Annotated in this window: 48 protein-coding genes (2 of these 48 running past the window's edge); 14 read left to right on the forward strand and 34 right to left on the reverse strand. The window is 62.6% G+C overall.

Going from position 1 to position 57,671, the window contains the following annotated elements; all coding sequences use genetic code 11:
* A protein-coding gene (locus GEV02_RS15505) for an ATP-dependent DNA helicase (RefSeq protein WP_152838841.1) crosses the window boundary here: on the reverse strand, window positions 1-412 show its start. It extends 1,625 nt beyond the left edge of the window; the window shows 412 of its 2,037 coding nt (coding positions 1-412); the start codon lies at window positions 410-412; the stop codon falls past the left edge of the window.
* Between the two features lie 26 nt (window positions 413-438).
* Window positions 439-639, reverse strand: coding sequence for a YdcH family protein (locus tag GEV02_RS15510; protein ID WP_008450659.1), 201 nt, complete (start codon window positions 637-639; stop codon window positions 439-441).
* A gap of 151 nt (window positions 640-790) precedes the next feature.
* On the opposite strand from GEV02_RS15510, the gene GEV02_RS15515 reads away from it, so the two are divergent.
* Window positions 791-1,594, forward strand: a complete 804-nt coding sequence (locus GEV02_RS15515; protein ID WP_152838842.1) for a PP2C family protein-serine/threonine phosphatase — start codon at window positions 791-793, stop codon at window positions 1,592-1,594.
* A 19-nt stretch (window positions 1,595-1,613) separates the two neighbouring features.
* On the opposite strand, the gene GEV02_RS15520 is transcribed toward GEV02_RS15515, so the two are convergent.
* The 6 genes from GEV02_RS15520 to GEV02_RS15545 form a co-directional block, all read right to left on the reverse strand.
* A complete protein-coding gene (locus GEV02_RS15520) occupies window positions 1,614-2,336 on the reverse strand; it encodes a hypothetical protein (protein WP_235922790.1) in 723 nt (240 codons plus the stop codon).
* 17 nt (window positions 2,337-2,353) lie between these two features.
* Window positions 2,354-3,451: a cell division protein ZapE gene (gene zapE, locus GEV02_RS15525; protein WP_008450662.1), complete on the reverse strand. Its 1,098-nt coding sequence runs from the start codon at window positions 3,449-3,451 to the stop codon at window positions 2,354-2,356.
* 78 nt (window positions 3,452-3,529) lie between these two features.
* On the reverse strand, window positions 3,530-4,960 hold the full coding sequence (gene lpdA / locus GEV02_RS15530) for a dihydrolipoyl dehydrogenase (RefSeq protein WP_008450664.1): 1,431 nt from the start codon (window positions 4,958-4,960) through the stop codon (window positions 3,530-3,532).
* 15 nt (window positions 4,961-4,975) lie between these two features.
* Window positions 4,976-5,287: a PspC domain-containing protein gene (locus GEV02_RS15535; protein WP_152802878.1), complete on the reverse strand. Its 312-nt coding sequence runs from the start codon at window positions 5,285-5,287 to the stop codon at window positions 4,976-4,978.
* A gap of 66 nt (window positions 5,288-5,353) precedes the next feature.
* Window positions 5,354-6,604, reverse strand: coding sequence for a 2-oxoglutarate dehydrogenase complex dihydrolipoyllysine-residue succinyltransferase (odhB, locus tag GEV02_RS15540; protein ID WP_152838843.1), 1,251 nt, complete (start codon window positions 6,602-6,604; stop codon window positions 5,354-5,356).
* Between the two features lie 70 nt (window positions 6,605-6,674).
* Window positions 6,675-9,530: a 2-oxoglutarate dehydrogenase E1 component gene (locus GEV02_RS15545; RefSeq protein WP_008450670.1), complete on the reverse strand. Its 2,856-nt coding sequence runs from the start codon at window positions 9,528-9,530 to the stop codon at window positions 6,675-6,677.
* 330 nt (window positions 9,531-9,860) lie between these two features.
* On the opposite strand from GEV02_RS15545, the gene GEV02_RS15550 reads away from it, so the two are divergent.
* The gene (locus tag GEV02_RS15550; protein ID WP_152838844.1) at window positions 9,861-11,189 is read left to right on the forward strand and encodes a leucine-rich repeat-containing protein kinase family protein; all 1,329 of its coding nucleotides are present in this window, start codon (window positions 9,861-9,863) and stop codon (window positions 11,187-11,189) included.
* Here the strand turns inward: GEV02_RS15550 and GEV02_RS15555 are convergent.
* Window positions 11,170-12,090, reverse strand: a complete 921-nt coding sequence (locus tag GEV02_RS15555; protein ID WP_152838845.1) for a LysR family transcriptional regulator — start codon at window positions 12,088-12,090, stop codon at window positions 11,170-11,172. The two genes, GEV02_RS15550 and GEV02_RS15555, sit on opposite strands and share 20 nt — an antisense overlap.
* A 104-nt stretch (window positions 12,091-12,194) precedes the next feature.
* On the opposite strand from GEV02_RS15555, the gene GEV02_RS15560 reads away from it, so the two are divergent.
* The 3 genes from GEV02_RS15560 to GEV02_RS15570 all read left to right on the forward strand — a co-directional run bounded on the left by GEV02_RS15560 (window position 12,195) and on the right by GEV02_RS15570 (window position 14,065).
* Window positions 12,195-13,067 (forward strand): MBL fold metallo-hydrolase, encoded by an 873-nt coding sequence (locus tag GEV02_RS15560; protein ID WP_152838846.1) that lies wholly within the window; start codon window positions 12,195-12,197, stop codon window positions 13,065-13,067.
* Window positions 13,068-13,137: 70 nt separating this feature from the next.
* Window positions 13,138-13,515 (forward strand): BlaI/MecI/CopY family transcriptional regulator, encoded by a 378-nt coding sequence (locus GEV02_RS15565; protein ID WP_152838847.1) that lies wholly within the window; start codon window positions 13,138-13,140, stop codon window positions 13,513-13,515.
* A 130-nt stretch (window positions 13,516-13,645) separates the two neighbouring features.
* The gene (locus GEV02_RS15570; RefSeq protein WP_152838848.1) at window positions 13,646-14,065 is read left to right on the forward strand and encodes a hypothetical protein; all 420 of its coding nucleotides are present in this window, start codon (window positions 13,646-13,648) and stop codon (window positions 14,063-14,065) included.
* A gap of 28 nt (window positions 14,066-14,093) precedes the next feature.
* On the opposite strand, the gene GEV02_RS15575 is transcribed toward GEV02_RS15570, so the two are convergent.
* The 8 genes from GEV02_RS15575 to GEV02_RS15610 all read right to left on the reverse strand — a co-directional run bounded on the left by GEV02_RS15575 (window position 14,094) and on the right by GEV02_RS15610 (window position 23,052).
* Complete coding sequence (locus GEV02_RS15575; RefSeq protein ID WP_174999132.1) at window positions 14,094-16,847, reverse strand: M16 family metallopeptidase; 2,754 nt, start codon at window positions 16,845-16,847, stop codon at window positions 14,094-14,096.
* Between the two features lie 156 nt (window positions 16,848-17,003).
* The gene (gene gltA / locus GEV02_RS15580; protein ID WP_152838850.1) at window positions 17,004-18,305 is read right to left on the reverse strand and encodes a citrate synthase; all 1,302 of its coding nucleotides are present in this window, start codon (window positions 18,303-18,305) and stop codon (window positions 17,004-17,006) included.
* 62 nt (window positions 18,306-18,367) lie between these two features.
* Window positions 18,368-18,649 carry an FAD assembly factor SdhE gene (locus GEV02_RS15585; protein ID WP_152838851.1) on the reverse strand — a complete coding sequence of 94 codons (282 nt, stop codon included), beginning with the start codon at window positions 18,647-18,649 and terminating at the stop codon, window positions 18,368-18,370.
* Window positions 18,650-18,707: 58 nt separating this feature from the next.
* The gene (locus GEV02_RS15590; protein WP_008450684.1) at window positions 18,708-19,418 is read right to left on the reverse strand and encodes a succinate dehydrogenase iron-sulfur subunit; all 711 of its coding nucleotides are present in this window, start codon (window positions 19,416-19,418) and stop codon (window positions 18,708-18,710) included.
* 10 nt (window positions 19,419-19,428) lie between these two features.
* Window positions 19,429-21,207, reverse strand: coding sequence for a succinate dehydrogenase flavoprotein subunit (gene sdhA, locus GEV02_RS15595; protein ID WP_328595452.1), 1,779 nt, complete (start codon window positions 21,205-21,207; stop codon window positions 19,429-19,431).
* Window positions 21,208-21,209: 2 nt separating this feature from the next.
* Window positions 21,210-21,575: a succinate dehydrogenase, hydrophobic membrane anchor protein gene (gene sdhD / locus GEV02_RS15600; protein ID WP_152838852.1), complete on the reverse strand. Its 366-nt coding sequence runs from the start codon at window positions 21,573-21,575 to the stop codon at window positions 21,210-21,212.
* Window position 21,576: 1 nt separating this feature from the next.
* Window positions 21,577-21,999, reverse strand: coding sequence for a succinate dehydrogenase, cytochrome b556 subunit (gene sdhC, locus GEV02_RS15605; protein ID WP_152838853.1), 423 nt, complete (start codon window positions 21,997-21,999; stop codon window positions 21,577-21,579).
* Between the two features lie 243 nt (window positions 22,000-22,242).
* Complete coding sequence (locus GEV02_RS15610; protein ID WP_152838854.1) at window positions 22,243-23,052, reverse strand: GntR family transcriptional regulator; 810 nt, start codon at window positions 23,050-23,052, stop codon at window positions 22,243-22,245.
* Between the two features lie 246 nt (window positions 23,053-23,298).
* On the opposite strand from GEV02_RS15610, the gene GEV02_RS15615 reads away from it, so the two are divergent.
* The 5 genes from GEV02_RS15615 to GEV02_RS15635 all read left to right on the forward strand — a co-directional run bounded on the left by GEV02_RS15615 (window position 23,299) and on the right by GEV02_RS15635 (window position 30,122).
* Window positions 23,299-24,291: a malate dehydrogenase gene (locus GEV02_RS15615; RefSeq protein ID WP_152838855.1), complete on the forward strand. Its 993-nt coding sequence runs from the start codon at window positions 23,299-23,301 to the stop codon at window positions 24,289-24,291.
* A 103-nt stretch (window positions 24,292-24,394) separates the two neighbouring features.
* Window positions 24,395-25,399 carry an HpcH/HpaI aldolase/citrate lyase family protein gene (locus GEV02_RS15620; protein WP_152838856.1) on the forward strand — a complete coding sequence of 335 codons (1,005 nt, stop codon included), beginning with the start codon at window positions 24,395-24,397 and terminating at the stop codon, window positions 25,397-25,399.
* Entirely contained in the window at window positions 25,399-25,914 is a 516-nt protein-coding gene (locus tag GEV02_RS15625; RefSeq protein ID WP_152838857.1) for a hypothetical protein, read from the forward strand. Before GEV02_RS15620 ends, GEV02_RS15625 begins: the two co-directional genes overlap by 1 nt.
* Window positions 25,915-26,000: 86 nt before the next feature.
* Window positions 26,001-28,709, forward strand: coding sequence for an aconitate hydratase AcnA (gene acnA / locus GEV02_RS15630; RefSeq protein WP_152838858.1), 2,709 nt, complete (start codon window positions 26,001-26,003; stop codon window positions 28,707-28,709).
* Between the two features lie 144 nt (window positions 28,710-28,853).
* Window positions 28,854-30,122, forward strand: a complete 1,269-nt coding sequence (locus GEV02_RS15635; protein ID WP_152838859.1) for a DUF2863 family protein — start codon at window positions 28,854-28,856, stop codon at window positions 30,120-30,122.
* Window positions 30,123-30,215: 93 nt separating this feature from the next.
* On the opposite strand, the gene GEV02_RS15640 is transcribed toward GEV02_RS15635, so the two are convergent.
* Genes GEV02_RS15640 through GEV02_RS15650 form a run of 3 tightly spaced genes read right to left on the reverse strand, consistent with a single transcriptional unit; the run spans window position 30,216 to window position 33,332 of the window.
* Window positions 30,216-30,680 carry a CYTH domain-containing protein gene (locus tag GEV02_RS15640; protein WP_152838860.1) on the reverse strand — a complete coding sequence of 155 codons (465 nt, stop codon included), beginning with the start codon at window positions 30,678-30,680 and terminating at the stop codon, window positions 30,216-30,218.
* A gap of 1 nt (window position 30,681) precedes the next feature.
* A complete protein-coding gene (locus GEV02_RS15645) occupies window positions 30,682-31,806 on the reverse strand; it encodes a M14 family metallopeptidase (RefSeq protein ID WP_152838861.1) in 1,125 nt (374 codons plus the stop codon).
* Window positions 31,807-31,838: 32 nt separating this feature from the next.
* Window positions 31,839-33,332, reverse strand: coding sequence for an acetyl-CoA hydrolase/transferase family protein (locus GEV02_RS15650; RefSeq protein WP_152838862.1), 1,494 nt, complete (start codon window positions 33,330-33,332; stop codon window positions 31,839-31,841).
* Window positions 33,333-33,419: 87 nt separating this feature from the next.
* Here GEV02_RS15650 and GEV02_RS15655 point away from each other — a divergent pair, with 87 nt between their 5' ends.
* Window positions 33,420-34,304: a LysR substrate-binding domain-containing protein gene (locus GEV02_RS15655; RefSeq protein WP_152838863.1), complete on the forward strand. Its 885-nt coding sequence runs from the start codon at window positions 33,420-33,422 to the stop codon at window positions 34,302-34,304.
* Here the strand turns inward: GEV02_RS15655 and GEV02_RS15660 are convergent.
* The 11 genes from GEV02_RS15660 to GEV02_RS15710 form a co-directional block, all read right to left on the reverse strand.
* Window positions 34,301-35,371, reverse strand: coding sequence for a patatin-like phospholipase family protein (locus GEV02_RS15660; protein WP_152838975.1), 1,071 nt, complete (start codon window positions 35,369-35,371; stop codon window positions 34,301-34,303). The genes GEV02_RS15655 and GEV02_RS15660 overlap by 4 nt on opposite strands.
* Window positions 35,372-35,489: 118 nt before the next feature.
* On the reverse strand, window positions 35,490-36,950 hold the full coding sequence (locus GEV02_RS15665) for a catalase (RefSeq protein WP_152838864.1): 1,461 nt from the start codon (window positions 36,948-36,950) through the stop codon (window positions 35,490-35,492).
* 103 nt (window positions 36,951-37,053) lie between these two features.
* Window positions 37,054-37,962: a DUF7738 domain-containing protein gene (locus GEV02_RS15670; RefSeq protein WP_152838865.1), complete on the reverse strand. Its 909-nt coding sequence runs from the start codon at window positions 37,960-37,962 to the stop codon at window positions 37,054-37,056.
* Window positions 37,959-38,609, reverse strand: coding sequence for a DUF3304 domain-containing protein (locus GEV02_RS15675; RefSeq protein WP_152838866.1), 651 nt, complete (start codon window positions 38,607-38,609; stop codon window positions 37,959-37,961). Before GEV02_RS15675 ends, GEV02_RS15670 begins: the two co-directional genes overlap by 4 nt.
* 76 nt (window positions 38,610-38,685) lie before the next feature.
* Window positions 38,686-39,336 carry a DUF3304 domain-containing protein gene (locus tag GEV02_RS15680; RefSeq protein WP_152838867.1) on the reverse strand — a complete coding sequence of 217 codons (651 nt, stop codon included), beginning with the start codon at window positions 39,334-39,336 and terminating at the stop codon, window positions 38,686-38,688.
* A 180-nt stretch (window positions 39,337-39,516) separates the two neighbouring features.
* Window positions 39,517-41,721: a phospholipase effector Tle1 domain-containing protein gene (locus tag GEV02_RS15685; protein WP_152838868.1), complete on the reverse strand. Its 2,205-nt coding sequence runs from the start codon at window positions 41,719-41,721 to the stop codon at window positions 39,517-39,519.
* A 1-nt stretch (window position 41,722) separates the two neighbouring features.
* Window positions 41,723-42,178 (reverse strand): DUF3304 domain-containing protein, encoded by a 456-nt coding sequence (locus GEV02_RS15690; RefSeq protein ID WP_152838869.1) that lies wholly within the window; start codon window positions 42,176-42,178, stop codon window positions 41,723-41,725.
* Window positions 42,179-42,284: 106 nt separating this feature from the next.
* Entirely contained in the window at window positions 42,285-43,214 is a 930-nt protein-coding gene (locus GEV02_RS15695) for a DUF4123 domain-containing protein (protein ID WP_152838870.1), read from the reverse strand.
* A gap of 9 nt (window positions 43,215-43,223) precedes the next feature.
* On the reverse strand, window positions 43,224-46,091 hold the full coding sequence (locus GEV02_RS15700; RefSeq protein WP_152838976.1) for a type VI secretion system Vgr family protein: 2,868 nt from the start codon (window positions 46,089-46,091) through the stop codon (window positions 43,224-43,226).
* A gap of 153 nt (window positions 46,092-46,244) precedes the next feature.
* On the reverse strand, window positions 46,245-48,815 hold the full coding sequence (gene cphA / locus GEV02_RS15705; protein ID WP_152838871.1) for a cyanophycin synthetase: 2,571 nt from the start codon (window positions 48,813-48,815) through the stop codon (window positions 46,245-46,247).
* Between the two features lie 27 nt (window positions 48,816-48,842).
* The gene (locus GEV02_RS15710) at window positions 48,843-51,008 is read right to left on the reverse strand and encodes a cyanophycin synthetase (RefSeq protein WP_152838872.1); all 2,166 of its coding nucleotides are present in this window, start codon (window positions 51,006-51,008) and stop codon (window positions 48,843-48,845) included.
* Between the two features lie 261 nt (window positions 51,009-51,269).
* On the opposite strand from GEV02_RS15710, the gene GEV02_RS15715 reads away from it, so the two are divergent.
* Together GEV02_RS15715 and GEV02_RS15720 are read left to right on the forward strand one after the other, a co-directional pair.
* Window positions 51,270-53,543 (forward strand): cyanophycin metabolism-associated ABC transporter, encoded by a 2,274-nt coding sequence (locus tag GEV02_RS15715; RefSeq protein WP_152838873.1) that lies wholly within the window; start codon window positions 51,270-51,272, stop codon window positions 53,541-53,543.
* A 12-nt stretch (window positions 53,544-53,555) separates the two neighbouring features.
* On the forward strand, window positions 53,556-54,023 hold the full coding sequence (locus GEV02_RS15720) for a cyanophycin metabolism-associated DUF1854 family protein (protein ID WP_152838874.1): 468 nt from the start codon (window positions 53,556-53,558) through the stop codon (window positions 54,021-54,023).
* A gap of 10 nt (window positions 54,024-54,033) precedes the next feature.
* Here GEV02_RS15720 and GEV02_RS15725 read toward each other — a convergent pair whose 3' ends face one another.
* A complete protein-coding gene (locus GEV02_RS15725) occupies window positions 54,034-54,657 on the reverse strand; it encodes a 2OG-Fe(II) oxygenase (protein WP_152838875.1) in 624 nt (207 codons plus the stop codon).
* Between the two features lie 171 nt (window positions 54,658-54,828).
* Between GEV02_RS15725 and GEV02_RS15730 the strand changes: the two genes are divergently transcribed.
* Entirely contained in the window at window positions 54,829-55,293 is a 465-nt protein-coding gene (locus tag GEV02_RS15730; protein WP_152838876.1) for a hypothetical protein, read from the forward strand.
* Here the strand turns inward: GEV02_RS15730 and GEV02_RS15735 are convergent.
* Window positions 55,285-55,710 carry a hypothetical protein gene (locus tag GEV02_RS15735; RefSeq protein ID WP_235922791.1) on the reverse strand — a complete coding sequence of 142 codons (426 nt, stop codon included), beginning with the start codon at window positions 55,708-55,710 and terminating at the stop codon, window positions 55,285-55,287. The two genes, GEV02_RS15730 and GEV02_RS15735, sit on opposite strands and share 9 nt — an antisense overlap.
* 64 nt (window positions 55,711-55,774) lie before the next feature.
* A protein-coding gene (locus tag GEV02_RS15740; RefSeq protein WP_152838877.1) for a sensor histidine kinase crosses the window boundary here: on the reverse strand, window positions 55,775-57,671 show its 3' portion. Its footprint extends 1,079 nt past the window's final position; the window shows 1,897 of its 2,976 coding nt (coding positions 1,080-2,976); the start codon falls outside the window, past its right edge; the stop codon is at window positions 55,775-55,777.

The raw sequence follows: 57,671 nt of genomic DNA on the forward strand, positions 1-57,671 counted from the left end.
AGACGTAGTTCGAACGCCCCTTCAGCAAGGCCACCGACACCGGTGCCTGCAAGGCGGCGCGCACGGTCGGGATGTCGCGCAGGAACAATTGATCCTGCAAGTTCTTGGTACCGGTGGAAACAATGGTCTTGCCGCCCCACAGCAGCGCCGGCACCAGATAGGCGAAGGTCTTGCCCGTGCCGGTGCCGGCCTCGGCGATCAAGGTGGTCTGGTTGGCGATGGCGTCGGCCACGGCCTTGGCCATCTCCGTCTGCGAGCGGCGCGGACGGTACTCGCCCACAGCCGGACCCAGCGGCCCACCGGCGCCGAACAGGCGCTCGACCTCGGCATCGTGTTTTCCGGGGGGCTGCTCGGGCGTGGCGCCGACTACGGCGGGGATGGTGTCGGCGGGCGTGGGAAGGTGTTCGGTCAAAATAAACTTAAATGGGGCGGCCGGACTCAGGCCGGAACGTCGGGCACTAATTGCATTTTCAGCAGAGTGATGTGGTCTTTCAATTGCAGCTTGCGCTTTTTCAAGCGCCGCAATTGCAGCTGGTCGTGATGACCGTCCAGTGTGAGCATGTCGATGACCGCGTCCAAATCGCGGTGTTCGACGTCGAGTTCAATCAGACGACGCTGGATATCTTGTACATCAGTCATAATTCTCAGTCTTTACTCACACAGATAGTTTCACTGGAACAACAAGCGTATTGCAAACAAACTGCGACACGGTGCATAGTTTAATCTACGGCGGCCTGCGCCGCCAACATAATGATGGCTCGCCCGCCCAGTAGGATACAGTGTCAGATATATGAACGCATACAAAATAGAAGCCGGTACAGCCCAGCACATCGGAAACAGGTCACAGCAAAACGACCGGGTGGCCCTGTACACGGCCGCCCAGGCGCCGGGCTATGTGATGGCGGTGCTGGCGGACGGCAATCACAGCCCCATCGGCTCGGACCAGGTGCTATTGACCAGCAAGCATTTGTTCGATGAATTGCGTGTCGGCGACAACCCCAGCCTGCCCCGTCTGCAGGAATTGATGCGCGCCATCGCCGAAGAGGCGCACCAGGTCATCAAGATGAATCCGATCGCCAAGACCGCCGAGCCGCAAAGCGCGCTGGCGCTGATGGTGCTGACGCCGGCCGGCCAGGCGGTCTGGGCCCATGTCGGCGATGCGCGGGTATATCGCTTTTCCGGCGAGACCTGCGCCATGCGCAGCAACGACAGCGCCTATGTCGAGCATCTGGTCAACGAGGACAAGCTGCCGCTGGACGCGGCAAAGAAGCATCGCAGTTCCAAGCTGCTCAGCAATGCGCTGGGCAATGGCTTCAAGGCGCCCTACGTCACGCTTGGCGTGCATGAAGGCCTGGTGGCGGGCGACGCGTTCCTGCTGTGCTCGGACGGTCTGTGGCAATTATTCAAGGATACGGAACTGGCGGCGGCGGTACAGCGCAACACGCCGCGCCAGGCCGCCGAACGGCTGATCGCCAAGGCCGGCGAACGCGCCCAGGGCAAGGGTGACAACTGCTCGATGGCGATCATCAAGCTGGTGGAGCCGCCCAAAGAGGCGGCCAACTACACCGTGCAGAAAATGCGGCGCGCGGTCTGAGAGGCCGCGCTCCAAGCGCTTACTGCTTCTTGGCAGCCGAAGCAGCAGCGGCCGCGGCAGCCTCCGCAGCGGCGGCTTTCTTCTTCTCCGACTCTTCATGCGCGGCGCGCTTGGCGTCGCTTTCAGCCTTTTTCTTCGCCACTTTTTCCTGGCGTTGTTGCGCGTCGACCTGCTTCCTCTCGAACGCGGCGACAGCGGCGGCGCGCTTGCCTGCATCGGCCGCGTCCTGCGCTTCCTGACGCTGAACCTTGGCCGCATGCTCGGCCTCGCGGTCGACTATCTTGCCGCCCTTGGGCGCCGGACGCGGCGTCTCATCCACCACCTTGGCCTCCTTCGGCGGCAGGGTGGCGCGGTATTTCTCTTCCTCCGCATCCTTGCGGGCGCGCTCGGCCAGATCGGCATCGCGCTTCTCGACCGAGTCGGCACGCTTGAAGTGCTCGGCCTCCACCTCGGTGGCGCGCAGCCTGGACAACGCCACGCGGCGCTTTTCCTTGGCCTGGTCCAGGCAGTGATTGACGAAGAACTTGGTGTAGCACACGCTCTCGCTGGCGGCGAACTCCTCATGCACCACGGCGCGGTCCTTGGCCACCTTGGCCAGCGTGGCGTTGGCCTGCTCGACCGAACGCGTAGGCGGCACGGGCTGCACATTGCTCTCGGCCTGCACCGGCGCCGCCAGCGCCGCCAAGGCGGCCAGCGCAGCGACGGCGATCATATCGCCCAGAGGTTTCAAACTTGGTCTCATATTTTTATCCTGTTGCGTCAAGCCAGCGCCCCGGCTGCGGCGCGCTGCTCTTTATCCATGTACTCGCGCGATTGCATCTCGACGATGCGCGATACCGTGCGGTGAAATTCGTTGGCCAGCGTGCCGTTGGTGTACAGCTCTTCCGGCTCGACCTCGGCCGACATCAGCAGCTTGACACCCTGATCGTAGAACACGTCGATCAGCCAGGTGAAGCGCCGCGCCTCCGACGACATCGATGCCGACATCATCGGGATCCCGGACAATATCACGGTATGGAAGCGGCTGGCGATTTCAAGGTAATCGTTCTGCGAGCGGGGGCCGCCGCACAGGGTGTTGAAGTCGAACCAGATGATGGTGCCGGCACGACGCAGCGCGCGGATTTCGCGCGCCTCGATACGCACCACAGGATCTTCATCGGCGCTCTCGGCGATGCTGGCGTAGGCCTCGCGCAGTTTGTGGTCGGTATTGGCGTTGAGCGGCGTCAGGTAGGAATCGACCTGCTCCAGCGCGCGGCCGCGATAGTCCACGCCGGCGTCGATGTTCATCACGTCCAGCTTGTCGTACAGCAGCTGGATGGTCGGCAGGATGCGGTCGCGGTGCAGGCCGTCCGGGTACAGCAGTTTCGGATCGTAGTTCGAGGTCATGATGAAGGACACGCCGTTGTCGAACAATGCGCTCAACAGGTTGTACATAATCATGGCGTCGGCCACGTCCGAGATATGGAATTCGTCGAAGCAGATCAGGCGGTATTTCTTGGCGATGCGCTTGGCCACTTCATCCAGCGGATTGGCGACGCCGGTCAGCTCGTCGAGCTGGCGGTGCACGCCGCGCATGAACTCGTGGAAGTGCAGACGCGTCTTGCGCACCAGCGGCACCACCGAATAGAAGCTGTCCATCAGGAAGGACTTGCCGCGCCCTACCCCGCCCCACATGTACACGCCCTTCGGCACGTCGGGACGGTTGATCAGGCGCTTGAAGGTGCTGGAACGCTGGCCCTTGTAGGCCACCCACTCGTCGTAGCAGAGCTGCAGGCGGTCGACCGCGCGACGCTGGGCGGCATCGGCCTTGAAATTGCGCTCTTGCAGCGCATGCTGGTAAAACTCTTCGACGTTCATGTGTTCGATTCTTTGTGGCGGCGCGCAAATAAAAACGGGCGGACCGCAGTCCGCCCGCAGTCCGCTCAGGGGTACTGCTTAGAAGTTCAGCGTGCGCTTGTCGATTGCCAGCGCAGCTTCCTTGGTTGCTTCCGACAGCGACGGGTGCGCGTGGCAGATGCGCGCGATGTCTTCAGCCGAAGCCTTGAACTCCATCGCCACAACGGCTTCAGCGATCAGCTCGGAAGCCATAGGTCCGATGATGTGCACGCCCAGGATTTCGTCGGTGGTCGCGTCAGCCAGGAACTTGACCATGCCCGAGGTGTCGCCCAGCGCGCGTGCGCGGCCGTTCGCCAGGAATGGGAAGGTGCCGGCTTTGTAGGCGACGCCGTCGGCCTTCAGTTGCTGCTCGGTGCGGCCAACCCACGCGATTTCCGGCGAGGTGTAGATGACCCAAGGAATGGTGTTGAAGTTGGTGTGGCCGTGCTGGCCAGCCATGCGCTCTGCAACAGCAACGCCTTCTTCTTCCGCCTTGTGCGCCAGCATCGGGCCGCGTACCACGTCGCCCACTGCCCATACGCCTGGCAGGTTGGTTTTGCAGTCGTCGTCGACGGCCACGAAACCACGCTCGTCCAGCTTCAGGCCCACTTTGTCGGCGGCCAGGCCGTCGGTGTTCGGGGTGCGGCCGATCGAGATGATCAGCTTGTCGAACACGGCGGTCTGCGCTTCGCCCTTGGCGTTTTCGTAGGCCACGGTGACGTTGTCGGCGCCCTTGGTGATGGTGCCGATTTTGCAGCCCAGGTTGATGTTCAGGCCTTGTTTGGCGAACAGCTTGCCGGCTTCCTTGGCGATCTGCTCATCGACCGCGCCCAGGAACACAGGCAGGCCTTCCAGCACGGTCACTTCCGAACCCAGGCGGCGCCATACGGAACCCATTTCCAGGCCGATCACGCCGGCGCCGATCACGCCCAGCTTGGCAGGCACGCCTTCGATGGCCAGCGCGCCGGTGTTCGACAGGATCAGTTTTTCATCGAACTCTGCGCCTGGCAGGGCACGGGCGTTGGAGCCGGTAGCGATGATGACTTGCTTGGCGTTGATGGTCTCGTTGGCAGGCGCGGAGATCGTCAGCGGGTAGCCGTCAGCCGTGGCGGCGCCGGCGAAAGCTGCGCGGCCGTGGAAGAAGGTGACTTTGTTTTTCTTGAACAGGAACAGGATGCCGTCGTTGTTCTGTTTGACGACGGTGTTCTTGCGCTTCAGCATTTGCGGCAGGTTCAGCGACAGGCCGGCGACATCGATGCCGTGGTCCTTGAACGCGTGGCCGGCGTGCTCGAAGTGCTCCGACGATTGCAGCAGCGCTTTCGACGGGATGCAACCAACGTTGGTGCAAGTGCCGCCTGGGGCCGGGCCGCCCTTTTCATTTTCCCATGCGTCGACGCAAGCGACCGAGAAACCCAGTTGCGCTGCGCGGATCGCCGCGATGTAACCGCCAGGACCGGCGCCGATGACTACTACGTCAAATTGTTTACTCATTTTCTTATTTTCCTATCAGTTCTCTTCTGGTACGAAAATCCATAGCAGAATGTAGATGGCGAGTCCGAAGCCAAAGGTCAGCACGAACAGTACGAACAGCAAACGCCAGATCCAGGCTTCGACGCCGGTGATCTGTCCCAGGCCACCGCACACGCCACCCAGCCAGCGATCGCTTTGCGAGCGGCGTAATCGGGTGATGTCGTTGGAGATACCGGAAGGTGCTTCCTTGTCCAGCAACCGGGCTTTGGCAGCGGCGAACTCTTCGTCCGACAGCGCGCCAGCCTGGTGCAATTCGTGCAAACGCTTGATTTCTTCAGATACGCTCATTGATGACCCTCTGAGAATTCCCCCGGCCCGGACGGGCCGGAGGATGTGGCAATGACAGCCCGGCGATTACAGGTCCAGCAGCAGACGTGCTGGATCTTCCAGCGCTTCTTTCATCGCGACCAGGCCCAGTACGGCTTCGCGGCCGTCGATGATGCGGTGGTCGTAGGACATTGCCAGGTAGTTCATTGGACGGATCACGATCTGGCCGTTTTCAACAACAGCGCGGTCCTTGGTCGCGTGCACGCCCAGGATGGCCGATTGTGGCGGGTTGATGATCGGGGTCGACAGCATGGAGCCGAAGGTGCCGCCGTTCGAGATCGAGAAGGTGCCGCCGGTCAGGTCGTCCAGGGTCAGCTTGCCGTCCTTGGCTTTGGCGCCGAATTCGCCGATTTTCTTCTCGATGTCGGCGATCGACATCTGGTCGGCGTTGCGCAGGATAGGCACGACCAGGCCGCGTGGCGAACCGACAGCGATACCGATGTCGAAGTAGCCGTGGTAGACGATGTCGTTGCCATCGACCGATGCGTTGATGATCGGGTATTTCTTCAGCGCGGCAACAGCGGCCTTGACGAAGAAGGACATGAAGCCCAGCTTGACGCCGTGCTCTTTTTCGAACTTGTCTTTGTACTTGTTGCGCAGTTCCATGACCGGCGCCATGTTCACTTCATTGAACGTGGTCAGGATGGCGTTGGTCGATTGCGACTGGATCAGACGCTCGGCGATACGTGCGCGCAGACGGCTCATCGGCACGCGCTCTTCCGGACGCTCGCCCAGGCTGGCGATCGCAGGTGCGGCAACTTGTTGCAGTGCTGGTTTGGCAGCGGCTGGAGCCAGAGGGGCTACGGCTGGTGCTTTAGCGCCGGCGGCCAGGGCGTCGCCCTTGGTCACGCGGCCATCTTTGCCCGAACCGGCGACATCGCCAGCGCTCAGGCCTTTTTCCGACAGGATCTTGGCAGCGGCAGGCATGGCCACGTCGCCTTTCGAACCGCCGGTGGCGGCAGCTGCGGCTGCTGGTGCGGCTGCTGGTGCTGCGGCTGGAGCGGCTGCGGCTGCTGGAGCTGCAACGGCGGCGGCGCCGTCGGTGTCGATGATAGCGATCAGTTCGTCAGCAACCACGGTGCTGCCGTCGCCCTTGATGATCTTGACCAGAACGCCTGCGGCTGGTGCCGGCAGTTCCAGAACGACTTTATCGGTTTCGATGTCAATCAGGTTTTCGTCGCGAGCGACTGCGTCGCCGACTTTTTTATGCCAGGTCAGCATGGTTGCTTCTGCTACCGATTCCGACAGCTGGGGGACTTTGACTTCGATTTGTGCCATGTAAAACTCCGTATATTTTATTGTTACGGCACCCCGCCGCGTAGCAGCAGGGCGCTCCGTCATTAAGTGATTATTTGGTCAGGATGAAGCCTTTGAGCTTCGAGAACGCCGTTTCCAGCAGGTCTTTTTGCTGGGCGTAGTGCTTGTCGTAGTAGCCGACAGCCGGCGATGCCGACGCTGGGCGGCCGGCGTATGCCAGGCGCTGACCTGCGTCCATGCTCTCGAAGATGTTGTGCTGAATCTGGAACCATGGGCCCTGATTCTGCGGCTCGTCCTGCGCCCACACCACTTCCGCCAGGTTCGGGAACTTCTTCAGTTCGGCAGCGAACGATTTGTGCGGGAACGGATAAAGCTGTTCAACGCGGATGATGGCGGTGTCGGTCTGGCCGCGGGTCTTGCGTGCGTTGACCAGGTCGTAGTAGACCTTGCCCGAGCAGGCGACCACGCGCTTGACTTTCTTGGCGTCGATTTTCTCGTCGACTTCGCCGATCACGGTCTGGAACGCGCCTTTGGCCAGCTCGTTCAGCGAGGAACCTGCATCCTTGTTACGCAGCAGCGATTTAGGAGTCAGGATCACCAGCGGCTTACGGAACTGACGCACCATCTGGCGACGCAGCACGTGGAAGATCTGCGACGCGGTGGTCGGCTGAACCACTTGCATATTGTTGTCAGCGCACAGTTGCAGGAAGCGCTCCGGACGTGCCGACGAGTGCTCTGGACCCTGGCCTTCGTAACCGTGCGGCAGCATCATGACCAGGCCCGAAGCGCGGCCCCACTTCACTTCGCCGGAGCTGATGAATTGGTCGATCACCACTTGCGCGCCGTTGACGAAGTCGCCGAACTGGGCTTCCCAGATCGTCAGCGTGTTTGGTTCTGCGGTCGAGTAGCCGTATTCGAAGCCCAGTACAGCCTCTTCGGACAGCACGGAGTCGATCACGGTGAACGGCGCCTGGCCTTCGGCGATGTTCTGCAGCGGCACATAGGTGCCTGCATCCCAACGCTCACGGTTCTGGTCGTGCAGCACGGCGTGACGGTGTACGAAGGTGCCACGGCCGGCATCCTGACCGGTCAGGCGCACTGCGTAGCCCGAAGCGACCAGCGATGCGTAGGCCAGGTGTTCGCCCATGCCCCAGTCCAGGTTCAGTTCGCCCTTGCCCATGTTGGCGCGGTCGCCCAGTACTTTCTCGACCAGCGAGTGCACTTTGAAACCTTCAGGCACGGTGGTGATACGGCCGGCCAGACGCTTCAGTTCGGTCATCGGCACGGCGGTGTCGGCCGAGTCGGTCCACTTGCGGTTCAGGAACGGCAGCCAGTCGACTGCGTACTTGTTCTTGAAGTTCGAGATCACTGGATCGACGGTGTGCTTGCCGGCGTCCATCGCATCGCGGAAGGCGGCTTGCATCTGTTCGCCGCCATCGGCTGCGATCACGGTCTGGGCAACCAGCTTGTCCGCGTACAGCTTGCGGGTGCCTGGGTGCTGGCCGATTTTCTTGTACATCAGCGGCTGGGTCAGCGCTGGGGTGTCTTGTTCGTTGTGGCCCAATTTGCGGTAGCAGATGATGTCGACAACGATATCTTTCTGGAACTGCAGACGGTAATCCATGGCGATCTGCGAAGCCAGTACCACGGCTTCAGGATCGTCGGCGTTCACGTGCAGCACCGGTGCTTCGATCATCTTGACGACGTCCGAGCAGTAGATGGTCGAACGCGCATCGCGCGGGTCGGACGTGGTGAAGCCGATCTGGTTGTTGATGACGATGTGAACCGTACCGCCCGTGCCGTAGCCGCGGGTCTGGGCCAGATTCAGGGTTTCCATCACAACGCCCTGGCCTGCGAATGCCGCATCGCCGTGCACCAGGATAGGCAGCACTTGCTTGCCCAGGGTGTCGCCGCGACGGTCCATACGCGCTTTGACCGAACCTTCAACCACAGGGTTGACGATTTCCAGGTGCGACGGGTTGAACGCCAGCGACAGGTGGACAGGACCGCCAGCGGTCGAGATGTCCGACGAGAAGCCTTGGTGGTATTTAACGTCGCCGGCCGGCAGGTCGTCGCCGTGCTTGCCTTCGAATTCTTCGAACAGGTCTTTAGGCGATTTGCCCAGGGTGTTGACCAGCACGTTCAGACGGCCGCGGTGGGCCATGCCGATAACGATCTCCTGCACGCCTTTTTCGCCGGCGCGCTGGATGATTTCGTCGATCGAGGCGATGAAGGTTTCGCCGCCTTCCAGCGAGAAGCGTTTCTGGCCGACGTATTTGGTGTGGAGGTAGCGTTCCAGGCCTTCAGCTGCGGTCAGGCGCTCCAGGATGTGCTTTTTCTTCTCAGGCGTGAAGTTCGGGGTCGAGCGGATCGATTCCAGGCGCTCCTGCAACCAGCGCTTTTCAGCCGGATCGGAGATGTACATGTACTCTGCACCGATCGAACGGGTGTAGGTGTCGCGCAGGAAGTTCAGCAGGTCGCGCAGGGTCGCGGTCTCTGGGCCGAAGTAGGTGTTGCTGATGTTGAATACGGTGTCCATGTCCGCATCGCTGAAACCGTAGAAGGTCGGTTCCAGTTCAGGGATCGACGGACGTTCCTGGCGCTGCAGTGGGTCCAGGTTGGCCCAACGGGAGCCCAGATAGCGGTAAGCGGCGATCAGCTGGGTTGCGGCAACACGCTTGCGACCCATTTCGGCGTCGGCGGAGGCAACCACGGTGCGGATAGGGCCGGCTTTCGCGCGTTCGGCGAAGGAGGCGATGACGGAAGCGTGAGCGACGTCTGGTTTGTTGGTACCGTCGACGGCCGGCACGTGCTGCATGGCGTCGAAATAGGCACGCCAGTTGTCTGGCACGGAACCTGGGTTGTTGAGATACGCTTCGTACAGTTCTTCAACGTACGGGGCGTTCCCACCAAACAGGTAGGAGTTGGACGTATATTGTTGCATCATATTGCTCACCTTTCTTCGCGCTTCGCGAGGAATTAGCGGGTTAATCTAACCTTCCGCGACACGGCCTGACCGGTTAGCGGATTGCACATCAAGTTGTGGGGAAGGGCTATAGTTCTTCAGTACTACAAAAATCGGTCATTCAGGATAGCACCGGTATTGTATCCCAACAACCATTTGTGCGACAAAAAGCGTAACAAATGTTTCGATATTAATTTTCATTTAAGCCGCATGGCTGCGCGGTCGGCGGGCAATGTTTCCATATTTTTAACGGCTTTTGGGGCCGGCCATGGAGGTTGTAGAATAGCGCTTTCCGATCCCCTCCCCGTCTTCATGCACACCCTAGCGCAGTTACGCGCCGGACAACTGGCTGGCATCCAGCGCTTGCAATTGTCCTGCGGTCTTACCGAGTTCCCTCCTGAGATTTTCGACCTGGCCGACACGCTGGAGATACTCGACCTGTCCGATAATGCGCTGACCACGCTGCCGGATGACCTGCCGCGCCTGACCAGGCTGCGCGTGATCTTCTGTTCGGCCAACCAGTTCACGGTATTGCCGGAGGTGCTGGGCGCCTGTCCTGGCCTGACGATGGTGGGCTTCAAGAGCAACCAGATCCGCGAAGTGCCGGCCGCATCGCTGCCGCCGCAGCTGCGCTGGCTGATCCTGACCGACAACCAGGTCGAGGAACTGCCGGCCGCCATCGGCGACTGCACGCAACTGCAGAAGCTGATGCTGGCTGGGAACCGCCTTCGCGCGCTGCCGCCGCAACTGGCCGCCTGCACGCGGCTGGAGCTGGTTCGCATCGCCGCCAATCGGTTGGAGGAATTGCCGGACTGGCTGCTCGGCATGCCGCGCCTGTCGTGGCTGGCTTACGCGGGCAATCCCTTCAGCGAGGCCGACCAGCAGGCGGCCGATGCCGCCACCAGCATCGCCGGCATCACGTGGGAGCGTTTGCAGATCGGGCAGAAGCTGGGCGAAGGCGCGTCGGGCGTGATCCATCAAGCGGCGCTGCGGCAAGCCGAGGGCGAGCGCGCCATCGGCGACAAGGAGGTGGCGGTCAAGCTGTTCAAGGGTGCGGTCACCAGCGACGGCCTGCCCCGCTGCGAGATGACGGCCTTCGTCAACTCGGGCGACCATCCCAATCTGATCCCGGTGCTGGGCGAGGTGCTGGGCCACCCGGACGGCGTGCACGGCTGCGTGATGCCGCTGATCGATCCCGGCTTCGGCAACCTGGCCGGCCCGCCCAGTCTGGAGAGCTGCACCCGCGATACCTACCCGGCCGGCAAGCATTTCAGCGTTGATGAGTTATTCGGCATCGCGGGCGGCATCGTCTCGGCGGCGCGGCATTTGCACCAGCGGGGCATCATGCACGGCGACCTGTACGGACACAACATCCTGCATTGCGGCCGGGGCCGCAGCCTGCTGGGCGACTTCGGCGCGGCCTCGTTGTACGCGCCGGACGGGCCGCACGCGGCGGCACTGCAACGGCTGGAAGTGCGCGCCTTCGGCCTGCTGCTGGAGGAATTGATGGAACGCTGCAACCTGCCAGCCACCACCCAAGCGTCGCTGGCGGCCTTGCAGGCGCAATGCGTGTTGGCCGATGTCGGCGCCCGGCCATCGCTGGCGGAGGCGGAGCGGCTGATTAATTCGCTGCGTGCGTAATCTCCAGCCAGGCCGGATCGCGCGCGAACCAGTCCAGTAAAAAGTCCAACATCGCCCGCAGCGCCGGCGACATGTGCTGGCGCGAGGTGTAGATGCCGTAGATGCCCATCTGCTGCGGCGCGTAGTCCGGCAGCAGCGCCGCCAGCTTGCCCTCGGCGATCAGCGGCGCCGCGCTGTACAGCGGTTGCAGCGCGATGCCGGCGCCCTCCACCGCCGCCTTCAGCAAAATCAAATCCTCATTGGCCGACAGGTTGCCGCTGACCGGTACGGAGACCGCCTCGCCATCCCGGTCCGTGAACTGCCACAAGCTCTTGCCGAAATACGTGTACGTCAGACAGTTATGCGCCGCCAGGTCTCCAGCCCGCAGCGGCGTACCGCGCTCGGCCAGGTAGGACGGCGCGGCGCACACCACCGAATCGCACTGCGCCAGCTGGCGCGCGATCAGGTTCGGCTCCAGCGCGTTGGTGATGCGCAGCGCCAGGTCAATGCGCTGCTCGACCAGGTTGACGGCGCGGTTGTTCATCTGCAGATCGACCGCCGTGCGCGGGTAGCGCTTCAAAAAAGCGGTGACTGCGACCGACAGCGCAGCCTGCGCCAGCGATTGCGAGCAAGTGATGCGCAGCAGGCCCTGCGGCGAGTCGGCGTCGGCGCCGCCGGCCACTTCCATCGCGTCGGCCAGTTCCAGCATGCGGCGGCAGCGCGCCAGCGTGAGGTCGCCCGCATCGGTCAGGCTCAGGCGGCGCGTGCTCCGGTGCAGCAAGCGGGCGCCGGCCCACTCCTCCATCTCGGCCAGATAGCGCGTGACCATGGCGCGCGACATGTCCAGCGCCTCGGCCGCCGCGATCATGCTGCCGCGCTCGGCAATACTGACGAAAACCTGTGCCGCCGTGATCCTGTCCATCGATTCATCCGATTTATGCAATTAACAGGTGCAGATTACCCTATTTTTCTATCGGATAAAGAAATTTAAGATGACGTCATTCCAACTCCATACGAAAGACCATCATGATTAAGCAAACCCTGTTGTCCGCCGCCCTCGCCGCCACCGTTGCTGGCGTTGCTGGCGCCACCGCCGCTCCGCTGAAGCTGGAAGTGTTCAATCCGGGCGAAGCGGCCATCTTCCCGGTTGCCTCGGTGATCGTCAGCGGCGCCAAGGATGCGGTGCTGATCGACGCCCAGTTCTCGCGCGGCGAAGCGCTCAAGCTGGTCGAGCAGATCCGCGCCAGCGGCAAGCACCTGACCACCGTGTACGTCAGCCACAGCGATCCTGACTTCTACTTCGGCCTGGACGTGATCCACGCCGCCTTCCCGGACGCGAAGATCGTCGCCACGCCGCAGACCATCGCCGGCATCGAGAAGAAGAAGGATGCCAAGGTGGCGTTCTGGGGTCCGATCCTGAAGGACAACGCACCGAAGAGCATCATCGTGCCGCAGCCGCTGCAAGGCGACACCATCAAGCTGGAAGGCCAGTCGCTGAAGATCGAAGGCCTGAAAGGCCCGACGCCTGAGCGCAGCTATGTGTGGATTCCATCGATCAAGGCGGTGGTGGGTGGCGTGGTGCTGTTCAACGACCTGCACGTGTGGACCGCCGATACGCAGACTGCCGAATCGCGCAAGCAATGGCTGGCGGCTCTGGACGGCGTGGCCGCACTGAAACCTGCGACCGTCGTGCCTGGCCACTTCAAGCAAGGCACGGCGCTGACGCCGGAAGCCATCGGCTTCACCCGCGACTACCTGGTGCGCTTCGAAGCTGAAACGGCCAAGGCGGCCAACTCGGCGGCGCTGATCGCCCGCATGAAGGAGCTGTATCCGAACGCCGGCCTGAACGGCGCGCTGGAAACCAGCGCCAAGGTCGCCAAGGGCGAAATGAAGTGGTAACACGGTAGAACTAGACAAATGCATCTAGATATTTTATTCTAGATGCATTGTCCCGTATTCCATCATCGTCATGACCACTGCCCCACCGAAGCCCACCCCGTCCGAACTCGAAATGCTGCGCCTGTTATGGCAGAGCGGACCGGCGACCGCCAAGCAGGTGCACCAGGCGGCGGTGGAAGCGCGTCCCGACATGAACTACGCGACGGTGCTGCGGCTGCTGCAAGTAATGCACACCAAAGGCCTGCTGACCCGCGACGAAAGCCAGCGCGCCCACGTCTACGCGCCGGCGCAGGAGCAGGACTCGATGCAAACCAATCTGTTGAAAGAGCTGATCCAGAAAGCCTTCTCCGGCTCCGGCAAGGCGCTGGTGCTGGCCGCGCTGCGCGGCGGCCACGTCAGCAAGAAGGAACGCGAGGAAATCCAGGCGCTGCTGGATCAGGAAAAATAAACCGGGGGTCAAGTCTGACATTTGGACACAAGCTCGACCGGAATCATCCCACTAAGGTTGAGGCCGTGTCCAAATGTCAGACTTGACCCTCCTGATCTACAATGAGGCCCCATTCATCAAAGCCTTATTTATGATCAGCCGCCTCAACCACTGGCCGGAGCGCCCTCACCCTGTCATCGCTGTCATGCTCGCGCTGGCGATTTGTGCGGTGCCCATTCTGTTGCCGCATTTCCGCCTGCAGGATTTGATGGCCAACCTGTTTGCCTACTTCGCCTGCTGCATCCTGGTTTATCCGGTTGCGGCGGTGCTGCGGCGTCGCGTCACCAACCTGCCGTCGATCTGGGCGATCGCCATGGCGCTGTTGCTGCTGGTTTGCCTCTATCACACCAACATCATCACGGAAACCGCCAACCTGCCCTGGCCGCAGCGCCAGCCTGTCGTTATCGGCAAGTTCCTGTTCAACCTGCCGCAAGCCACGCTGGGCGTGATCGCCTGGTGGGTGCTGGTGGTGCGGCCCGACCGGCGCGCCCCTCAATCCGAATCGGACTGACAGCGCGCCGCCGGCCGCAACCACTACATCACTTCAAAGGCTGGCCGTTGGCATCGAGCTTGATGACTTCGCCCCAGCCCAGCTCGCGCACGCCCGCCTCGATCTTGCGCACATCGCCCACCACCAGCCACACCACCTGCTCCGGATGGATGTACTTCGGCGCGGCTTCAGACAACTGCGCCTGCGTCAGCGCGCTGATGCGGCTGGCGTAGTTGGTCCAGTAGTCGTCCGGCAGGCGCAGGTTCACGCTCTGCAAGGCCGCGTTTTCCAGCGCATCGATGGACTCGAAACGCGCCGGTAAGCGCGACGTCATATTGCGCATGATGCTGGCGTATTCCTCGCCGGCCAGCGGACGCTCGCCCGCCACGCCCTTGATCTCCTTCGCCACTTCCAGCATCGCTTCTTTGGTCTTGTCGGTCTGCACCGGCGCCATCACCGTGAAGGCGCGCTGGCCGCGCACATTGGTCAGGCCCGCCGAGGTGCCATAACTCCAGTGCTTGTCCAGACGCAGATTGCGGTTCAGGCGCGAAGTACTCATGCCACCGAAGTTCTGCATCACCGGCTCCATCGCCAGATCCTCAGGCTGGCCGTGCGGCAGCGACACGTGCGCCGCCACGATCATCGATTGCGGCGCGTCGGGACGATCGATCAGGTACACGCGCTTGCCCTGATTAGCCGGCACAGCCACCACCGGCTTGACCGGCGCACTGCCAGCCGCCCATTTGCCGAACGACGCTTCCAGCATCGGCATCAGCTTGGCCATAGTGGTGTCGCCGGTGACGACCAGCGTCGAGCTGCCCGGCTTGAACCAGTCGCGATGCCAGTTCACCAGATCGTCGCGGGTCAGCGCTTCGACGGTCTTGTCGTCGCCGCTGGCAAGTTTGCCGTAGGCGCTGTCTGCACCGTACAGCAAGCCGGCCATCACGCGCTGCGCGCTGCCGGCCGGCGAGGACTTCTCCTGCGCGATCTGGGCGATGCGACGCTGCTTCTGCAGCTTGAACTGGTCCGCAGGGAAGCTGGCGTTGAGCACTGCGTCCGCCATCAGGTCCAGCGAAGCGCCCAGGTTGGCGGCGGTCGATTGCAGACGCACCAGCGTGCGGTCGGCCTGCGTGCCGGTGCCCAGTTGCGCGCCCTGCGTTTCCAGCGCGTTCGACAGCTGGAAGGCGTCGCGGGTTTTGGTGCCTTTGTCCAGCAGCTCCAGCGCCAGCGAGGCCAGGCCGGACTTGGCCGCGCTGTCGCTGGCCGCGCCCGCATCGACCGACAAGGCCGCGTTGACGATAGGCGCGCCATGCCGTTCGACCAGCACCACGTTCAAGCCATTGGCCAGGCGCGCGCGCTGCATGGCCGGGAAGCTGACGGCAGGCGCGTCGCCCAGCGGCGGCAGTACCTTGCGGTCGATCGCGGTCTTGCCCGCTGCCAGTTTAGGGAAAGGCTTGACCACCATCGTGTAGTGATGCACGCCGTGCAGCCATTTGTTGGCGGTCGCCTTGACGTCGGCCGGCTGCGCTGCGGCCAGCGCGCGCAGGTCGTTCAGGTAAGCGTCCGGCGAGCCGCCGAACATCATGTTCTCGGCCAGCAGGCCGCTGCGGCCACCGCCGCCGCCCAGGCGTTCGATCTGGCGCGCCGCATCGGCAAAGAACTTGGTGCGCACGCGCGCCAGCTCCTCGGCGGTCGGGCCCTGCGCCAGCAGTTCATCGACCACCGCGTCGATCTCGCGCTCGACCACGGCGACATCGACGCCCGGCTTCAGCGTGGCGCGGATGGCGAAGGTGCCGGCCATTTCGTTGCCGTCGGCGCGCGCGCTGACGCTGGTGGCCAGGGCCTTGTCATACACCAGGCGCTTGGTCAGGCGTGCGCTCTTGGAGCCGGTCAGCACCTCGGCCAGGATGGACAGGCGCAGCGTTTCCGGGTCGCCCCACACCGGCGCGTGATAGCTGCGCTGGATGCGCACTTGCGCCACCTGGTCTTCCATCTCGTCGCGGATGTCGCGGTCCAGCGTGGGGATCCAGCTGTTGGTGCGCACCAGCGGCGGGCCGGGCGGGATGCCGTCGAAGTATTTCTTCACCATGGCCAGCGCCTGCTCCGGCTTGATGTCGCCGGCCAGCACCAGTACCGCGTTGTTCGGGCCGTAGTAAGTGCGGTACCACTCCTTGATGTCGTCCAGGCTGGCGGCGTTCAGGTCTTCCATGTAGCCGATCACCGGCCACGAATACGGATGCGAAGCCGGATACATGCGCTGCGCTTCCTCAATGTGCACGCGGCCGTAGGGCTGGTTCTCGCCCTGGCGCTTCTCGTTCTGCACCACGCCGCGCTCGCGCTCCAGCATGTCCTTGTTGATGTAGTTGCCGAGGAAGCCCATGCGGTCGGCCTCCAGGTACAGCGTGCGGTCCAGCGCGGAGACCGGCACGTCTTCATAGAAGTTGGTGCGGTCGTTGCTGGTGGTGCCGTTGCGGCTGCTGGCACCCAGGTCGTCCATCGCTTCGCGGAAGCCGTGCGGATAGTTTTCCGAGCCGTTGAAGAAGAAGTGTTCGAACAGGTGGGCGAAGCCGGTCTTGCCGCGCTTCTCGTTGCGCGATCCGACGTGGTACCACACGTTGACGCTGACCAGCGGCACGCTGTGATCTTCATGGACGATCAGCGTCAGGCCGTTCTGCAGCGTGAACTTCTGATACGGCACCGTGTACGGCTTGAGGTCGACCGCGGCGGATTTGGGAGCGGCCGGCGCAGCAACGGCCGGGCTGAAGGCGCCGGCCACCAGGGCGGCAACCAGGGTAAGACGCATTACGCTGTTCATAGGATTTGACAGAGATGGATGGGGTGCCAATCCTACAATGTTTCCTCAGCAACTCCAAGCGCAAAAAAAAGCCCGCCGGCCCGAACGCGCTCAGGAGCGCATTCGGTGCCGACGGGCTGTGTGTCTGCTGCGTAGGACCGGCGATTAACGCTTGTCCAGCGGCTTCACTTCACGCGTGGTCGAACCGACGAACAGCTGGCGTGGACGGCCGATTTTCTGTTCTGGATCGGCGATCATTTCGTTCCACTGGGCGATCCAGCCGATGGTGCGGGCCATGGCGAAGATACCGGTGAACAGCGACACTGGGATGCCCAGTGCGGACTGAACGATACCCGAGTAGAAGTCGACGTTCGGGTACAGTTTGCGCGAAACGAAGTATTCGTCGTTCAGTGCAATCTTTTCCAGTTCCATCGCCAGCTTGAACAGTGGGTCGTCTTGCAGGCCCAGTTCGTTCAGCACTTCGTAGCAGGTTTCGCGCATCAGTTTTGCACGCGGGTCGAAGTTCTTGTACACGCGGTGACCGAAGCCCATCAGCTTGACGCCGGAGTTCTTGTCTTTCACTTGCGCGATGAACTCAGGGATCTTGTCGACGGTGCCGATTTCCTTCAGCATGTTCAGTGCCGCTTCGTTGGCGCCGCCGTGGGCAGGGCCCCACAGGCAGGCGATACCGGCAGCGATACAGGCGAACGGATTCGCACCCGACGAACCGGCCAGACGCACGGTCGAGGTCGAAGCATTTTGCTCGTGGTCCGCGTGCAGGATCAGGATACGGTCCAGAGCGCGCACCAGCACGTCGTTGACTTTGTATTCTTCGCACGGATTGCCGAACATCATGCGCATGAAGTTGGCGCTGTACGACAGGTCGTTGCGTGGGTACACGAACGGCTGGCCGATCGAGTATTTGTAAGCCATCGCCACCAGGGTAGGCATCTTGGCGATCAGGCGGATGGCCGATACTTCACGGTGCTTGGCATCGTTGATGTCCAGCGAATCGTGGTAGAACGACGCCAGCGCGCCGACGGTGCCGACCAGTACCGACATCGGGTGCGCGTCGCGGCGGAAGCCGCGGAAGAAGAATTGCATCTGCTCGTGGACCATGGTGTGCTTGGTCACGGTTTCGACGAACTTCTCTTTTTCAACCTTGTTCGGCAGTTCGCCGTTCAGCAGCAGGTAGCACGATTCCATGAAATCGGCGTTCACAGCCAGCTGCTCGATCGGGTAGCCGCGGTACAGCAGCTCGCCCTTGTCGCCGTCGATGTAGGTGATCGACGAGTTGCATGCCGCGGTCGACATGAAGCCCGGGTCGTAGGTGAACTTGCCGGTGCCGGCGTACAGTTTGCGGATGTCGATCACGTCAGGACCGACGGTCCCTTTGTAGATCGGGAATTCTACCGATGGGCTGCCATCGGAAAACGACAGGGTGGCTTTGTTATCAGAGGTGTTCATGGACTCTTCCTTCTTGGAGAGATGAGACAAAGTAAAAAAAACGAAACTTTTCTGGGTGTGTCTTATGCATGACGCAGTCGCTGCAGCAGTGCGTGCACATGCGGCAGATCGACCTCGCCTTCCGGCTCCTTGCGGGCCAGTACCAGATCCATCAGGGCATTGTCCGACAAATCGAGGAGCCGCGTGAATGCGTCCACTTCTTCGTCGGTCAATTCGGTTTCATGCGCATCGAGAAAACGGGTCAGAATGATGTCGTTTTCCAGCAGACCCCGGCGCGAACGCCACCGCAGGCGGGCTCGGTTGGCAGGGTCGGACTGATGCGCAGAGCGGTTCGGTTCAGTCATATGGATGTGCTACTTTATACGAAAACGGGCGACGAGGCCGCCGCCCGTGAAATGCAGCTTAGATCGCGCGGCGTACCATCAATTCCTTGATCTTGCCGATTGCCTTGTTCGGGTTCAAACCCTTAGGGCAAACGTCGACGCAGTTCATGATCGAGTGGCAGCGGAACAGGCGGTACGGATCTTCCAGGTTGTCCAGACGCGCGCCGGTGGCTTCGTCGCGCGAGTCGGCGATGAAGCGGTAGGCTTGCAGCAGGCCGGCCGGACCGACGAACTTGTCCGGATTCCACCAGAACGATGGGCACGAGGTCGAGCAGCACGCGCACAGGATGCACTCGTACAGGCCGTCGAGTTCTTCGCGCTCGGTCGGGGTTTGCAGGCGTTCTTTTTCAGGACGGATCGAATCGTTGATCAGGTAAGGCTTGATCGAATCGTACTGCTTGAAGAACTGGGTCATGTCGACGATCAGGTCGCGGATCACCGGCAAGCCTGGCAGCGGACGCAGCACGATAGGCTCGGTCAGCTCGTTCAGGTTGGTGGTGCAGGCCAGGCCGTTTTTACCGTTGATGTTCATCGCGTCCGAACCGCACACGCCTTCGCGGCACGAGCGGCGCAGGGCCAGCGAATCGTCGACGTCGGACTTGATGCGCTGCAGTGCGTCCAGCAGCATCTTGTCGGTGTCTTTCAGCTCAACCGTCACGTCCTGCATGTACGGCTTGGCGTCCTGGTCCGGATCGTAACGATAAATTTTCAGTTTGAGAGTGCGTGCCATGTTCTAGCCCTTAGAAAGTACGTGGTTTCGGTTTGAAGGTATCAACCGTCAATGGCTTGGTAACGACCGCTTTGTATTCCAGTCGGTTGCCTTCCGAATACCACAGGGTGTGCTTCATCCAGTTGTCGTCGTCGCGGTGCGGGAAATCGCTGTGGGCGTGGGCGCCGCGCGATTCCTTGCGGGCGACGGCCGACGTGATCGTCGCTTTCGCGGTTTCGATCAGGTTGTCCAGTTCCAGCGCTTCGACGCGCGCGGTGTTGAACACCTTGGATTTGTCTTTGAACGACACGTGCTTGCGGCGCTCGTCGAGCACCATGATTTCCTTGGCGCCCTGGGTCAGCAGCTCGTCGGTACGGAACACGCCGCAGTACTTCTGCATCGTGGCGCGGATGTCGTTGGCGACGCCCTGCACTTTTTCCGAGCCGGTCGAGGTTTCCAGCTTGTTCAGGCGGCCCATGGCGAAATCGGCGGCGTCCTTAGGCAGAGGCTTGTTCTCTTTCTGCTTCAGGTTTTGCGCGACCACGTGGTTGCCGGCCGCGCGGCCGAAGACCACCAGGTCCAGCAGCGAGTTAGTGCCCAGGCGGTTGGCGCCGTGCACCGATACGCAGGCACATTCGCCGATCGCGTACAGGCCGTTGACCACGCGCTGCGTGCCGTCGCCGTTCGGCGTGACGACCTGGCCGTGGATGTTGGTTGGAATACCGCCCATCTGGTAGTGGATGGTTGGCACGACCGGGATCGGTTCCTTGGTCGCATCGACGTTGGCGAACTTGTGGCCGATTTCCAGAATCGACGGCAGACGCTTGGCGATGGTGTCGGCGCCGATGTGGCGCAGGTCCAGCATGACGTGATCCTTGTTGGGACCGCAGCCGCGGCCTTCCTTGATCTCCTGGTCCATCGAGCGGGACACGAAGTCGCGCGGCGCCAGATCCTTCAGCGTCGGCGCGTAGCGCTCCATGAAGCGTTCGCCTTCGGAGTTGATCAGGATACCGCCCTCGCCACGCACGCCCTCGGTGATGAGGACGCCCGCGCCGGCCACGCCGGTCGGGTGGAACTGCCAGAACTCCATGTCTTGCAGCGGCAGGCCGGCGCGTGCCGCCATGCCCATGCCGTCGCCGGTGTTGATGAAGGCGTTGGTGGAAGCGGCGAAGATACGGCCTGCACCGCCGGTGGCGAAGATGGTGGTCTTCGCTTCCAGGATCATGCATTCGCCGGTTTCCATTTCCAGGGCCACTACGCCGACCACGTCGCCTTCGGCGTCGCGGATCACGTCCAGCGCCATCCACTCGACGAAGAAGTGGGTGCGGGCGCGCACGTTGCGCTGGTACAGGGTGTGCAGCAGTGCGTGGCCGGTACGGTCGGCCGCGGCGCAGGCGCGCTGCACGGCTTTCTCGCCGAAGTTGGCGGTGTGGCCGCCGAACGGACGCTGATAAATGGTGCCGTCAGGATTGCGGTCGAACGGCATGCCGAAGTGTTCCAGCTCGTAGACGACCTTCGGTGCTTCGCGGCACATGAATTCGATCGCATCCTGGTCGCCCAGGTAGTCGCCACCCTTGACGGTGTCGAACATATGCCAGAACCAGTTGTCTTCAGCCATATTGCCCAGCGATGCGCCGATGCCGCCCTGTGCCGCCACGGTGTGCGAACGGGTTGGGAAGACTTTCGACAGCACCGCCACGTTCAGACCGGCTTCAGCCAGTTGCAGGGATGCGCGCATGCCGGAGCCGCCGGCGCCGACGATTACCGCGTCAAAGCGGCGGGTAGGGATTGCAGATTTGATAGCTGCCACGATTACACACTCCAGAGTATCTGTACCGACCAAACGGCACAAGCGACCAACCACAGGATGGTGGCGATTTGCAGGGTCAGGCGAAGGCCGACGGCTTTGACATAGTCCATCCAGATGTCACGCACGCCGATCCAGGCGTGGAAGAACAGGCCGAACAGGGTCACGGCGCTGATCAGCTTGAACCACTGCTGGGCGAACATGCCAGCCCAGCCTTCATACGTGAAGTTCTGGCCGGTCAGGAAGGAGACCAGCAGGATGGCGGTGTACAGCACCATCATGATGGCGGTCACGCGCTGTGCCAGCCAGTCGCGCATGCCGTAGCCGGCGCCGACTACCAGGCGTTTAGGTCCAACATTGTTATTTGCCATCTCAGAAAACTCCAAACAGTTTGAGGGCGACCAGCACGGTCAGCGACAGGCTGACGATCAGCACGCCAGCCGACGATTTGCGGGCCGAATCCTTGTCCAGGCCGATGTGGGCATCCATCACCAGGTGGCGTACGCCAGCGCAGAAGTGATGCATATAACCCCAGACCAGCGCCAGGATGATCAGTTTGACCAGTGGATAGGAAATAATCCCTTGGTAGTAAGCGAAGGAGATCTCGGAGCGCAAGCTCTGCTCCAGCAGATAAAGCACGAAAGGCAGCAGTGCAAACATCATGAAGCCGCTGATGCGGTGCAGGATGGAGACGATGGCTGCCAAAGGCATGCGGTAGTTGGACAATTCGGTAACGTGGATGTTACGGAACTCCGGCCGTTCTTTTTTTGGGGCTTCCCTTACGGCTTCTGACATAACAAGACCTCCTAAGCATAAACAAAAATATCGAGACTGCGATTTTCGCCGATTTTCGCACTCATAACCAATATCTATTGTTACATATAACCAAAATAGTGTTTGGCAACACTATGCGACGGCTACTTTCCGTAGCTCAACGTATTATCAGCGCAACAATGCTACCGGGGTGTGACGGCGCCCTGTTTTCGCTGCCTGAAGCGGTTTTTTTATGTGCTTCAGGGTCTCCTAAATTCAACTCACTCAGTTCAGTTCGTTGTGATAATGATGGCGCTCGGTGGAGTACAGGCCGCGGCGCAGCTCCACCGGCTTGTCGCCATAGGTGAACGACACGCGCTCGGACGCCAGCAGCGGCGTGTTGGCGTCGATGTGCAGCAGGGCCGCATCGTCGGCGCCGGCGCAGACGGCGCGGATTTTTTCGGTGGCGCGTATCATGCGGGTGCCGAATTCGGACTCGAACAGGCCGTACATCGGTCCCTTGTATTCGACCAGTCGCTCGGCGGTCAGTCCCTTGAAGGTGACGCCCGGCAGCCACAGTTCCTCAACGATAGTCGGCATGCCGTCGAACGACTGCACGCGCTTGATGAAGATGACGGCGTCGCCGGACTTCAGGTCCAGCAGGCGGGCCACGTCGGCCGGCGCGCGCATGCGCTTGACTTCGATGAACTTGCTTTCGGGGTAGTGCGGCACGCCCTCGTCGGGCATCAGGCGCAGGAAGCGGAAGTGGGCGCGCGCCTCGTGGTGGGTGGACACGAAAGTGCCCTTGCCCTGCTTGCGCATCACCAGGTTTTCCGCGGCGAGTTCGTCGATGGCCTTGCGTACGGTGCCCTGGCTGACCTTGAATCGGTTGGCCAGTTCCACTTCGCTGGGGATCAACTCGCCCGGTTTCCACTCGCCCGATTGCAGGCTTTGCGTGATCAGGGCCTTGATTTGCTGGTACAGTGGGGAGAAAGTCGGCGACGGATTCGCCGCGGCGCCCGCCGACGATCCGGCCGCTCCGCCGGCGCTGGCGGCGGTGGAATTGCTGTTCGGATTGGGCGGGACGGAATTCATAGACCAAGATTTCACCACAAATGGCCCCTGCCGTCCAGAAAAACCGGCAATAACTTATCTGTCTTATATAAGACATAAGATAGGATTGACAGATGCCTGCCGCAGGCCTACACTCCCCGGCGAGACGCTATAGCCGACGCTTCCGCATAGATTCTAAGCGCTCAATTTGCAGTATGATTACGGTTTTCCCGGACCGGCTCCGGTCCAGCTTCGAGAACGTTTTAATTCCCACTTTGGAGATTCATCATGGCTAAAACCCCAATGCGTGTTGCTGTCACCGGCGCCGCCGGTCAAATCGGTTACGCTCTGCTGTTCCGCATCGCCAACGGCGACATGCTGGGCAAGGACCAACCAGTCATTCTGCAACTGCTGGAAATCGCCGACGAAAAAGCCCAGAAAGCGCTCAAAGGCGTGATGATGGAAATCGACGACTGCGCCTTCCCGCTGCTGACCGAGATGACCGCCCACTCCGACCCGATGACCGCCTTCAAGGATGTCGACTACGCCGTGCTGGTTGGCGCCCGTCCACGCGGCCCAGGCATGGAGCGTAAAGACCTGCTGGAAGCCAATGCACAGATCTTCACCGTACAAGGCAAGGCGCTGGATGCCGTCGCATCGCGCAACGTTAAAGTACTGGTGGTCGGCAACCCAGCCAACACCAACGCCTACATCGCCATGAAATCGGCGCCATCGCTGCCGGCCAAGAACTTCACCGCCATGCTGCGCCTGGACCACAACCGCGCGCTGTCGCAAGTGGCCGCCAAGACCGGCACCGCCGTCAAGGACATCGAACAGCTGTGCGTATGGGGCAACCACTCGCCTACCATGTACGCCGACTACCGCTTCGCCACCGTGAACGGCAAGAACGTCAAGGACCTGATCAACGACCAGGAATGGAACGCCAACACCTTCCTGCCGACCGTCGGCAAGCGCGGCGCAGCGATCATCGAAGCGCGCGGCCTGTCGTCGGCAGCATCGGCAGCCAACGCCGCCATCGACCACATGCACGACTGGCACGTCGGCACCGGCGGCAAGTGGACCACCATGGGCGTTCCTTCGGATGGTTCGTACGGCATCCCTGAAGGCACCATGTTCGGCTTCCCAGTGACCACCGAAAACGGCGAATACAAAATCGTCCAGGGCCTGGAAATCGACGCGTTCTCGCAAGAGCGCATCAACATCACCCTGAAAGAACTGACCGAAGAGCGCGAAGGCGTCAAGCACCTGCTGCCGGCCTAAGTTCTGACACCACCCGCAAGTGGAACCGGTTAAACCACCGATCCGCCGCACCCGCCGCGCTGCCGAGAGCAGCGCGGCGTCTGTATCTACTGACCATTCCCGCATGCACCCATCCGAGGTTTTATTCCAGGGCAATCGCCAGCCGCTGCTGCTGCCGGCCTGCGACCACTACGCCGGCTCCGAAAAGCTGATGCGCAAATCGATCGCCCTGCAACAAGAACTTGGCCCCCTGTTCGACATCACCCTCGATTGCGAAGACGGCGCCAGCGCCGGTAACGAGGAAGCCCACGCCCGTCTGGTGGCGGAGCTGCTGCTGTCGGACCAGAACAAATTCAAACGCATCGGCGCCCGCGTGCACGATGTCCACAGCCCGTTCTTCTCGCAGGATGTGGAGATCATCTGCGCCGCCGCCCAGCAGCTGGCCTACATCGTGCTGCCCAAGGTGCACAGCGCCAGGGAAGTGGCGGCCGCGATCAAGATCATCAACGTCCACGCCGCCAAGGCCGGCCGCAAGGACTTGCCGGTGCACGTGCTGATCGAAACCCACGGCGCGCTGCGCGAAGCCTACGACATCGCCGCCCTGCCCCAGGTGCAGTGCCTGTCGTTCGGCATCATGGATTTCGTCTCCTCGCACTACGGCGCGATACCGGCCGCCGCGATGCGTACGCCGGGCCAGTTCACGCACCCGCTGGTGGTGCGCGCCAAGCTGGAGATCGCCGCCGCCTGCCACGCGCACGGCAAGGTGCCGTCGCATAACGTGACCACCGAGATCAAGGACACGGCGGTCGCCGCCAACGATGCCCAGCGCGCCGCCGCCGAATTCGGCTATACGCGCATGTGGAGCATCCACCCGAACCAGATCAAGCCGATCATCAAGACCTTCACGCCGCGCCTGTCCGAGGTCAGCGAGGCAGCCGCCATCCTGCTTGAAGCAGAGGCTGTGCAATGGGGGCCAATTTCCCAAAACGGGCGCTTGCACGACCGTGCAAGCTACAGATACTATTGGACCGTTTTGCAGCGCGCCAAGCTGGCCGGGCTGAGCTTGCCCGAGTCCGCCGCCGCGCTGATCAACGGCAGCCCCACCGAACCAACCCTGGAAGCACACTGATGTCCCTCTCCAAACTACTCCTGGCCTGCAGTTTTACGCTGGCCTCCATGACCCTGGCCGCCGGCGCCCACGCCGACAACGCCACGCCGGCCAACGCATCGGCAAAAAAATCCGTCAAGAAGGCCGGCAAGTCCAAAGCCGCCAAGCCGGCCGAAACCAAGACCCCGGATGAAGACGCCGATGAACCGGCCGTCACCGATTCGGCCGTGACCGAGTTCGACTGCGAACTGGGCAACAAGATCACCATCTACGAAAACGCCGGCGACGAAGCGCACATCGCGCTGCGCTGGAAGAAGCGTCTGCACCGCCTGACCCGCGTGGGCACCACCACCGGCGCGCACCGCTTCGAAAACAAATTGTACGGCCTGATCTGGATCGGCATTCCATCCAAGGGCATGCTGCTGGACTCCAAGCAGAACCGCCAGCTGGCCAACGAATGCCGCAACGCCGAGCAATTGAAACCGGTCGCCACCAATGCATCGGAGCCGACCAGCACCAAGACCACGATTCAGTGATTTAGTTCCAAAAGAGGCGCGCCGGCACGGGCGCCAGCAACACGGTTTTAACTTCAATAATAGACGATACCCACGAAGGAGAGGTCATGTCCCGCAACACTCTGAACACGCTTAAGGATTTCAACATTTCCGGCAAAAAGGGCAAGTTCTACTCCCTGCCAGCCCTGGAAAAGAGCCTGGGCGCCAAAATCTCCCGCCTGCCGGTATCGATCCGTGTTGTGCTGGAATCCGTCCTGCGTAACTGCGACGGCAAGAAAGTCACCGAAGAACACGTCAAGCAGCTGGCCAACTGGGGCGCGACCGCCGACCGTACCGACGAGATCCCGTTCGTCGTCGCCCGCGTCGTGCTGCAAGACTTCACCGGCGTGCCGCTGCTGGCCGACCTGGCCGCAATGCGCAACGTCGCCTACAAGATGGGCGTCAACGCCAAGAAAATCGAACCGCTGGTGCCAGTGGATCTGGTGGTCGACCACTCCGTCACCATCGACCACTTCCGCGAAAAAGGCGCGCTGGACCTGAACATGAAGCTGGAATTCTCGCGTAACAACGAGCGCTACCAGTTCATGAAATGGGGCATGCAAGCCTTCGACACCTTCGGCGTCGTGCCTCCGGGCTTCGGCATCGTCCACCAGGTCAACCTGGAATACCTGGCGCGCGGCGTGCACAAGACCGCTGACGGCGTGTACTACCCGGACACCCTGGTCGGTACCGACTCGCACACCACCATGATCAACGGCATCGGCGTAGTCGGCTGGGGCGTGGGCGGCATCGAGGCGGAAGCCGGCATGCTGGGCCAGCCAGTCTACTTCCTGACCCCGGACGTGATCGGCGTGAACCTGACCGGCGTGCTGCGCGAAGGCTGCACCGCAACCGATCTGGTGCTGACCATCACCGAACTGCTGCGTAAAGAAAAAGTCGTCGGCAAGTTCGTCGAGTTCTTCGGCGAAGGCACCGAGACCCTGTCGCTGACCGACCGCGCCACCATCGCCAACATGGCGCCTGAATACGGCGCGACCATGGGCTTCTTCCCAGTGGACGACGCCACCGTCGAATACTTCGAAGGCACCGGCCGCACCAAGGACGAAATCGCTGCATTCGCCGCCTACTTCAAGGCCCAGGGCCTGTACGGCGTACCGAAAGCCGGCGACATCGACTACACCCGCGTGGTGGAACTGAACCTGACCAGCGTTACTCCTTCGCTGGCCGGTCCTAAGCGTCCACAGGACCGTATCGAAATCGGCAACGTGAAGAACAACTTCACTGAACTGTTCTCGAAACCGACCACCGACAACGGCTTCAACAAAAAAGCCGACGACCTGAACAAGACCTACACCACCACCAACGGCGTGAACGTGAAAAACGGCGACGTGCTGATCGCTGCGATCACCTCGTGCACCAACACCTCGAACCCGAGCGTGCTGCTGGCTGCTGGCCTGTTGGCGAAGAAAGCTGTCGAAGCCGGCCTGACCGTCGCTCCGCACATCAAGACCTCGCTGGCTCCCGGCTCGCGCGTCGTCACCGAGTACCTGACCGCCGCCGGCCTGCTGCCATACCTGGAGCAACTGGGCTTCGGCGTGACCGCCTACGGCTGCACCACCTGCATCGGTAACGCCGGCGACCTGACCCCGGAACTGAACGCCGCCATCGCCGCCAACGACATCGTCGCTTCGGCTGTGCTGTCCGGTAACCGTAACTTCGAAGCGCGTATTCACCCGAACATCCGTTCGAACTTCCTGGCATCGCCACCGCTGGTCGTGGCCTACGCCATCGCCGGCAACATGACCGTCGACCTGATGACCCAGCCAGTTGGCAAGGGCAAGAACGGCAAGGACGTGTACCTGGGCGACATCTGGCCGACCTCGAAAGAGATCGCCAAGCTGATGAAGTTCGCGATGAACTCGAAAGTGTTCAAATCGAACTACGCCGACGTCAAGGGCAACCCAGGCAAGCTGTGGGAACACGTGTCGTCGACCGAAGGCAACGTCTACAACTGGCCTGCGTCGACCTACATCGCCGAGCCACCGTTCTTCGACGGCTTCGAGATGACCCCGAAAGCGGCCGCCACCGGCATCACCGGCGCGCGCGCTCTGGGCGTGTTCGGCGACTCGATCACCACCGACCACATCTCCCCTGCCGGCTCCATCAAGGAAGACGGCCCAGCGGGCAAATGGCTGCTGGCCAACGGCGTGATGAAGGCGGACTTCAACTCCTACGGCTCGCGTCGCGGCAACCACGAGATCATGATGCGCGGCACCTTCGCCAACGTGCGTATCAAGAACAAGATGATCCCTGCCAAGGCGGACGGTTCGGCGGTTGAAGGCGGCATCACGATTCACCAGCCTACCGGCGAGCAGCTGTCGATCTACGACGCAGCGATGAAGTATGTTGCCGAAGGCACGCCAACCATGGTGTTCGGCGGCGAAGAGTACGGCACCGGCTCGTCGCGCGACTGGGCAGCCAAGGGCACTCAGCTGCTGGGCGTGAAAGCCGTGATCGTGCGTTCGTTCGAACGTATCCACCGCTCCAACCTGGTCGGCATGGGCGTGCTGCCGCTGCAATTCATCGGCAACGACAGCGTTGAATCGCTGGGCATCACCGGCAAGGAAGTCTACGACCTGAAGGGTCTGGAAGGCGAGATCAAGCCACAGCAACTGGCTACCCTGGTCATCCACCGCGAAGGCAAGCCAGCACAGGAAGTGAAAGTGCTGCTGCGTATCGACACCCCGATCGAAGTCGACTACTACAAGCACGGCGGCATCCTGCCGTTCGTACTGCGCCAGCTGCTGGCCGCGTAAAAAGTTAGTTGCTTCACAGAAGACGCCGGCTAGTCCGGCGTTTTTTTATGCACGTTTGCCGAATCAACTACAATACGGTTCATAAGGGTTATCATCTGCATGACTGATCCGCTTTATCCACTTTTATGAGACTCTTATTGCGCTATGCGTCGTCCAAATAAAGATTCATCCCATAAGTTGTCTGCCGAGAGCCAGCGCCTCGTCACCTATGCCCTCGCAGTCGGGCAGGCGGCCAGCCGTATCGAAGAGCGGGCCTGGGAACATAGCCTCGATGCGCAGCTCCACAAACTCCTCAAGACCGGCCACCAGGACACCATCGACTCCACCTTGAACAGCCTGTTCAAGGAAGACCTGAACGCGTACGACGTGTTGATGGATGGCGTGGAGGCGGTCAGCGAGTCGAGCTCCATCACCATCGACACCGACGGCGTCGCCAAGCAGTACGACGTGCTGCTGGTGGCCGCGCCCATCCTGGCGTGGACCCGCTTCGCCATCGCCTCGGGCGCGATCCCGGCCGATATCCTGACCACGCTGTCGGCGCACTTCTCGGCCCACCTGCTGGCCGACGGCACGCACATGGCGATGTCGCCGACGCTGTTCTCGATCGACCAGCTGCCGCGCAGCCATGTCGAGACCTACGCCAAGGTGCACAAGCTGGCGCAGGCCGCGCTCAAGGGCACGGTGCTGAAGGCCGACACCAAGGTGCCGGAGACGGCGCCCTTCCTGGCCGACACGCGCTACCTGCTGGTGGCCGTGGTGGCGCCTGCGGGCGGCCCGCTGTTCCGCTGGCAGATGCCGGCCAACCAGGCCAACTTCGTCAACGAACGCACCAACGCGCTGGAGCAGTGGCGCGCGCAGGTCACGCCGACCATCAACCGCCTGCTGCCGGGTTGCGGCGTCGAGCTGCTGCTGCCGGAGGCTTACTACATGGCCTGCCGCGAGGCGGACAAGCTGATCCGTCCGGTATCGATCCGCGCCGCCGTGCACTACCTGACGCACACGCTGGCCATCGAGCCGTCCGAATTGCGCGCGGTGATCGCCGGCTTCGGCGAGGAAAGCGCCGACGGCCAGATCGACGAGTACCGCGTGGCCTTCACCCAGCGTTCGACGCCGGACGTGATCTACGGTGTGGTGTGGCCGCTGTACGGGCAGGAAGACGAGGAAGGCACGCCGCCGGAAGGTCCGCTGCAAGGCGGCCCGGGCGGCATCCTGCAGAAGCCGATTACGCCGGTGGAGGAAATCATCAGCCACCTGAACGAATCCGGCGTCACGCAGATCAAGAAGCACAGCGAGCGCTTCGTTGCGGAGTTCTGCGACGACTGCGGCGCGCCGCTGTTTGCCGACCCGGTCGGCGAACTGGCGCACGCGGAAATGCCCGAGGATGCGCCGACAGGCACCGAGCACTTCCACTAAGCCCCGTCATACCCGCGAAAGCGGGTATCCATACTTCGCCTCTACGGAAGCGAAGCATGGGTCCCCGCCTTCGCGGGAACGACATAGGGTGGCTTACCAGGCTGAGTATGGGTGCTTGATCAGGCTGGAGTTCAGATAGCGCAGGTCGTCGGTGACTTCCTCCCCTACCCACTCCGGCTTTTCAAACGCCTGGTCTTCCGAACTCAATTCAATCTCGGCCACGACCAATCCTGCGTTCGCGCCGAGGAACTCGTCGACTTCCCACACATTGCCGGCGTAATCGATACGGCGGCGGTACTTCTCGATCAGCGGCTGTTCGCACAGGCGATCCAGCAGCTCCACCGCATCGGCCATCGGGATTGGATACTCCCACTCGCCGCGCGTGGCGCCGACGTTGCGGCCCTTGATCGTCATCACCGCCCGGTCGCCCTCGATACGCACGCGCACCACGCGATCCTTGTGCGACGACAGATAGCCCTGGCGAAAAAACACCGGCTCGCCAAGGCTCATCCACGCATCGCCGCGCAAGAGGAACTTGCGCTCGATTTCAACGCCCATCTCAGGCGTCCAGCGACAGCAGGATAGGTTGCAGCATGGCCGCGCCCAGCGCCGCGCTGCGGGCGCCGTTCCAGCCCACGTGCGGATCCGGCAGGTCGGCGTTGTCCTTGAACGGCATCTCCAGGGTCAGCGCCAGGCAGCCGAAGTGGTGGCCGACGTATTTCGACGCCAAGGTCAGCATGTCTTCCTTGTACTTGCTGGCGGCGTAGCCGTATTTGTCCTGGAAGTCCGGGCTGGCGTTCTTGTAGCGGTTGATGAAGTCCTGCTGCTTGACGCGTCGCTCTTCGCTGAAGTTCTCCAGCATCTCGTTACCAGCCACGAAGTTGTACGGCAGCGCTTCGTCGCCATGGATGTCGAAGAACATGTCGATGCCGGTTTCGTGCATCTTCTGCTTCACGTACAGCACCTCCGGGCTGCGCTCGACGGATGGCGTCATCCACTCGCGATTCAGGTTGGCGCCCGAAGCGTTGGTGCGCAGGTTGCCGCGCACCGAGCCGTCCGGGTTCATGTTCGGCACGATGTAGAACACGCAGCGCTGCAGCAGCTTGCGGGCGATAGGATTGGCGTCGTCCAGCAGCGAATCGATCAGGCCTTCGACGAACCATTCGGCCATCGACTCGCCCGGGTGCTGGCGAGCGATGATCCAGATTTTCTTTTCCGCTTCCGGCTGGCCGATGACGACCAGGTTCATGTCGCGGCCATCGATGGTGTTGCCCAGGTCGTGCACGCGGGCCAGCGGATGCTCGGCCACTTCGCCCAGCAGGCGCAGGTGGCGCTCGAACGAATACGGCTCGAAGTAGGCGTAGTAGACGCTGTCGGTTTCCGGCGTGTGCTTGATCGTCATGACTTCGCCATCGAAGGAGGTCGGCACGCGGAACCAGGTTTCGGTGTCGTAGCTGGCGACGGCCTGGTAGTCCTCATAGCCCTTGGCGTAAGTGGCCTGGCCGGCGTTCAGGAAGCGCATGCGCACTTGCTGGCCGCGCGCGCCCTGCAGGCGGAAGTGGAACCACTGGTGAATGTCGGCGTGCGAGTCCTTGCGCAGATTCAGTTCGATCTCCGCCGCGCTGTCCGCGCGCAGCACCTCGATGGCGCCGGAGTCGAAGTTTTGGCTGATTTTGATGGTCATGTTGATCCAATATTAAGTGAATACCGATGACGCTATTTTACCAGCATGCTCCCTTCCCGCTTGTAGCGGGCATGCCAGGACAAGGCCTGCTCCAGATGGTGCGGAGTCTGGCCGCCGCCTTTCAGCGCCTCGGCGAAGTAGGCGCGCAGCTGCGGGCGGTAGTCGGGATGGGCGCAATGCTCGATGATGAGCGGCGCCCGCTCGCGCGGCGCCAGGCCGCGCAGGTCGGCCAGGCCCCACTCCGTCACCAGCACATCGACATCATGCTCGGTGTGGTCGACGTGGGCGGCGAACGGCACCACGCTGGATATCGCACCGTCCTTGGCCACCGATTTGCTGACGAACAGCGACAGCTGGCCGTTGCGGGCGAAGTCGCCCGAGCCGCCGATGCCGTTCATCATATGTGTGCCGCCGACGTGGGTGGAGTTGACGTTGCCGTAGATGTCGAACTCCAGCGCCGTATTCAGCGCGATGATGCCCAGCCGCCGCACCACCTCGGGATGGTTGCTGATCTCCTGCGGGCGCAGCACGATGCGCTCGCGGTACTGCTCGATATTGCGGACGAATTTTTCATGCACGGCCGCCGACAGCGTGATCGACGACGCCGACGCCATCGACAGCTGGCCCGAATCGAGCAGTTCGATCGCGCTGTCCTGCAGCACTTCCGAATACATGGTCAGGTTGCGGAACGGCGAATCGATCAGGCCATGCAGCACGGCGTTGGCGATGGTGCCTATGCCGGCTTGCAGCGGCCGCAGTTCCGGTCCCATGCGCCCTGCTTTCACTTCACCTTCGAGGAAGGCGATCACGTGGCGGGCGATGGCGGCGGTTTCCGCGTCGGGCGGCAGCGCGTTGGACGGGCTGTCCGGACTATCGGTGATGACGATGGCGGCGATGCGGTCGGGATGCACCGGGATCGAGGTCCAGCCCATGCGCTGCCACGGCGCCAGCAGGGGAATCGCGCCGCGGTGCGGGCGCGCGCCGGGCACGTAGATGTCGTGGAAGCCTTCCAGCGCCAGCGGCGCGCTGAGGTTGATCTCGACGATCACCTTGTCGGCCTGCTGGACGAAGTTGGCCGAGTTCCCGACCGACATGGTGGGAATGATGCCGCCGTCGGGCGTGATCGCCACCGCTTCGATGACGGCGATGTCGATCCTTTTCAAGTCGCCGGAACGCAGCTGCTCGGCCGTCTCCGACAGGTGCTGGTCGATGAACATCACCTCACCGGCGTTGATCTTGCGGCGCAGCGCGGCGTCGGCCTGGAAGGGCATGCGGCGCGCGACCACGCCGGCGCCGGCCATCAGGCCGTCGCTGTCATTGCCCAGCGAGGCGCCGGTCAGCAGCGTCAGGTTCAGCGGCTCACGGCGGCAGCGCTCCACCAGCGCCAGCGGCAGCGCCTTGGCGTCGCCGGCGCGGGTGAAGCCGCTCATGCCGACGCTCATGCCGGTCTTGAACAGCTGCGCGGCCTGCGCGGCGCTCATAATCTTTTCCATCAGCGCCGGGCGGCGGATACGGTCTTCATGCATGGCGATCTCCTCATTCTTTGATTCAGTATAGAATTCGAAGATCAGTCGCTGTATGACTTAAATTCCTCATATCCAGTCGAAATATTCATGGATCTGCGATCGCTGCGCTACTTCGTCGAAACCGTCCGCCTGAACAGCTTCACGCAGGCGGCGGAGTCGCTGCACGTCACCCAGTCGACCATCAGCAAGATGGTGCGGCAGCTGGAGCAGGAAGTCGGCGCGCAGTTGCTGCTGCGCGAAGGCCGCACGCTGACGCTGACCGATACCGGCAGCGTGGTCTACGCGCGCGGCGAGCAGATGCTGGCCGTCATGCAGCAGCTGACCGCGGAAGTGCGCGACACGCAGGAAGCCCGGCGCGGCCAGCTGACCATCGGCATACCGCCGATGATCAACCTGCTGTTCACGCCCGTGCTCAAGGCCTTCCGCCAACGCCACCCGGACATCGCGCTGACCCTGCGCGAGGATGCCGGCCAGGCGCTCGAACGCCAGGTGGCGATGGGCGAACTGGAAATCGGCATGACGGTGCTGCCGGCCGACCCGCATCTGACGTTGCAGACCTCTCCCATCGCCAGCTACCCGATCTGGGCGCTGGCCGCGCGCGGCACCTTCCAGAAGCACCGCACCACGCTCAAGCTGAAGGCCCTGGCGGGCATGCCACTGGTGCTGCTGAAGGATGATTTCGCGCTGACGCGCAGCCTGCGCCACGCCTTCAGCGCGGCCGGCTTCGAACCGCAGATCGCCGCGCAGAGCGGCCAGTGGGATTGGCTGGTGGCGATGGCCTCGGCCGGCATGGGCGTGGCGCTGCTGCCGGAACCGTTCATCCACCGGCTGGCGATAGGCCACCGCCTCGACGCGGTACGGCTGGTGGAACCGGAGCTGCAATGGCAGGCCGCTCACGTGTGGCGCGGCGACTACCTGTCGCACGCCGCCCGCGCATGGCTGGCGGTGTGCGAGGACGTGCTGCCCGCCTAGAGCGCAGGCAGTTCGTGGATGGCGATGCCTTCGATGGGATCGATCTCGCGGTCCCACGGGCGCATCTCGATGAAGCGCTTGGTGTCTTCATAGCCCGCGTGCCAGCGGGCGCGGATGCCGGCGGCGCTGAAGTCGATGTCCTTGGTGTGATCCTCGTTGCCGACGCGCGGCGCCTTCAGCGACAGCACGTGCATGGTGGTGCCGCAGCCCCATGCGGCCAGCTCGCGCACTTCCGGCGACATCGCCGCTTCGTCCGACAGGTGCAGCGTCAGTTGGCGGATCACATGACGCAAGCGGTGCAGCTTGCGCTGCTGCTCGATGTTGCTGGCGCGGCTGGCGTATTGGATTTCCTTGTACTTGTCCAGCACCTGCAACATGCTTTGCGGTTCGCTGCCGTCCGGGTTCCACACCTGCACCGAGAAGATCACCGAGTTGCGGCGCGGCTCATCATCAAGCACCGCCTCGATCGGCGTGTTGGAGTAGATGCCGCCGTCCCAGTAAGGCTGGCCATCGATGCGCACGGCGGGAAAGGCCGGCGGCAGCGCGCCGGAGGCCATCACGTTCGAAGCGTTCAGCGCTTCCTTGCGACTGTCGAAGTAACGCATGTCGCCATTGCGGGCGTTGACCGCGCCCACCGTCAGGCGCGTATGGCGGTCGTTGATGTAGTCGAAATCGACCAGCGTATCGAGCGTGGTCCGCAGCGGCGTGGTTTGGTAGAAGGACGCGTGTTCGACGCCGACCCGCGCATCGGGATTCCACCATGAGGAGAGATTGGGTTCGAAGAACGCCGGTATGCCCTGCCCCACCGTGACGGCGTTGGCCAGCACGCGCGGCATGGCGGAAAAGCCCAGCGCGTTCTGCTCCATGCGGTGCCAGAACTGGCGCAGCCGGTCCATGCGGTAGCGCGGCTCGTTGCCGGCGATGATGGCGCCGTTGATGGCGCCGATGGAAGTGCCGATCACCCAGTCCGGCTCGACGCCGGCTTCGTGCATGGCCTGGTAGACGCCCACCTGGTAGGCGCCCAACGCGCCGCCGCCTTGCAGCGCCAGCACGACTTGTCCCGGCATCGAAGGCGACGCGAGTGGAGCGGGTTTGCGATTCAAGTGTGACCTCCGGAAGGATGCGGACTACGCTGCACTGCACCATCCGATTGTAGTGCAATTGCGCGTAGTCCGCAGCTTCTGTTTAGGCCACCACGCCGCGCGCGGCCAGCGCGGCGCGCACGCCGGCGCCGTAGGCCGGGTCGGCCTTGTCGAAGTGGCCCAGCTGACGGGCGATGATCTCGGCGCTCACCTGGCTCAGCGGACCGGCGATGTTGTCGAACAGGTTCTGCTGCTCCTGCGCCGGCATCAGGCGGAACAGATTACCGGCTTGCGTGTAATCGTCTTCCTGGCCGCGGCCGTCGTAGCGGGCCGCGCCGCCTTGCAGCGCCAGCGCCGGCTCGCCGTGGCCCAGGCCTTGCGGATTGCTGCCGCCCGCTTCGGTGGCCGCGTAGTTCTGCGCCGCGCCGCCGTTGGCGATGGCCATCGCGCCGTCGCGCTGCTGGTTGTGGAAGGGGCAGCGCGGCGCGTTCACCGGCAGGTGCTGGTGGTTGGTGCCGACGCGGTACAGCTGGGCGTCGTGGTAGGCGAACAGGCGTGCTTGCAGCATCTTGTCCGGCGAGTAGCCCATGCCCGGCACCACGTTCGATGGCGACAGCGCGGCCTGCTCCACTTCGGCGTGATAGTTGAGCGGGTTGCGGTTCAGCTCGAACACGCCGACCGGGATCAGCGGGAAGTCCTTGTGCGGCCAGACCTTGGTCAGGTCGAACGGATTCCAGCCGGTGCGCGCTTCCCATGCGGCCAGTTCGGCCTCGGTCGCCACTTGCAGCTTGACGTCCCACTGCGGGAAGTCGCCGGCCGCGATGGCGCCGAACAGGTCGCGCTGGGCGTAGTCCGGGTCGGTGCCGGCGATGCGGGTGGCTTCGGCGGCGGGCAGGTTCTTGATGCCTTGTTTGGTCTTCAAGTGCCATTTGACGTAGACGCGTTCACCGGCCTCGTTGATCAGGCTGAAGGTGTGGCTGCCGAAACCGTCCATGTGGCGGTAGCCGTCCGGCGTGCCGCGGTCGGAGAACAGCATCGTTACCTGGTGCAGGCTTTCCGGGGTCTTGCTCCAGAAGTCGAACATCATGGTTGGCGATTTGAGGTTGGTCTGCGGATCGCGTTTCTGGGTGTGGATGAAGTCGGGGAACTTGATGCCGTCCTTGATGAAGAACATCGGCGTGTTGTTGCCGACCAGGTCCCAGTTGCCTTCCTCGGTGTAGAAGCGCATGGCGAAGCCGCGCGGATCGCGTTCGGTGTCGGCGCTGCCCTTCTCGCCGCCGACGGTGGAGAAGCGCACGAAGGTGTCGGTCTTCTTGCCGATCGCGGAGAACAGTTTGGCTTTGGTGTACTTGGTGATGTCGTGGGTGACGGTGAAGGTGCCGTAGGCGCCCGAACCCTTGGCGTGGACCACGCGCTCAGGGATGCGCTCGCGGTTGAAGTGCTGGAGTTTTTCGATCAGGTGGAAGTCTTGCAGCAGCAGCGGGCCGCGCGGGCCGGCGCTGGCGGAGTTCTGGTTGTCGGCGACCGGGATGCCGGAGGCGGTGGTGATCGGTGGCTGGCTCATTGCTATGACTCCTTGAGAATTGATAGTGAAATCATTCTAAGGAGCACAGCCAAAAACATAAAGCCAATTAATTTTATTGAATTAATAGTCATTGACTATCAGTCTATTTATTTTGCTCGCTCCCAGAAGCAATCGTAAACTCCCTGAGTTCTCCGTATTTATCACCACTGTTCAACACCATGTACAAATCGGCTGTGCCCCCCAGGGTTCCGTGTGGTTGATGGCAATTTAGCAGCCCGCAGCGCAAGTTGCGCTGGCGATCCACATTGGCCTGGATTTCCCAGAAACGGGTGTGTTTGTCGATGCCGAAACCGTCGAATTCCAGATAGCCAGGGAAGACGCCCTTGGATAGCCATACGGGATCGATCGGATTGCCCTGCGCATCGCGTGCACGCAGATCGTATAGGCCCTCGTCGGCATCACGATTGAAGCGCACATTTATCTGCGCTACCTGCGCGGGGTGATCGAAGCTACCGGCAATTTCGATGCCGAGTCCGTCCCACTTGCACCAAAGGGGACGCTCATTCCTGCGTGCGCAAACCGCCCCCTTGCCTATGATCTTTTGCCACTGCTCGATACGCTGCCCCAGTACCAGCGGTTTGCCGTTGAAGGTGATCGTACTGCCTTGCACCACGAGCTCGGGTTGTGCGCCCTTCTCGACTTTTCTCGCAGAGCCATAGTCTTTCAGGGCGCCAGCCTTCTTCGCTGCCTTTTCAAAAAAGTCGGCTATGCTGGGCGTGGCGCCATGGCATTCAAATGCCGCAAGCCAGAGCAGCGGCAATAGAATTTTAATCATCGCCAAGCTGAACTGGCCATCACGCATGCTGATCTCAAGCCCACTCCCTCGCGGCCTTTCGAAACGAAACCAGCCGCAGCACAGGCCTGTGCGTGATTGAACGTTTCTAAGTCGGATCAGCTCATTCAATCCCGATAGCTCTTTGGCACTGAAAAATTCATCTACATTGGCCGGTTCAATGTTCGCGGCAACCGGCAGCGCCAATAGGGCCGTCATGGTTTCTGCTCCTGCAGCAGCCGAATTCTCTCCTTTGTATCTGCAATGGCTGTCTTCAGGCGATCTATCTCTTCTTTGCTCCAGCTATCGGCTTCCGTAGCCAGTCCTTTTTCCAACTTGGCTAAAATCTCCTTTTGGGTATTAAGCCGGTCAGCTCTGACTTTTAGCGCGTATTCGACTGATTGAACAGGGCGCCCTTTCACCCGCCCTGGCCACTCCGGCCGCGTCGGGTCGAAATGCGACACGACGGCCTCGGCGCGGCCATCCTCGTGCATGGCGAGCCAAATCTCATCGGCGATGCCTTCTGGATAAGGCGGTATGTCGACCAATTGCTCATGCCATGTCGGGTCGGGATAGAGGTTGTACTTCACAATCACTTGCAAGCCCGGATGCCATTCCGCTGGAATGGAGTAACAACAAATTGTTCCGCCCGTGCTGTAGGGATTCAAAGCGTCGCCGCCACCGCCATTTTTCTTATCCTTCGGATCGATCACCATCAGCACGACCTCCTTGCCGGAGTAATTGATCGAGCGAACAGCAACACCCAGATTTTTTGGTGGCGCAGGTTGTGCATGCGCGCAGCCTGCAAGCAGCGTGGACACTCCTGCGAACAGGAGAACAAGTCGGAAGGTAGTTTTCAGATTCATGATTTTGTATTTGATTCCATCTACTATCACAGCACGGCGCAAGGCTACGGCACTACAAGTCAACAAAGCTTGGCGGTCATGGTCTCTGCTCCTCCATCCGTTGAATTCTTTTCCTGGTATTTTCAATCGCCTCTTTCAGTTCTTCAATTTCCTGAGCAGTCATTTTTCCCGTGTCGTACTTCAACCCGGCCTCCATTGCGGCCAGCATGCCCTTTTGATTATTTAGCCTGTCGTTTTTAAGCTTTAACGCATATGACTCTGACTGAACAGGATGGCCCTGCACTCGCCCCGGCCACTCTGGCCTGGACGGATCGAAATGCGAGACGACCGCCTCGGCACGACCATCCTCGTGCATGGCGAGCCAAATCTCGCCAGCAATGCCTTCTGGATAAGGCGGTATATCGACCAATTGCTCATGCCATGTCGGGTCGGGATAGAGGTTGTACTTCACAATCGCTTGCAAGCCCGGATGCCATTCCGCTGGAATGGAGTAACAACAAATTGTTCCGCCCGTGCTGTAGGGATTCAAAGCGTCGCCGCCACCGCCATTTCGTTTGTCTTGGGGATCGATCGCCATCAATACGACTTCTTTGCCGGAGTAATTGATAGAGCGGACGGCGACACCCAGATTTTTTGGCGGCGCGGGTTGAGCGTGCGCGCAGCCTGCAAGCAGCGTGGACACTCCTGCAAACAGGACAATCAGTCGGAAGGTAGCTTTCAGATTCATGATTTTGCATGTGATTCCATCTGCTATGACAGCAAGGCGCGGGTCTCGTCCAAGGTGCGCGGCCCTGCGCCTTGCTCAAGCAATGCCAGATACCACTCACCCTGCAACAGCCCGGGGCACTCGATGCCAAAAGCAGAACCCCATACGGGGCAAGATCGTTTTGACCAACGACATACAAAATCAGGCGAAGGCCTTCGCCCGCTCCACAGTTGCGTCATCTGGATTATTGGTCGGCTCAAGCAAGGCCAGCATGCCGTCGTCGAACCAGACTGCTTCATAAGCAACCACATCCTGCGGACGAACATTTACGGGAGCCTGTGCAGACGGTGGACGCACCAACTGTTCTTCATACTTGCTTCTGCGGAAGAAGAAGAAACCAACGTGCGGGTAATAGCCACGACGCATGAAGTAGCCGCCGCCTTCACGCCGCGTGGACGTCTGCGTCAGGATCAGTGTATCGCGCATATCGGCCGAATCGGCGTCGGTCATGATTGGAAACGGCGTATCGAATTCGGCTTCTTTAGCCAAGCTTGCCTCCTCTGGGCTGAGCGGTTCACCTTTATCCTTTTTCTTCACGGCCGCTTGGGTTTTTTCGGCTAAATCGTAGACGCGCTTATCGAATCCTTTCGCACGCTCGGCGCCTGCCTTCATCACACTCGCTATCTTGACGCGCTTGTCGTACTCCGTCACTTCCCCAGCCAGATAGAAGCAGGCCAACGAGTCATGGACGTAGTCGTCGAAGAAGCGCATCACCTCATCGGACAGAGGCTTGGGATGTTCAAAGAAATCGAGCGCCCAGATTTCCCAGGCGTTCAACGCCGTCGGATTCTCCACGCGCATGCGCTGCCATTGGCTCATTTCGGCCGCCTCGGATGGCGACAGTTTGGGGACCTCATCAGCCGGGGTGCGGTTGGGGAGCGAACGCCGGAGTTTAAGCGCCTTGATATCTCCCGCGAGCATCTGATTGGAGTCGCGCAGATCCTGCTGCGCCTGCGCAGAGGCGGCCTTGAAACTGGCGGTTGATTCAAGCGTCGTTAACCGAGCTGCGCGCCAGCGGTAGTACAGCTCCATGTGCTTCATGAGCAAGGCACCGTCCTTACCCAGTTCTGCTGTGTAGGCTTCCCATGCGGAGGCAAGCTTGGCGTCGACCTGGAAGTCAAGTTGGGTACGCGGCTCCAACTCACCGAAAGGAGTAAGCGGCACGCCCGCGAGTCGCGCTTCCTTGAACATGTATGCCAGCGGTATCTGCGAAAGCATTGCGGACTGATCTCCCCGTCCCTTACCGGATTCGCCTGGCGCATAGCCGCCACCGACATCCGAGTGAACGCCAGGGAAGTAGACCTGCTTGAACTTGCCATTCCCTTCAAGCCCAGTGACCGGGAAATTCATGCGCTGCTCGTGCGCGGCGATGCAGTGCAGCCCGTTTGCTACGCTAGGCGGCAGCGGTTCGAGCAGGGTCTTCGCCCACGCCCAATGACCGTCGGCAACCGCATCCGGCACGGGCAGAGTACGCGCGACAGAACCCGACGCCCCCACCGACGCCACAGTGTCAAAGACGCCGAGAAAATTAATTACCGCAGGAATTCCAGCCAGTTTTCCTCCGACCAGCAGATCATCAAACAAATGGCAGAAAGCCACTGCCTCTGCAGCACCGCGAGAGAAACCAAACACGTCCAGCGTCAGCTTAGGGATGTGGGGCTTCGGTGTCTTCTCGATTTCCGCTTTCAGCAGCGCGATATACGTTTCAAACCATGTCTTATGCGTGATGATCGTCCGGCTGCCGTAGGGATCATTGACTGTACGGCCGACTTCTTTGTCGTAGTCTTGGGCGAGCTGGCAGACTTCATCCGTGGAATAAAGTGGGGTTGCACCACCACTCAGAGTCAGACGGAGCGCATTCAATACTTGTAGCAGCGCCCATGTGATACGAGGTTGCCCGCCCTTCGCGAAGGCCTTCCCTTTCTGTGACTCGGTTAGTTCTCCAATTTTTTCGAAAGGTGTACCCACACCGGGAATATAGTAGGGAAAGTAGCCGATGTCATTTTTTTTATCGGGATAGGCTTCGAATAGTCGTACCACATTACTGTGACTGCGTTCGACTGGCGCCAGCGACCTGCTTGCGATTGGTTCCGGTTTCTTCGTCTCCTCATTTAACACCCCTGTTCGCTTGCCATCCCGATCCCTCTCCAGATTGTTATTTGTCCCATCAAAGAAAAGTCCAACATGAACAGGAATACTGCACTTTGCACCTTTGTTTTCCTCAGATTTTTCCGTTGTAGTCGCAGTGCAAGCCGCCAGGGCTATATTCGATAACTCGACCGACGGCAGCTGCAAAAATTTTTCAATCGGAAAAGGAGCTTTTGATGGGCTGGTTTCGATCATCATATTATTTAACTCCTGATTTTTCTTTCGGCTCTACAGGAGGAGGTATCGGATGGCTTTGGCTGTAACCTGCACTGTTTGTTACCACAACGCGTATTTCATCGTTGGGGAAAAAGTGCATATAGATGTCTCCAGGCTTATCGTATTTTTCAACCTCAACAATTTTTTCTTTGATCACGTCAGTTGTACCTACAGGCATATTCCAGCGGACAAGAACCTTCATGCCGGGATGCCATACCCGAGGAATGCTGGTGCAACACATATTTGCAACAGCCGCTCCCCAAGCTGACATCCGGCCACCACCTGAACCATCAACAGTCGCGGAATAAATAAAGTTCCCGGTGTGGTTAACAATGCCGACTTGCGCCGTCGCGGTCGCCGTCGTTCGCTCAGGTACCGGTTCACGCGCTGCGCAAGCACCAAGTGACAAACACGCGATCAAACTAACCAACCATTTCATACCAACTCCTTTACACTAAATTCACTATCTACCCATCAGGCTAGGCGCTAATGCCTGTCAGTGCCCCTATCGAGCGCCATCATATTTGACGCCGACGAATGAGGGGCTACGACTGAAACGTCCGCCGTTCCGCCGCTTCCCAAAAAACGGGAGACAGCGCCATCACTTCCGCCGCATAGCCACTCCCCTGCCGTGTACGCTGTAACAAGCGCGCCATTTCTGGATGCTGCGCGAAATCGTCGGCGAGCATCAGCGCCAGTTGGCTGAAATGGCGACGCGCCTCGGCGGCTTCTATGCCATGGGCGTCGGCGATGCGCAAATGGCGCCGGACCCGCGCATGGCATACGGCCGGATCCAGTCCGCGCAGCACATCCGGCAGCCGTTCCTCGATTTGCGTCAGCACGGCATCGGCTTCGGCCTCATCAACCACTTGGGAAAACGCCTCGTCACTGAGTGGCAGCTTGTCGAAATCAGCTGGCGTAGTCTCGGCCCTTGCCGTACCTTGCACGACGCTCAAGCCACCATCACGCGCAGCCATCCACCAGCAATGCATCGGCCCCAACATGGCATCGTGCTGCGCCGGCGTCAGCGCGGACAGCAGATGCGGCAGCACGCGAGTATCGCCCCAACGCACCGGCCACTCCAGCGTGTCTTCCGTCCTAGCGATCAGGTAGGGCCGCAGGTGGTGGGCTAGGGCATTCAAATCCAGCGTACTGGCAATGATGCTGAGCATGGGTTTTCCATCGCAAGCGGCATACAAGCGCTCCAGCCACGACAAGCACAGGCCAATATCGGCGGGCCCCGCCACCAAATACGGCGCGGCCCTGCCCAAGCCGGACAACGACGTACCGGCGTACAGCGACATACGCTCCCTCATTGAATGGTGTCGCGAGGAGAAGAATTGCTCATCGAAAGCACAGTCCACCAGTGCGAACACATTGAGCGTAGCATCGGGATCTGATGCCCGCAGATCTTTCAATCCCTGACATATCAAGCCAGGCAAATCCGGCAGCGGCGCGTTGAGTGCGAAATACATCGGTCCTCCTCAGGCTGCGGCCGGCGCGACGAACGGGCTGCCACTGCGCAGTGCCGCCAGCAGACACGGCTTGCATATGCTTGTGGGCAGTGCCGGCAAGGTGTAATTGATACGCTCCTGCCCCGAAAAATTCTTGGTCCCGGCATGGATAGTCAACTTGCCCGGACACTGCACCGTGATATTGCCGCCGTCGATGGTGATGTTCGCCCCGCCCGCCGTCGACAGGCTGATACGCTTGGCCGCCGCCCAGTCCACACAGGCATTAGCGCTGACCAGATTGATTTCATCGCGCGCCTGCACTTTCAACTCATCGGCCTGCGCCTGGATGTCGACGGCGTCTTTGGCCGCGATCAGCTGCACGCCCACGCCCTGCTCGCCCGCCTTGACCGCGCCGCCCAGCACGCCGATGGCCTGGCCGCTGTGCAAGCGGAACTGGCCACCGCTGGCGAACTGGCTGTCGCCGCCGCTCATCAGCGTCAGCGTTTCTCCGCTGGCCAGTTGCAGCCCCTGTCCGGCCGTCACGCCCAGGCCATTCCTGGCGGAGATGGCGATGATCGGCGAACTGCTGTGCGGCAGCTTGCCGTCGCCGGGGCTGCTGTCCTTGCCCGCCGCGTCGGCCTGCGCCGCATCCAGGCTGGCGTCGCCAACCATGCCGGACACCGCCGCCAGCATCGCCTTCAACGGCGCCGACTTCTCATCGAGCACGCTGGCGTTGGCCTTGCCGCCGCCGAGGTGGCTGGCATAAGCCACCGTCTCATGCGTCTTGGCCGCGTCGCTGAAGGTCTCGCCCAGCTTGACGGCCTGCTTCATCAGCGCGATGCCGGACGTGTTGTCGCCCATCGGTTCGCGCTCGCCGGCGTTGTGGCTGACCTGGTAGCTCGTGACCAGCAAGCCCGCGCCGCCGCGCACCACGCCATAGGCATCGGTGCGCAGTTCCGCGCCCTGCCCGCGCAGGCTGCCGCGATAGTTGTCGGCGCTGTGGATCAGGTGGCCCAGCGTCAGTTCGCTGGCGGCGTGCGTGGAGCGCAACTGCACGCGTCCCTGCGAGTCGGTGTCGTCGAACAGCAGCTGGTTGTAGCCCGCGCCGCCGAACTCCTTGCTGCGCATGCCCCACTGGGCCGCGCCGTTGCGGTGGCCGGCGCTGTCGCCCGAGGCGCCGTGCCACAGCGGGCTGTTGCCGCCGGCCAGATTGCCCTGCGCCGATACGCCATGGTCGTGCGCAGGATCGAACACGCCTGCGCTGTCTCCGCCCGGCTCTCCGCCCGGCGTGTGCGGCACGCCGCCTTCGCCCTGGCCGTTGTACAAAGCGCCGATGATGATGGGGCGGTCGATGTCGTTCTCGATGAACTGCACCAGCACTTCCTGGCCTATGCGCGGCAGGAACTGGCTGCCCATGCCGCCGCCGGCCGAGCGCTGCGCCACGCGCACCCAGCAGGTGACGTTGGCGTCGTCCTGCCAGTGATAGCGGATACGCACGCGGCCCAGCGCATCGCAATACAGTTCGTCCGCGCCGCTGGGCTGGTCGTTGCCGTCAGCGCCGACGACGATGGCGCTCTGGCTGCCGCGCGCGGTCGGCTTGGCGTGGTGGCGCGCGGAGCGGCCGTCGGCCATCGGCCGCCATGGCAGCTCGGCCGGCAGCGCTTCGAAGCAGTTGGCATAGCCGCTGTCGCGTGCCTGATGCAGCGCCAGCGCGAACTCGTCCGGCAGCTTCGCCGAGCGTTCGATGGCGACTTCCTCCAGCAATTCGGGAATCGGGCCGAACAGCTCGGCCAGGCCTTGCCGCGCCGGCGCAGGCAGGTTGTTGATGCCGACGCTGAGCACGCGCAGCACCACGTAGGCCGGAGTGTCCTCTCCGGCGGCCAGCGGGCCTTGCGTCAGCGTGAAGCGGGTGCCGGCGCGCAGCGTACGCACGGTCGAGCGGGCCTGCCACAGGCGGCCGTCCGCCTCGTGCGCCTGCATCTGCAGGCCGGCGTAGCGCTCCGCCTGCGCGGCGTCGGTGTAGAAATACTGGCCGGGATGGTCGTAGCTTTCGACCATCGGCGCCTTGCCGCCGCCAACCGGCAGACGGGTCGGCGCGCTGGCGGCAGTGGCCTTCTTGGCTTTGTAATCGTAGCTGAGCACCGACACCAGGCTGGCGTGCAGGCGGCGGTTGGCGCGCAGCGACTGGATCGTGTCCTGGCTTTCGCCGACGCGCGCGGCGTGGTAGCGCAGGCCGCCGCAGGCCGCGCTGCTGGCGTCCTCCGGCACGGCGCTGTCCTGCGTGCTGTCGGCGAACAGCACCATGCATGCGCCGTCCGGCGTGTCCTCGAAGCGCCAGCCCAGGCCTTCCTCGCTGAGCAGGCGCAGGATGAAGTCGTGATCGGATTCGCGGTATTGGCAGCAGTAGCTGCGCGGTGTGACCTGCTCCATGAAGGCTGCGACGTCGCCGCTCCAGCGCCACAGCGCATCCGGCGCGTAGCCGCCCAGCACGGCGTCGACGATGTCGGTGACGCTGCTGTCCTGCCATACGCGGCTGTTGCGCACGTGCCGCAGGCGCGACAGCCATGGCGTCAGGTGCAGACGGTAGCGCGCCAGGCCGCCTTCGCTGCCCAGCATGCCCGCCTGGCTGACATGGCCGCTGAAGCGCGCGCGGCTGCCGTCGGCCAGGCTCACTTCCAGCACGGCGCATTTGCCCAGCAGGCTCGCCAGGTCCAGATGGGCGCTGGGCGAAAGCGCGATGATGTCCCGCTCGCCCACACCTTGCAAGGGGTCGTCGGCAAAGAAGGCTTCCACCATCAGGTCGTCGGGATTGGCGCCGTCCACGGTCAGCGCGTACAGGCGGCGTTCGCTTGAGAAGCCCGCCAGCGACGCGCGCAGCTGCTCCAGCACTTCGGTCATTTGCATGCTCAATCGGTATAAATAGAATTGCTGATTTGGCATTATCCCATTGAGCGGAGGAATCCTGCGTCCGATTGCAATGTCACCAAATGTCACGGGCGCGGACGAAAAAAAACCGGCCAGCAGGCCGGTTTTTCACGTGAGCGCCGGACCTCAGGCTTCGGCGATACGCTTGGCGATGTGGGCCAGCGCTTCTTCCACCTGGTCGACCAGGATCAGGCACAGGTCGCCCTCTTTCAGGCGGCCCAGGGCGGTATCGATGGCGAGGAACTCGCCGTAGATCTCCTGGATGTGCGAGGTGCGCGGTGCGCCGTTCAGGCCCGAACGCAGCAGGGCCACCACTTCGCCGTCGGTGCGGCCGCGCTGGCACTGGTCTTCGTACAGGATCACGTCGTCGAAGGCGCGGCCGAGGATTTCGGTCTGCTGCGTGATGTCCTGATCGCGACGGTCGCCGGCGCCGCTGATGACCACCGAACGGCGCTTGGCCGGCATGGTTTCCACCGCCTGCACCAGCGCCAGGATGGCGTCCGGATTGTGGCCGTAGTCGGCGATCAGCGTCGCGCCCTTGTAGTCGAACACGTTGAAGCGGCCGGGCGCGTTGTCGGAATCGTTAGCGAAGGTTTTCAGGCCGAGGCGGATCGCGTCCCAGCTGATACCCACGCCCCACGCGGCGGCCACCGAGGCCATCACGTTCTCGACCTGGAAGCCGATGGCGCCGTTGCGGGTAATCGGCACTTCGGACAGCGGAATGCGGTGGCTGTCCTTGCCTTCCGCTGCGACCACGTGACCGTCTTCCACGTACACGGTGCGGCTGCCTTGCGCCAGGTGGGTGGCGATCACGGGATGGCCACGGTCGGCGCCGAAGAAGATCACCTTGCCGCGGCAGGTCGCAGCCATGCCGGCGACGATAGGGTCGACGGCGTTCAGCACGGCGAAGCCGCTTTCGGAGACGTTCTGCACGATCACGCGTTTCAGCACGGCCAGGTCTTCCACCGTGGTGATGTAGTTCAGGCCGAGGTGGTCGCCGCTGCCGATGTTGGTGACGACGGCAACCTGGCAGCGGTCGAAGGCCAGGCCTTCACGCAGCACGCCGCCACGCGCCGTTTCGAACACGGCTGCGTCGACGTCAGGGTGCAGCAGCACGTTGCGCGCGCTGCGCGGGCCGCTGCAATCGCCGCTGTCGGTCTGGCGGCCTTCGATGTAGACGCCGTCGGTGTTGGTCATGCCGGTGCGCAGGCCGCTGGCGGTCAGCAGGTGGGCGATCAGACGCACGGTGGTGGTCTTGCCGTTGGTGCCGGTGACGGCGACCACGGGGATGCGGCCGTTCTCGCCCGGCGCGAACATGGTGTTGACGATGGCCTCACCCACCGCGCGGCCCTTGCCGAACGATGGCGCGATGTGCATGCGCAGGCCTGGAGCGGCGTTGACTTCGACCACGCCGCCGCGCTGGTTCTCGATCGGTTGCAGCACGCCGTCGCAGACCACGTCGACGCCGCAGATATCGAGGCCGATCATCTGCGCCGCTTCAACAGCGCGTGCCGCCACTTCCGGGTGCACGTCGTCGGTGACATCGGTGGCCGTGCCGCCGGTCGACAGGTTGGCGTTGTTGCGCAGGATGACGCGCTGGCCCTTGGCCGGAATCGAATCGGCTTCCAGGTCCTGCAGCGCCAGGCGCGCCAGGGCGATGTCGTCGAAACGGATCTTGGTCAGCGAGGTCGAATGGCCGCTGCCGCGGCGCGGATCGGAATTGACGATGTTGACCAGTTCGCGCACGGTGTGCACGCCATCACCCACCACTTGCGGCGGATCGCGGCGCGCAGCGGCCACCAGCTTGTTGCCGATGACGAGCAGGCGATAATCGTGGCCCGGCAGGTAGCGCTCGACCATGATGTTGTCGCGGAATTCCTTGGCGGTGTTGAAGGCCTTTTCCAGGTGCTCCTTCGACATCACGTTGACGGTGACGCCCTTGCCCTGGTTGCCGTCCTTCGGTTTGACTACCACCGGCAGGCCGATTTCCTGCGCTGCGGCCCAGGCGTCTTCGACGTCTTCGACCGAGCGGCCGATAGGCACCGGCACGCCGGCCGCGTGCAGCAGCTTCTTGGTCAGTTCCTTGTCCTGGGCGATCGATTCGCCGATGGCGCTGGTGCTGTCCATCTCGGCGGCCTGAATGCGGCGCTGGCGCGAGCCCCAGCCGAACATCACCATGCTGCCTTCGGTCAGGCGGCGGATCGGGATGTCGCGCGCGATGGCGGCACTGACGATGGCGCCGGTGCTTGGGCCCAGGCGCACGTCTTCATCGAGGTCGCGCAGTTCGTTCAGGGCGCCGGTCAGGTCGAACGGGGTGTCGGCCAGGGCGGCGTTGATCAGGTTGTGCGCCAGCGTCATCGCCAGGCGGCCGACGGCTTCCTCTGTGTACTCGACGACGGTCTGATAGATGCCGTCTTCCAGCGTGGCCGTGGTGCGGCTGAAGGTGACGGGGCAACCGGCTTGCGCTTGCAAGCTCAGTGCCGCCACTTCCAGCACGCGCGCCAGCGGCACGGCGTCGGTGTGGCCGCTGGTATGCAGGGCGCCGATGGCGGGGAAGCGTGCGTGCAGGCGCTGCTCGAAGCCGGGCAGCGTGGCGATCGACTGCTCCTCGGGCGGGCACGATACGATCACTTCCACCGCCGTGTGGTGGCTCCAAAGATTCGGGCCGCGAAGGGCGCGGGTGCGGATGACTTCCATAAATCTGCTTATGCTTTCAGTGATGTATCAGTGATGAGTTCGCTTTGGGTTCGCATCGAAGGTGCGCAGGCCGGCGCCGATCAGCTCTGGCGTCAAGCCCAGCGCCCAGCCGGCGGCAATCGCGGCCAGCACGGCTTCCGGCGGCACCAGCGGCGACAGCGGCAGGCTGGCGGCATCGTCGTAGCCCTGGGCCAGCACGATGCTGCCGGCACGCTGGAACACCACGCGCTTGCCGTCCTGGCGGTGCTGGGCGATGGCGGCCAGGTGCTCGTCGACGCCGTAGAAAATCACTTCGCCGTCGCACAGGTCGGCCATGTCGACCACTTGCGCGTCGGCGGCGTTGAGCACCGCCACACCGCTCGGCAGGATCACGTCGACCTGGGTGCGCAGCACGCCGTACAGCTTATCGAGGCTGGCGATGTGGAACTCGGCCACGTCTTCGACATCGCTGACGTCCGTCACCACGCCGACCGCGCACTTGTCGTAGGCCAGGCCTTCGGTCAGGATCATGCGGGCGCTGGCTTCGAACACGCCGGCTTCGACGTTCTTGTTGAGCAGCAGGCGCTCGCCGGTTTCCCAGTCGGTGAAGCCGTCGCGCGGCAGCAGGCGGCCGTTGACGAACAAGCCGTCGGCGCAGCTCAGGCCGACCTTCTTGCCGCTGATTTGCAGCAGCCAGGCGATCAGGCGCGAGGCCATGGTGGCGCCGTGCTTGCCGGTGATGCCGACGATGGGCATGCGGCCGCTTTCATCCTGCGCGAACAGGTGGTCGACGATGGCTTCGCCGACGTTGCGCGGCTCGCCGCTGGCAGGCTTCAGGTGGGCCAGCAGGCCAGGGCTGGCATTGACTTCGATGATGGCGCCGCCCTGCTCTTCCAATGGACGCGAGATGTCGGCGGCCACCACGTCGATGCCGGCGATGTCCAGGCCGACCACGCGCGCGGCCAGCGTGGCCATCGCGGCCACTTGCGGGTGCACTTTGTCGGTGACGTCGAAGGCGACGTTGCCGTTCGGCTGGATCAGCACTTTCTGGCCGTCCTGCGGCACGGAATAGGCGGTCATGCCCTGGCGCTCCAGCTCCAGGATGATCTCGGCGCCGTGTTCAGGCGCCAGCGCGTTCAGCGGCGAATCTTCCGTGGTGCCGCGGCGCGGATCGGTGTTGATCTGGTCGTCGACCAGTTCGATGATGTTGGATTTGCCGTTGCCGGTAACCCACAGCGATTCGCCGGCGGCGGCCGCGATCAGGCGCTTGCCCACCACCAGCAGGCGGTGTTCGTTGCCGGCGATGAAGCGCTCGACGATCACGCTCTTGCTGTCGCCCTTGCGCGCGGCCAGGGCGTAGGCGGCGGTGACGTCGGCTTCGGTCATCAGGTTGAGCGAGACGCCACGGCCATGGTTGCCGTCATACGGCTTGACCACGACCGGCACGCCGATGTCCTGCGCCGCTTCCCAGGCCGCTTCGGCGCTGGTGACCAGTTCGCCTTCAGGCACGGGCACGCCGCACGAGGCCAGCAGCGACTTGGTCAAGTCCTTGTCGCTGGCGATGCCTTCGGCGATGGCGCTGGTGTCTTCGGTCTCGGCGGTCCAGATGCGGCGCTGGCGGGCGCCATGGCCCAGTTGCACCAGGTTGCCGTCGGTCAGGCGGATCGATGGAATCTTGCGCACGGTGGCGGCGTCGACGATGTTGGCCGTGCTCGGGCCCAGGCATACCGATTCGACCAGGTCGGTCAGGTCGATCACGGTGGCGGCCAGGTCGTAGGGACGGTCTTCGATCATCGCCATCAGCAGGTCGCGCCCGGCGGCCAGGGCGGCGCGGCCGACCTGTTCCTGGCGGGTACGGAAGGCCATCTTGTACAGGCCGGTGTTCTCGCCGATCTGGCGCGTCTTGCCGAAGCCGGTTTTCATGCCGGCCAGGTTTTGCAGCTCCAGCACCACGTGTTCGAGGATGTGGCCGGCATACGTGCCGTCGCGCAGGCGCTCCAGGAAGCCGCCGTGCTCGCCCACGCCGCAGCGGTGGATAATCAGGCCAGGCAGGATGGCGGTCAGACGCTCATACAAGCCAGGCAACAAATTCGAGGGGAAATTCTCCAGCTCGCCGATATCCAGCCACGCCTCGATCACCGGGCGATACGTCCAGATATTGGGTCCGCGCAAATGGGTGACGCGGAGAACTTCTATGTCTTTCTTCTTGGTCATGTTTCTATTCTTGTATCTTTGTTATCAGCCGTGGCCAGCCCGCGCCGTATTTTAACCTCTGTACCACCGCTGGCCGCCAAATTGCATTTGGCCCACCCTGCGCGTGCGTTATACTTGCCGCCAACAAAACACTGATTTTTCTTGATTTCTGTCAAAGATGTAGCAGCTGACAGAATACCGTAAATACAGCGCTTTTATCAGCTGCAACACCTACTAGTTCCACCTTTGTTCCACCTTTTCGCCACTGGAGTACGCTGCACGATGACAACAGAACAACTTTCCTCCGACTCCAGCCAGAGCGAGCTTCCCGAGCGCTGGCGTTCCGAGATACAGGCACAACTTTCCCAAGGGGAAAACGTTGCAAGTGCCCTGGAGGTTGACTTGGATGAACAACTTCGTTTTTCCAAGGGGATAATTCTCGTCACGGACAAGCGCGTACTGGCGCGCGCGCCGGGCCGCAGCGACTGGCAAAGCTGGGCTTTCGCCAAGGATCTGGCGCTCAAACACCACGATCACGCCGGCGTCGGCCATCTGGAGCTGGTCAACGGCAGCGGCCGGCTGGGCGCCTGGCGCTTCACGCTGGGCCAGAACCTGCACGCGATCCGCCTGGTCGAACAGTTCGACGCCCACCGCGACAGCCACGCCACGGGCGTGCCGGTGGTGCGCGAGGAAAAAAGCGTGTGCCCGAGCTGCAAGGCGCCGCTGGAGCCGGAACAGGAAGAGTGCCCGATCTGCACCAAGGTGGTCTACACGCCGCCGTCGACCTGGACGCTGTTCCGCCTGTGGCGCTTCGCCGGGCCGTACAAGCTGCAACTGGGCTTCGGCTTCGCGCTGATGCTGCTGTCGACCGGCGCGCACATGATCCCGCCCTACCTGACCATCCCGCTGATGGACAAGGTGCTGATCCCCTATCAAAACGGCGCGCCGGTCGATTCGTCGCTGGTGGCGCTGTACATGTCGGGCCTGGTGGCGTCGGCGGTGCTGGCGTGGGTGCTGGGCTGGGGCAAGACCTATGTGCTGGCGCTGGTGTCGGAGCGCATCGGCGCCGACCTGCGCACCGAGACTTATGACCACCTGCTGCGGCTGTCGCTGGAATACTTCGGCGGCAAGCGCACCGGCGATCTGATGTCGCGCATCGGCAGCGAGAGCGACCGCATTTGCGTGTTCCTGTCGCTGCACTTGCTGGACTTCGCGTCGGACTGTCTGATGATTATCATGACCGGCGTGATCCTGTTCTCCATCGATCCGTGGCTGGCCTTGTTCACGCTGCTGCCGCTGCCGTTCATCGCGTGGCTGATCCACGTGGTGCGCGACCGTCTGCGCACCGGCTTCGAGAAGATCGACCGCGTATGGGGCGAAGTGACCAACGTGCTGGCCGATACCATCCCCGGCATCCGCGTGGTGAAGGCGTTCGCGCAGGAGTCGCGTGAAGCGTCGCGCTTCCGCACCGCCAACAAGCACAATCTGGCCGTCAACGACAAGCTCAATAAAATCTGGTCGCTGTTCTCGCCGACCGTGTCCTTCCTGACGGAGCTGGGTTTGCTGGTGATCTGGGTGTTCGGTATTTACCAGGTGTCCAAGGGCCATATCACGGTCGGTGTGCTGTCGGCCTTCATCGCTTACTCCAGCCGCTTCTACGGCCGCCTGGATTCGATGAGCCGCATCGTATCGGTGACGCAGAAATCGGCATCGGCCGCCAAGCGCATCTTCGACATTCTCGACCACGTGTCGTCGGTGCCGGAGCCTGCTAACCCGGTCAAGCTGGCCAAGGTCGATGGCAACATCACCTTGCGCGAAGTGGGCTTCCGCTACGGGAACCGCGCCGTCAACCGCGGCATCTCGATCGACATCAAGGCCGGCGAGATGATAGGCCTGGTGGGCCACTCGGGTTCCGGCAAGTCGACGCTGGTCAATCTGATCTGCCGCTTCTACGACGTGTCGGAAGGCGCGATCATGCTCGATGGCGTGGACATCCGCTCGTTCGCGGTGTCGGACTACCGCCGCAACATCGGCCTGGTGTTGCAGGAGCCGTTCCTGTTCTTCGGCACCATCGCCGAGAATCTGGCCTACGGCAAGCCGGAAGCGACCCGCGCCGAGATCATCGCCGCCGCCCGCGCCGCGCACGCGCATGAGTTCATCCTGCGTCTGCCGCAGGGTTACGATTCGATGGTGGGCGAACGCGGACAGGGCTTGTCCGGCGGCGAGCGTCAGCGCATCTCGATCGCGCGCGCGCTGCTGATCGATCCGAAGATCCTGATCCTCGACGAAGCCACGTCCTCGGTCGACTCGGAGACGGAGAAGGAAATCCAGCGCGCGCTGGAGAACCTGGTGCAAGGCCGCACCACGATCGCCATCGCGCACCGCCTGTCCACGCTGCAGAAGGCGGACCGCCTGGTGGTGCTGGATCGCGGCGTGGTGGTGGAGGAAGGCGCGCACGACGATCTGATGTCACGCGAAGGCGCCTACTACCGCCTGTATCAGGCGCAAGCCCGCAACGTCGATACGGATCTCGACGACAGCGCCAGCAAAGAATAAGAGAACAAGAATATGACGACGAATTTTGATTTGACACGCAACGTCTTCGGCCGCCTGGTACTGACCACGGCCGATGGCGATGTCCACGAGAGCGTGGCGCCGGTGCGCGCCTTCCCGGTGCAGGCGCCGGACGATGGCATCGCGCTGGTGAGCACCGACGGCAAGGAAGTGGGCTGGATCGACCGCATCGAGGATTTGCCGGCGGCCGTGGGGCAGCTGGTGCGCGAGGAGCTGGAGGGGCGCGAGTTCATGCCGGAGATCGCGCGCATCAACAGCGTGACCAGCTTCGCGACGCCGTGCACCTGGTCGGTGGCGACCGATCGCGGCGACACGGAGTTCGTGCTGCGCGGTGAGGAAGACATCCGCCGGTTGACGGTGGATACGCTGCTGATCTCCGACATCCATGGCATCCATTATCTGATCCGCGATGTGCGCGAGTTGGATAAGCACAGCAAGAAAATCCTCGACCGCTTCCTGTAAGCGCGTTCTCTCAGTGCGGCCGGCGGCGGAACCAGCCGGCCAGCGACAGCCGGTCGTGCGTGGCCGGCAGCACTTCATGCGGCATGTCGGCCGACAGGAATAGCACCAGCCGGCTGCCCATGGGCGCGATGTCGCTGCTGGGCGCATCCAGCGGATGCAGGCGCAGCGCACCTCCCTGCTCCAATTGCCAATCCGGGTTCAGATAGATCACCACCGATACGGTGCGCAGATCGTCGTCGCGAAAGCGGTCCAGGTGCTTGCCGTAGGCAGCGCCTGGCGTGTACAGCGCGTAGTGGCTTTCGTAGCTGTCGAGGCCCAGGAAGAATTCGCGATTCAGCGCGAGGCGCAAGGCTTCCATCACCACCAGATAGCGGTCGCAGGCGGCGGACTGGCCGGCTTCCAGCCACAGGATGCGGTCGCCGCGTATGTCGCCGCGCACCGCCTGCGCGGTCCCACGGCCGACAGCGGCCAAGGCCAACGCGCCAGCAGCGGCGCCGGCGCGGCATTCGGCGGCCAGGGCCAGCGTCAGATCATGGGATAGGAACAGGTTCTGTTGCGACCAGCCATGCTGGGCCAGTCCATCGAGCGTCGGTTGATGCAGGCCATAGTCGCTGGCGGGGAGTTCGGTAGGCATAGGACTCCTGGTGAGCGGCCATGGTAACACTCATATGCCGCCCAGACCGGCGCACTGCTGATTTCACGCAAAGCGATCTCAAAAAGCAGTCGCAAGATGGATTCGTGCGCCCGTCAGTCCGGGCCTGAAAGGCCTACAATAAAGCTCCCGGAACCACCTCAGGAGAATGACATGGAACTGGATAAGGACCAACTGCAGATTGAATTGCCCTATGCACAGCGCTTCTGCCAGCGCAGCGTGCGCTTCTACCGGCGTATTCAAACTACGTTCACCTTCATCAGCTTGTTGGCCGGAAGCAGTGCCATCGCGGCCATTGCGGCACAGATGCCGGTCGCTGCGACATGGATGCTGGCTGCGTTCTCCGTTTTCGGCATCCTCAATTTCGCGATACGACCAGCAGAAAAGATTGCGGCGCTGCACGCCGATGTGCGCAAGTACGCGGCGCTGATTACCAAGTCCGATCTGCTGGACGCGCCGGCAATTCAACACCTGCTGCATGAGGCCAGACAAACCGATGCGGAAGAAATCGAGCCGCTACGCGCAGTCGCGTACAACGACGTAATGCTGGAGATCGATGAGCTCGACTCGTTGATTGAACTAAGCCCGGTGCAAAAGCTGATGGGCGTTCTAGCCTAGCTTAGCCAGCCGCGCGCGCACGGCGTCGATGAAGGCATCGGGCTTGTCGAGGCTGATGCAGATGCGCGAGATGGCTTGGGCGCGGCCGAAGCCGTTGGCTAGTTTTCTGCAGGCCTTCAGGCGTATCTCCACGTTGATGCTGCCGAACTGTCGGTAACGCAGCACGCCGCGCTGGCGGCGGATGTCGCTGCCGCAGCGGGCCACCGATTCGATCATGTCGCAGGATACCGTGCGGTCGGCCGCGAACACGCCGCAGCGTATCAGCACCGCCTTCTCGTCCAGCGACACCGGCCGCCACTGGCTGGCGCGATACTCCGCCACCAGATACAGCACCGACCATAAGTAGAAATAATGCGCGTACATCGTCGCCAGGACGATCAATCCAAACCACTGCTTGCTTCCGATGCCGACTGCCATGAACACCTCCACATAGCGAATATGAAAAGTGTAGCGGTGGTCAGCAAACCATGCAGGCGCCCCCCTATTTTGACGCGTAGGCGCTGTGCGACGGCATGCGCAGGCACACTCGCGTGCCCGATGTGGGCGAGCAGTCCAACGCCAGCGTGCCGCCGATGCGCTCCGCGCGTTCACGCATTCCGATCAGGCCCCAGTGGCCGGGACGCTGCCCCGCCGCCAGCACGTCCTGGTCGACGCCCTTGCCGTTATCACGCACCGTCATGCCGAAGGCGCGGGCGGAGTAGTCCAGATCGACCGCGACTTCGCTGCCGCCCGCATGGCGGAAGGCGTTGAACAAGGCTTCGCGGCCGATGGCGAATACTTCGTCCTGCACCATCGCCGCCAGCGGGCGCGGTACGCCCGAGGTGTTGAGCGAGAACGCCACGCCGTGTTGCTGCGCCGTCTCGCGGCCGAAGTCCGCCAGCGCTGCACCCAGATCACCCCGGTAGTCGTTGGTCACGCGCAGATCCAGCACCTGCCTGCGGCCCTCGTTGATTACGTCGTCGGCGGCCTGCAGCGCCTTGTCGATCTGCTGCTGCGCAGGGTCGGCGGCGGGCAGCGCTTTCTTGATAAGGTCAAAGCGCAGCATCAGCCCCTGCAGGCTTTGCAGGAAGGTGTCGTGCAAGGTGCGCGCGATGCGTTCGCGTTCCAGCGCCCGTTCGCGCAGGCGCTCGCCGATACGCGCCGTCGCCGCAGCCATGCGCCAGCGATACAGCATGTACAAGGCCGCCAGCGCTGCGGCGCCGCACGCCAGCTTGAACCAGATCGTCTGCGTCGGCGACGGTGCGATGCTGAAGACGATGCTGCCGGCGGTATTGCTCCACACGCCGTCTTCGTTGGCGGCGACCACCTCGAAACGATAGTCGCCGGGACCGAGGTTGGTGTAGAAGGCCTGGCGCGCGCTGCCGGCGGCGCGCCACGCTGTATCCAGGCCGGTCAGGCGGAAACGGAAGCGCGTGCGCTCGGGGATGGACAGCGCGGCGGCGGTGAAGTCCACCTCCAGATTGTCGGTGTGCGGCGGCAAGGCGATGCCCTGCCCCGGCAGATAGCTGCCCTGCGCGGTCTTCAGCGCCGTCACCCAAGCCAGCGGCGCGCGCCGGTTGCGCTCGATGTGCGCCGGATCGATCCAGCCCACGCTGCTGTCGGTGTAGTACCACAGGCGGCCATCGGTGGCCTGCACCAGCGTGGGCACGGGCCGCACCTGGGACGGCGTGCCGTCATGGCCGTCCAGATAGTTGAAACGTTCGGCCGGCAGGCCGGCGGCCCCGCTGCGCAAGCCCGTCAGCGCCTTGGCGTCGATGCGCACCAGGCCATCGGCATCGTGCAGCCACAACTCGCCGTCCTTCGTCTCGACGATGCCGGAGACGCCGTGGAAGCCCTTGCCGTCGGCGTCGTGCAGGGTGGCGAAGCGCTTGCCGTCGAACCAGGCCAGCCCGCGTTCGCCGCCGACCCACAGCCGCTCGCCGCGCCGCGACATGACCAGGATGTTGCCCACTTCAAGGCCGTCGGCGGCGCCGAACTGGCGGATCTTGTCGTGGTCCAGCAGCGCCAGATTGTTTTCGGTGTAACCGAACCACACGCCGCCACCGGCATCCGTCATCAGCGAAACGGCGGTGCGCTTGGGCAGGTCGCTGCGGCCGTTACGCGCCAGCCAGGCGCCGTCACGGAAGCCGTAAATGCCCTTGCCGATGATCGACAGCCACAGCGTGCCCTGCGCGTCCATCGTCATCGCCTGCGTATCCTTGTCGCCCAGATCGGCGGGCCGCTGCCACGACTGCAACTGCGCACCCTGACGGCGCCACAGCGCCTTGTCGGTGGCGAACCAGATCGTGCCGTCGGTGTGGCGGTAGGTAGCGGAGACTTTCTTGATCGCCGTGGTGGTGCGCGTGCCGTCGGCGGCCAGGCTGAAGGTGGGCAGGTCG

The organism is Rugamonas aquatica (assembly GCF_009380215.1).
Lineage (GTDB): Bacteria > Pseudomonadota > Gammaproteobacteria > Burkholderiales > Burkholderiaceae_D > Rugamonas > Rugamonas aquatica_B.

Coding starts and splice junctions, on each gene's coding strand:
- GEV02_RS15510 (WP_008450659.1), bottom strand. CDS start 639: ATGACTGATGTACAAGATATCCAGCGTCGTCTGATTGAACTCGACGTC.
- GEV02_RS15515 (WP_152838842.1), top strand. CDS start 791: ATGAACGCATACAAAATAGAAGCCGGTACAGCCCAGCACATCGGAAAC.
- GEV02_RS15520 (WP_235922790.1), bottom strand. CDS start 2,336: ATGAGACCAAGTTTGAAACCTCTGGGCGATATGATCGCCGTCGCTGCG.
- zapE (WP_008450662.1), bottom strand. CDS start 3,451: ATGAACGTCGAAGAGTTTTACCAGCATGCGCTGCAAGAGCGCAATTTC.
- lpdA (WP_008450664.1), bottom strand. CDS start 4,960: ATGAGTAAACAATTTGACGTAGTAGTCATCGGCGCCGGTCCTGGCGGT.
- GEV02_RS15535 (WP_152802878.1), bottom strand. CDS start 5,287: ATGAGCGTATCTGAAGAAATCAAGCGTTTGCACGAATTGCACCAGGCT.
- odhB (WP_152838843.1), bottom strand. CDS start 6,604: ATGGCACAAATCGAAGTCAAAGTCCCCCAGCTGTCGGAATCGGTAGCA.
- GEV02_RS15545 (WP_008450670.1), bottom strand. CDS start 9,530: ATGATGCAACAATATACGTCCAACTCCTACCTGTTTGGTGGGAACGCC.
- GEV02_RS15550 (WP_152838844.1), top strand. CDS start 9,861: ATGCACACCCTAGCGCAGTTACGCGCCGGACAACTGGCTGGCATCCAG.
- GEV02_RS15555 (WP_152838845.1), bottom strand. CDS start 12,090: ATGGACAGGATCACGGCGGCACAGGTTTTCGTCAGTATTGCCGAGCGC.
- GEV02_RS15560 (WP_152838846.1), top strand. CDS start 12,195: ATGATTAAGCAAACCCTGTTGTCCGCCGCCCTCGCCGCCACCGTTGCT.
- GEV02_RS15565 (WP_152838847.1), top strand. CDS start 13,138: ATGACCACTGCCCCACCGAAGCCCACCCCGTCCGAACTCGAAATGCTG.
- GEV02_RS15570 (WP_152838848.1), top strand. CDS start 13,646: ATGATCAGCCGCCTCAACCACTGGCCGGAGCGCCCTCACCCTGTCATC.
- GEV02_RS15575 (WP_174999132.1), bottom strand. CDS start 16,847: ATGCGTCTTACCCTGGTTGCCGCCCTGGTGGCCGGCGCCTTCAGCCCG.
- gltA (WP_152838850.1), bottom strand. CDS start 18,305: ATGAACACCTCTGATAACAAAGCCACCCTGTCGTTTTCCGATGGCAGC.
- GEV02_RS15585 (WP_152838851.1), bottom strand. CDS start 18,649: ATGACTGAACCGAACCGCTCTGCGCATCAGTCCGACCCTGCCAACCGA.
- GEV02_RS15590 (WP_008450684.1), bottom strand. CDS start 19,418: ATGGCACGCACTCTCAAACTGAAAATTTATCGTTACGATCCGGACCAG.
- sdhD (WP_152838852.1), bottom strand. CDS start 21,575: ATGGCAAATAACAATGTTGGACCTAAACGCCTGGTAGTCGGCGCCGGC.
- sdhC (WP_152838853.1), bottom strand. CDS start 21,999: ATGTCAGAAGCCGTAAGGGAAGCCCCAAAAAAAGAACGGCCGGAGTTC.
- GEV02_RS15610 (WP_152838854.1), bottom strand. CDS start 23,052: ATGAATTCCGTCCCGCCCAATCCGAACAGCAATTCCACCGCCGCCAGC.
- GEV02_RS15615 (WP_152838855.1), top strand. CDS start 23,299: ATGGCTAAAACCCCAATGCGTGTTGCTGTCACCGGCGCCGCCGGTCAA.
- GEV02_RS15620 (WP_152838856.1), top strand. CDS start 24,395: ATGCACCCATCCGAGGTTTTATTCCAGGGCAATCGCCAGCCGCTGCTG.
- GEV02_RS15625 (WP_152838857.1), top strand. CDS start 25,399: ATGTCCCTCTCCAAACTACTCCTGGCCTGCAGTTTTACGCTGGCCTCC.
- acnA (WP_152838858.1), top strand. CDS start 26,001: ATGTCCCGCAACACTCTGAACACGCTTAAGGATTTCAACATTTCCGGC.
- GEV02_RS15635 (WP_152838859.1), top strand. CDS start 28,854: ATGCGTCGTCCAAATAAAGATTCATCCCATAAGTTGTCTGCCGAGAGC.
- GEV02_RS15640 (WP_152838860.1), bottom strand. CDS start 30,680: ATGGGCGTTGAAATCGAGCGCAAGTTCCTCTTGCGCGGCGATGCGTGG.
- GEV02_RS15645 (WP_152838861.1), bottom strand. CDS start 31,806: ATGACCATCAAAATCAGCCAAAACTTCGACTCCGGCGCCATCGAGGTG.
- GEV02_RS15650 (WP_152838862.1), bottom strand. CDS start 33,332: ATGCATGAAGACCGTATCCGCCGCCCGGCGCTGATGGAAAAGATTATG.
- GEV02_RS15655 (WP_152838863.1), top strand. CDS start 33,420: ATGGATCTGCGATCGCTGCGCTACTTCGTCGAAACCGTCCGCCTGAAC.
- GEV02_RS15660 (WP_152838975.1), bottom strand. CDS start 35,371: ATGCCGGGACAAGTCGTGCTGGCGCTGCAAGGCGGCGGCGCGTTGGGC.
- GEV02_RS15665 (WP_152838864.1), bottom strand. CDS start 36,950: ATGAGCCAGCCACCGATCACCACCGCCTCCGGCATCCCGGTCGCCGAC.
- GEV02_RS15670 (WP_152838865.1), bottom strand. CDS start 37,962: ATGACGGCCCTATTGGCGCTGCCGGTTGCCGCGAACATTGAACCGGCC.
- GEV02_RS15675 (WP_152838866.1), bottom strand. CDS start 38,609: ATGAATCTGAAAACTACCTTCCGACTTGTTCTCCTGTTCGCAGGAGTG.
- GEV02_RS15680 (WP_152838867.1), bottom strand. CDS start 39,336: ATGAATCTGAAAGCTACCTTCCGACTGATTGTCCTGTTTGCAGGAGTG.
- GEV02_RS15685 (WP_152838868.1), bottom strand. CDS start 41,721: ATGATGATCGAAACCAGCCCATCAAAAGCTCCTTTTCCGATTGAAAAA.
- GEV02_RS15690 (WP_152838869.1), bottom strand. CDS start 42,178: ATGAAATGGTTGGTTAGTTTGATCGCGTGTTTGTCACTTGGTGCTTGC.
- GEV02_RS15695 (WP_152838870.1), bottom strand. CDS start 43,214: ATGTATTTCGCACTCAACGCGCCGCTGCCGGATTTGCCTGGCTTGATA.
- GEV02_RS15700 (WP_152838976.1), bottom strand. CDS start 46,091: ATGACCGAAGTGCTGGAGCAGCTGCGCGCGTCGCTGGCGGGCTTCTCA.
- cphA (WP_152838871.1), bottom strand. CDS start 48,815: ATGGAAGTCATCCGCACCCGCGCCCTTCGCGGCCCGAATCTTTGGAGC.
- GEV02_RS15710 (WP_152838872.1), bottom strand. CDS start 51,008: ATGACCAAGAAGAAAGACATAGAAGTTCTCCGCGTCACCCATTTGCGC.
- GEV02_RS15715 (WP_152838873.1), top strand. CDS start 51,270: ATGACAACAGAACAACTTTCCTCCGACTCCAGCCAGAGCGAGCTTCCC.
- GEV02_RS15720 (WP_152838874.1), top strand. CDS start 53,556: ATGACGACGAATTTTGATTTGACACGCAACGTCTTCGGCCGCCTGGTA.
- GEV02_RS15725 (WP_152838875.1), bottom strand. CDS start 54,657: ATGCCTACCGAACTCCCCGCCAGCGACTATGGCCTGCATCAACCGACG.
- GEV02_RS15730 (WP_152838876.1), top strand. CDS start 54,829: ATGGAACTGGATAAGGACCAACTGCAGATTGAATTGCCCTATGCACAG.
- GEV02_RS15735 (WP_235922791.1), bottom strand. CDS start 55,710: ATGGCAGTCGGCATCGGAAGCAAGCAGTGGTTTGGATTGATCGTCCTG.